49 protein-coding genes and 1 pseudogene (1 of these 50 cut by a window edge) are annotated in these 56845 nt (G+C 70.0%); 23 read left to right on the top strand and 27 right to left on the bottom strand.

What is annotated here, in order from left to right; all coding sequences use genetic code 11:
* Positions 1-342 precede the first annotated feature (342 nt).
* Positions 343-1662, top strand: a complete 1320-nt coding sequence (locus ACZ6S0_RS22795) for a hypothetical protein (protein ID WP_465920928.1) — start codon at positions 343-345, stop codon at positions 1660-1662.
* Between the two features lie 123 nt (positions 1663-1785).
* On the opposite strand, the gene ACZ6S0_RS22800 is transcribed toward ACZ6S0_RS22795, so the two are convergent.
* The 3 genes from ACZ6S0_RS22800 to ACZ6S0_RS22810 all read right to left on the bottom strand — a co-directional run bounded on the left by ACZ6S0_RS22800 (position 1786) and on the right by ACZ6S0_RS22810 (position 4117).
* A complete protein-coding gene (locus ACZ6S0_RS22800; protein ID WP_465920930.1) occupies positions 1786-2247 on the bottom strand; it encodes a hypothetical protein in 462 nt (153 codons plus the stop codon).
* 708 nt (positions 2248-2955) lie between these two features.
* Positions 2956-3612: an alpha/beta fold hydrolase gene (locus ACZ6S0_RS22805; RefSeq protein WP_465920933.1), complete on the bottom strand. Its 657-nt coding sequence runs from the start codon at positions 3610-3612 to the stop codon at positions 2956-2958.
* A gap of 1 nt (position 3613) precedes the next feature.
* Complete coding sequence (locus ACZ6S0_RS22810) at positions 3614-4117, bottom strand: pyridoxamine 5'-phosphate oxidase family protein (protein ID WP_465920935.1); 504 nt, start codon at positions 4115-4117, stop codon at positions 3614-3616.
* A 45-nt stretch (positions 4118-4162) separates the two neighbouring features.
* On the opposite strand from ACZ6S0_RS22810, the gene ACZ6S0_RS22815 reads away from it, so the two are divergent.
* Positions 4163-4789, top strand: a complete 627-nt coding sequence (locus ACZ6S0_RS22815) for a winged helix-turn-helix transcriptional regulator (RefSeq protein ID WP_465920937.1) — start codon at positions 4163-4165, stop codon at positions 4787-4789.
* A 53-nt stretch (positions 4790-4842) separates the two neighbouring features.
* Here ACZ6S0_RS22815 and ACZ6S0_RS22820 read toward each other — a convergent pair whose 3' ends face one another.
* A complete protein-coding gene (locus ACZ6S0_RS22820; RefSeq protein WP_465920938.1) occupies positions 4843-5703 on the bottom strand; it encodes a helix-turn-helix transcriptional regulator in 861 nt (286 codons plus the stop codon).
* A gap of 101 nt (positions 5704-5804) precedes the next feature.
* Between ACZ6S0_RS22820 and ACZ6S0_RS22825 the strand changes: the two genes are divergently transcribed.
* The 6 genes from ACZ6S0_RS22825 (at position 5805) to ACZ6S0_RS22850 (ending at position 10139) form a co-directional block, all read left to right on the top strand.
* Entirely contained in the window at positions 5805-6527 is a 723-nt protein-coding gene (locus ACZ6S0_RS22825; protein ID WP_465920940.1) for an SDR family oxidoreductase, read from the top strand.
* Between the two features lie 8 nt (positions 6528-6535).
* Positions 6536-6904: a hypothetical protein gene (locus tag ACZ6S0_RS22830; protein WP_465920943.1), complete on the top strand. Its 369-nt coding sequence runs from the start codon at positions 6536-6538 to the stop codon at positions 6902-6904.
* Positions 6905-7307: 403 nt separating this feature from the next.
* Positions 7308-7541 (top strand): hypothetical protein, encoded by a 234-nt coding sequence (locus ACZ6S0_RS22835; RefSeq protein ID WP_465920945.1) that lies wholly within the window; start codon positions 7308-7310, stop codon positions 7539-7541.
* A 102-nt stretch (positions 7542-7643) separates the two neighbouring features.
* Entirely contained in the window at positions 7644-8336 is a 693-nt protein-coding gene (locus ACZ6S0_RS22840) for an alpha/beta fold hydrolase (RefSeq protein WP_465920946.1), read from the top strand.
* 57 nt (positions 8337-8393) lie between these two features.
* Entirely contained in the window at positions 8394-9326 is a 933-nt protein-coding gene (locus ACZ6S0_RS22845) for an LLM class flavin-dependent oxidoreductase (RefSeq protein ID WP_465920948.1), read from the top strand.
* 204 nt (positions 9327-9530) lie between these two features.
* Positions 9531-10139 (top strand): TetR/AcrR family transcriptional regulator, encoded by a 609-nt coding sequence (locus ACZ6S0_RS22850; RefSeq protein WP_465920951.1) that lies wholly within the window; start codon positions 9531-9533, stop codon positions 10137-10139.
* Positions 10140-10510: 371 nt separating this feature from the next.
* Here the strand turns inward: ACZ6S0_RS22850 and ACZ6S0_RS22855 are convergent, their stop codons facing one another.
* The 4 genes from ACZ6S0_RS22855 to ACZ6S0_RS22870 form a co-directional block, all read right to left on the bottom strand.
* Positions 10511-14470, bottom strand: coding sequence for a S8 family serine peptidase (locus tag ACZ6S0_RS22855; RefSeq protein ID WP_465920952.1), 3960 nt, complete (start codon positions 14468-14470; stop codon positions 10511-10513).
* Positions 14471-14532: 62 nt separating this feature from the next.
* Positions 14533-14661, bottom strand: a complete 129-nt coding sequence (locus tag ACZ6S0_RS22860; RefSeq protein WP_465920954.1) for a hypothetical protein — start codon at positions 14659-14661, stop codon at positions 14533-14535.
* A 71-nt stretch (positions 14662-14732) separates the two neighbouring features.
* Complete coding sequence (locus ACZ6S0_RS22865) at positions 14733-17606, bottom strand: helix-turn-helix transcriptional regulator (protein ID WP_465920956.1); 2874 nt, start codon at positions 17604-17606, stop codon at positions 14733-14735.
* 35 nt (positions 17607-17641) lie between these two features.
* Positions 17642-17899, bottom strand: coding sequence for a hypothetical protein (locus tag ACZ6S0_RS22870; RefSeq protein ID WP_465920958.1), 258 nt, complete (start codon positions 17897-17899; stop codon positions 17642-17644).
* Positions 17900-17963: 64 nt separating this feature from the next.
* Between ACZ6S0_RS22870 and ACZ6S0_RS22875 the strand changes: the two genes are divergently transcribed.
* Together ACZ6S0_RS22875 and ACZ6S0_RS22880 are read left to right on the top strand one after the other, a co-directional pair.
* A complete protein-coding gene (locus ACZ6S0_RS22875) occupies positions 17964-18524 on the top strand; it encodes a PadR family transcriptional regulator (RefSeq protein WP_465920961.1) in 561 nt (186 codons plus the stop codon).
* 10 nt (positions 18525-18534) lie between these two features.
* Positions 18535-19254, top strand: coding sequence for a VOC family protein (locus tag ACZ6S0_RS22880; RefSeq protein WP_465920964.1), 720 nt, complete (start codon positions 18535-18537; stop codon positions 19252-19254).
* Between the two features lie 684 nt (positions 19255-19938).
* Here ACZ6S0_RS22880 and ACZ6S0_RS22885 read toward each other — a convergent pair.
* The gene (locus ACZ6S0_RS22885; protein WP_465920966.1) at positions 19939-20217 is read right to left on the bottom strand and encodes a hypothetical protein; all 279 of its coding nucleotides are present in this window, start codon (positions 20215-20217) and stop codon (positions 19939-19941) included.
* Positions 20218-20817: 600 nt separating this feature from the next.
* On the opposite strand from ACZ6S0_RS22885, the gene ACZ6S0_RS22890 reads away from it, so the two are divergent.
* Positions 20818-22086, top strand: a complete 1269-nt coding sequence (locus ACZ6S0_RS22890) for an alpha-L-fucosidase (RefSeq protein ID WP_465920969.1) — start codon at positions 20818-20820, stop codon at positions 22084-22086.
* Between the two features lie 9 nt (positions 22087-22095).
* On the opposite strand, the gene ACZ6S0_RS22895 is transcribed toward ACZ6S0_RS22890, so the two are convergent.
* From ACZ6S0_RS22895 to ACZ6S0_RS22925, 7 genes are all read right to left on the bottom strand, one after another.
* Entirely contained in the window at positions 22096-22848 is a 753-nt protein-coding gene (locus ACZ6S0_RS22895; protein ID WP_465920971.1) for a helix-turn-helix domain-containing protein, read from the bottom strand.
* Between the two features lie 4 nt (positions 22849-22852).
* Positions 22853-24760 carry a DUF5107 domain-containing protein gene (locus ACZ6S0_RS22900; protein WP_465920973.1) on the bottom strand — a complete coding sequence of 636 codons (1908 nt, stop codon included), beginning with the start codon at positions 24758-24760 and terminating at the stop codon, positions 22853-22855.
* A 107-nt stretch (positions 24761-24867) separates the two neighbouring features.
* Positions 24868-26352, bottom strand: a complete 1485-nt coding sequence (locus tag ACZ6S0_RS22905; protein WP_465920975.1) for a right-handed parallel beta-helix repeat-containing protein — start codon at positions 26350-26352, stop codon at positions 24868-24870.
* A 9-nt stretch (positions 26353-26361) separates the two neighbouring features.
* A complete protein-coding gene (locus tag ACZ6S0_RS22910) occupies positions 26362-27198 on the bottom strand; it encodes a carbohydrate ABC transporter permease (RefSeq protein WP_465920978.1) in 837 nt (278 codons plus the stop codon).
* Between the two features lie 12 nt (positions 27199-27210).
* Positions 27211-28167 carry a carbohydrate ABC transporter permease gene (locus ACZ6S0_RS22915; RefSeq protein WP_465920979.1) on the bottom strand — a complete coding sequence of 319 codons (957 nt, stop codon included), beginning with the start codon at positions 28165-28167 and terminating at the stop codon, positions 27211-27213.
* A complete protein-coding gene (locus ACZ6S0_RS22920; RefSeq protein WP_465920981.1) occupies positions 28167-29453 on the bottom strand; it encodes an ABC transporter substrate-binding protein in 1287 nt (428 codons plus the stop codon). The genes ACZ6S0_RS22915 and ACZ6S0_RS22920 overlap by 1 nt, the downstream gene beginning before the upstream one ends.
* A gap of 154 nt (positions 29454-29607) precedes the next feature.
* Positions 29608-31458: a DUF5107 domain-containing protein gene (locus ACZ6S0_RS22925; protein ID WP_465920983.1), complete on the bottom strand. Its 1851-nt coding sequence runs from the start codon at positions 31456-31458 to the stop codon at positions 29608-29610.
* Between the two features lie 156 nt (positions 31459-31614).
* Between ACZ6S0_RS22925 and ACZ6S0_RS22930 the strand changes: the two genes are divergently transcribed.
* Positions 31615-32403 carry a DeoR/GlpR family DNA-binding transcription regulator gene (locus tag ACZ6S0_RS22930; protein ID WP_465920985.1) on the top strand — a complete coding sequence of 263 codons (789 nt, stop codon included), beginning with the start codon at positions 31615-31617 and terminating at the stop codon, positions 32401-32403.
* Positions 32404-32805: 402 nt separating this feature from the next.
* Here the strand turns inward: ACZ6S0_RS22930 and ACZ6S0_RS22935 are convergent, their stop codons facing one another.
* Complete coding sequence (locus ACZ6S0_RS22935; protein WP_465920987.1) at positions 32806-34260, bottom strand: MFS transporter; 1455 nt, start codon at positions 34258-34260, stop codon at positions 32806-32808.
* 100 nt (positions 34261-34360) lie between these two features.
* Between ACZ6S0_RS22935 and ACZ6S0_RS22940 the strand changes: the two genes are divergently transcribed.
* The gene (locus ACZ6S0_RS22940; RefSeq protein ID WP_465920988.1) at positions 34361-34993 is read left to right on the top strand and encodes a TetR/AcrR family transcriptional regulator; all 633 of its coding nucleotides are present in this window, start codon (positions 34361-34363) and stop codon (positions 34991-34993) included.
* A 280-nt stretch (positions 34994-35273) separates the two neighbouring features.
* Here the strand turns inward: ACZ6S0_RS22940 and ACZ6S0_RS22945 are convergent, their stop codons facing one another.
* Positions 35274-36695 carry an MFS transporter gene (locus tag ACZ6S0_RS22945; RefSeq protein WP_465920991.1) on the bottom strand — a complete coding sequence of 474 codons (1422 nt, stop codon included), beginning with the start codon at positions 36693-36695 and terminating at the stop codon, positions 35274-35276.
* Between the two features lie 242 nt (positions 36696-36937).
* On the opposite strand from ACZ6S0_RS22945, the pseudogene ACZ6S0_RS22950 reads away from it, so the two are divergent.
* Positions 36938-37126: pseudogene (locus ACZ6S0_RS22950) on the top strand (transposase); the annotation flags it as partial.
* A gap of 132 nt (positions 37127-37258) precedes the next feature.
* On the opposite strand, the gene ACZ6S0_RS22955 reads toward ACZ6S0_RS22950, so the two are convergent.
* Positions 37259-37852 (bottom strand): TetR/AcrR family transcriptional regulator, encoded by a 594-nt coding sequence (locus tag ACZ6S0_RS22955; protein WP_465920994.1) that lies wholly within the window; start codon positions 37850-37852, stop codon positions 37259-37261.
* A 67-nt stretch (positions 37853-37919) separates the two neighbouring features.
* Between ACZ6S0_RS22955 and ACZ6S0_RS22960 the strand changes: the two genes are divergently transcribed.
* Both ACZ6S0_RS22960 and ACZ6S0_RS22965 read left to right on the top strand, forming a co-directional pair.
* Entirely contained in the window at positions 37920-38621 is a 702-nt protein-coding gene (locus ACZ6S0_RS22960) for an SDR family oxidoreductase (protein ID WP_465920995.1), read from the top strand.
* A gap of 43 nt (positions 38622-38664) precedes the next feature.
* Positions 38665-39087, top strand: coding sequence for a tautomerase family protein (locus tag ACZ6S0_RS22965; RefSeq protein WP_465920998.1), 423 nt, complete (start codon positions 38665-38667; stop codon positions 39085-39087).
* Positions 39088-39109: 22 nt separating this feature from the next.
* Here the strand turns inward: ACZ6S0_RS22965 and ACZ6S0_RS22970 are convergent, their stop codons facing one another.
* Positions 39110-39715, bottom strand: coding sequence for an SGNH/GDSL hydrolase family protein (locus ACZ6S0_RS22970; protein ID WP_465921000.1), 606 nt, complete (start codon positions 39713-39715; stop codon positions 39110-39112).
* Positions 39712-41835 carry an alpha-galactosidase gene (locus ACZ6S0_RS22975; RefSeq protein WP_465921004.1) on the bottom strand — a complete coding sequence of 708 codons (2124 nt, stop codon included), beginning with the start codon at positions 41833-41835 and terminating at the stop codon, positions 39712-39714. The genes ACZ6S0_RS22970 and ACZ6S0_RS22975 overlap by 4 nt, the downstream gene beginning before the upstream one ends.
* A gap of 225 nt (positions 41836-42060) precedes the next feature.
* Here ACZ6S0_RS22975 and ACZ6S0_RS22980 point away from each other — a divergent pair, with 225 nt between their 5' ends.
* From ACZ6S0_RS22980 to ACZ6S0_RS23000, 5 genes are all read left to right on the top strand, one after another.
* Complete coding sequence (locus tag ACZ6S0_RS22980; RefSeq protein WP_465921007.1) at positions 42061-43017, top strand: carbohydrate ABC transporter permease; 957 nt, start codon at positions 42061-42063, stop codon at positions 43015-43017.
* Entirely contained in the window at positions 43017-43916 is a 900-nt protein-coding gene (locus ACZ6S0_RS22985) for a carbohydrate ABC transporter permease (RefSeq protein ID WP_465921010.1), read from the top strand. The genes ACZ6S0_RS22980 and ACZ6S0_RS22985 overlap by 1 nt, the downstream gene beginning before the upstream one ends.
* Positions 43916-46399, top strand: coding sequence for a glycosyl hydrolase family 95 catalytic domain-containing protein (locus ACZ6S0_RS22990; protein WP_465921012.1), 2484 nt, complete (start codon positions 43916-43918; stop codon positions 46397-46399). Before ACZ6S0_RS22985 ends, ACZ6S0_RS22990 begins: the two co-directional genes overlap by 1 nt.
* A complete protein-coding gene (locus tag ACZ6S0_RS22995) occupies positions 46396-47730 on the top strand; it encodes an ABC transporter substrate-binding protein (protein ID WP_465921013.1) in 1335 nt (444 codons plus the stop codon). Before ACZ6S0_RS22990 ends, ACZ6S0_RS22995 begins: the two co-directional genes overlap by 4 nt.
* Before the next feature lie 109 nt (positions 47731-47839).
* A complete protein-coding gene (locus ACZ6S0_RS23000) occupies positions 47840-49024 on the top strand; it encodes an ROK family protein (RefSeq protein WP_465921016.1) in 1185 nt (394 codons plus the stop codon).
* A gap of 99 nt (positions 49025-49123) precedes the next feature.
* Here the strand turns inward: ACZ6S0_RS23000 and ACZ6S0_RS23005 are convergent, their stop codons facing one another.
* The 3 genes from ACZ6S0_RS23005 to ACZ6S0_RS23015 all read right to left on the bottom strand — a co-directional run bounded on the left by ACZ6S0_RS23005 (position 49124) and on the right by ACZ6S0_RS23015 (position 53672).
* Entirely contained in the window at positions 49124-51562 is a 2439-nt protein-coding gene (locus ACZ6S0_RS23005; protein WP_465921019.1) for a X2-like carbohydrate binding domain-containing protein, read from the bottom strand.
* Positions 51563-51683: 121 nt separating this feature from the next.
* The gene (locus ACZ6S0_RS23010) at positions 51684-51881 is read right to left on the bottom strand and encodes a hypothetical protein (RefSeq protein WP_465921022.1); all 198 of its coding nucleotides are present in this window, start codon (positions 51879-51881) and stop codon (positions 51684-51686) included.
* A gap of 537 nt (positions 51882-52418) precedes the next feature.
* The gene (locus ACZ6S0_RS23015) at positions 52419-53672 is read right to left on the bottom strand and encodes a glycoside hydrolase family 18 protein (RefSeq protein ID WP_465921025.1); all 1254 of its coding nucleotides are present in this window, start codon (positions 53670-53672) and stop codon (positions 52419-52421) included.
* 59 nt (positions 53673-53731) lie between these two features.
* On the opposite strand from ACZ6S0_RS23015, the gene ACZ6S0_RS23020 reads away from it, so the two are divergent.
* Positions 53732-53905, top strand: a complete 174-nt coding sequence (locus tag ACZ6S0_RS23020) for an integrase core domain-containing protein (RefSeq protein ID WP_465921026.1) — start codon at positions 53732-53734, stop codon at positions 53903-53905.
* On the opposite strand, the gene ACZ6S0_RS23025 is transcribed toward ACZ6S0_RS23020, so the two are convergent.
* Complete coding sequence (locus tag ACZ6S0_RS23025) at positions 53902-54729, bottom strand: SDR family NAD(P)-dependent oxidoreductase (RefSeq protein ID WP_465921027.1); 828 nt, start codon at positions 54727-54729, stop codon at positions 53902-53904. The two genes, ACZ6S0_RS23020 and ACZ6S0_RS23025, sit on opposite strands and share 4 nt — an antisense overlap.
* A gap of 95 nt (positions 54730-54824) precedes the next feature.
* Here ACZ6S0_RS23025 and ACZ6S0_RS23030 point away from each other — a divergent pair, with 95 nt between their 5' ends.
* Entirely contained in the window at positions 54825-55430 is a 606-nt protein-coding gene (locus ACZ6S0_RS23030; protein ID WP_465921029.1) for a TetR/AcrR family transcriptional regulator, read from the top strand.
* 394 nt (positions 55431-55824) lie between these two features.
* Here ACZ6S0_RS23030 and ACZ6S0_RS23035 read toward each other — a convergent pair whose 3' ends face one another.
* Positions 55825-56682: an aldo/keto reductase gene (locus tag ACZ6S0_RS23035; protein WP_465921030.1), complete on the bottom strand. Its 858-nt coding sequence runs from the start codon at positions 56680-56682 to the stop codon at positions 55825-55827.
* A gap of 103 nt (positions 56683-56785) precedes the next feature.
* Positions 56786-56845, bottom strand: the end of a protein-coding gene (locus tag ACZ6S0_RS23040) for a TetR/AcrR family transcriptional regulator (protein WP_465921033.1). The gene runs 531 nt beyond the window's last position; 60 of the gene's 591 nt are visible here — the last part of the coding sequence; its start codon lies off the right edge, out of view; it ends in the stop codon at positions 56786-56788.

Below are 56845 nucleotides of genomic sequence, written 5' to 3' on the forward strand. Positions count from 1 at the left end.
CCGTGAGAAGATCGAGATCATGATTGGACTGCCTGGCTCAAGCCGCCGGGGCGCTCCCGCCCGCACGACGGCCACCTGCACCTTTGTGACGTCCATGCCTGTGACGGGCACGGCCGCGGCTACGGTGGGGGCGGGTAGGGTCGAGTGCTGAGCATGCCCCGAACCGACGTCGCCTCCGCTCCGGATTCCGCCGTGAGGGGCAGGGGCGCGTCCTTAGTGGCCGACGAACGCCAGGCCCCGGATCGGCTGCTCCCGGCGACCTCCGGGGAGGTCCTGTCCGACCAGGCGCCCACCCGAACGGCCGCCGCGCCCACGGCGCTTGCCGAAAGGACGCCTCCCCCCATGGCGGCAGCGCCCACGGCCCTCGTCGACAGGCGCGCGCCCGGTGCGGCCGTCACCCTCACCGGCACCACAGGTGCCAAGGGCGATGCGGAGGCGGACGGGGTGACGGCGGACGGGGCGACGGCGGACGGGGCGACGGCGGACGGGGTGAAGTCCACCAGTGTGCAGGCAAGCGGTGCGAACGCGGATGGTGTGAAGGTGGACGGGGTCGTCGCGGGTGGGCCGGAGGGTGCTGTGAAGGCGGCAGGGGCGGCGATCGGCGAGCCGGAGGGCGGCGGGCCTGAGCGCCGTGGGCCTGAGCGCGGTGGGCCTGAGCGCGGCGGGCCCGGGGCCGCGAGCGTGGGGCGGATCGGCGGCTTGCGGCCGCGCCGGCGGTCCGGTGACGGAGGGGAGGCGTCGGGGGACGACGTCGACCTGGTCGACGCGCTGGCCTCGACGACCCACCGCACGGTGGCCGACTGGCTGACCGAGAGGTCGTCGGCGGCCACCCGGCAGACGCGGCTGCAGGTGCTGGCCGCGTTCCTGCGCTGGCTGCGGGCCACGGCACCGGCGCTCGACCTGCTCGCCGTCACCGGCGCCCACCTCGATGCCTACTGCGACGGGGCGCTCGCCGGGACCCTCATCACCGGAGTACGCACCCCCGGCAGGCCACTCGCCAAGACGACCGTGTCCAGGAAGCGCGCCGTCCTGTCGTCCTTCTACACCTTCGCCTGGCGGAGCGGCGCGGTACGGCACGACCTCACCGACCCCGGCCCGGCCGCCCTCACCCGGAAGGAACGGCTGCTGCTGCGCCGGGGCATCGCCCGGCTGGCCGCCGACGGCAGGGCCGCCGAGGCCGCCGCCGTCGCGCTGCTGGACGCCACCGGCGCGCCCCCGGCGTCCCTGGCCGGGCTGACCCTTCAGGACCTGCGCGCGGTGGTGGACGGCGAGCCCGCCATCGTCACCGTGCACAACAGCCGCGGCGACCTCGTCGCCTTTCCGATACCGCCGCTGGCCCGCCCCCTGCTGGTGGAGAGGTACGGCGCGGGGACCGCCGGAGAGCCGCTGATCAGGCGGCCTGACGGTCAGCCCGTGGACGCGCGCTGGCTCGGCGCCGCGCTCACCGAGGCCGCCCTGGCCGGCGGCCTGCCCCGGCGGCGGGCCGAACTGCTGGATCCGCAGATGCTGCGGGCCGCCACCGCCACCGAACTCATCCGCGACCGGGCGGCCCGACCCAAGACGGCCCAGCCCAAGACCGCCCCATCCAAGACCACCCCATCCAAGACCACCCCATCCAAGACCGCCCCATCCAAGACCGCTCAGCCCAAGACCGCGACCTGACCGGGCCCGGCCCGGCCGTTCGGTCTGGCCGGGCTCCGGGATCCCCGATCCGGCGGAGCGGATCCTCGCGCGGTGGCGAGGCCGGGCAGGCCCCGCCGTGCCGTCACGCGCGCCCGTCCGATCTCAGGGCGACTTGTACTCGGCCGCCTTGCCGCAGTAACTGATCCCGACCGGGGTGTTGCTGTGCCGGCACACCTGGACGACCACCCGGTCGATCGTTTTGACCCCGCTCGCGTCCGACAGGTCGAAGGCCAGATCGACCGCCCCGTCGTCCGCCTTGACCACTTCGGAGTCGACGAGGGACGCGCCGTGGTAGGCGTGGAAGGCCGCCTGGGAGTGCATCTGGTCGGGCGCGCAGACGGAGGTGGCGGGGTCGTCGGCGAGCGTGCCCTTGACCTTGACGCCGGGGCGGATGACGGGCCCTTCCACCCAGTCGAGCGTTCCCTCCGTGACGCCGCGGCGGCACTGGTCGCCGGAGTCGGCGGCGAAGTCCACCGCCGCCGCCTGGGCCGCCACGACGGGCTGGGCGGCCATCAGCCCCGCGGTGAGGACGGCGCCCAGTGCCAGCCGGGTACGTAAGCGCATGGCAACCACCTTTCGTGTGGGAGATCCGGCCCCTCATCGTCGTCCACGCGCGCGACCTTGTCAGCCCGTCAGCCGGGAATGTCAGCCCGGCCCGTCGTGCGGCCCGCGTGCAACGACACCTCGTTGACCGCAGCCACCCGCTGCCTGATCACCACCGTCGGAGAGCTCCACATGCGCGCCGGTCGGCTGGAGGTCTCCCACCGGATGGAGCGCCTCATCAAGGAGGCCCCGCACCCTCCCGGCATCACCCTCTGGGCCGAGTCCGGCTACCAGGTCTCGTTGCAGGAGCTGCTCCGAGGAAATCTACGGGGCCTTCACGTTGGCCGCCTTACCGCTCACCCGGCCTCAACCACGACGGAGGTCCCGATGGAGCATGACGAACGCGACCGACGATACCGCCGCATCGGCACCCGAGGCACAGCAGCAGGGACAGGCCGAGTTCCGCCGCCGTCCGTGCGACGGCGAGCGCCCGTGCCCGTGACCGCTGAGCGTCAACAGTCAGGTGTCCGCTCTGAGCGACGAACGCTCGTGCGGGTAGTGGCCCGCGCGGGGTGACGTCAGCCAGCCCTTGACCGGCCACACCGGCGCTGTGTTCCGTATGGCGTTCTCTCCTCCTCGACCGTGAGTCCCTTGGCGACGATCACTGCGGCTCTCCGCTCTTTGAACTGACCAGTCAGTACGAGGAATAGCCCGCCGCGGTTCGCCGGGCTATGTGAGGGTGCTCGCCAGATAGTCGGCCAGTTCCTTCGGCCGTGACAGCGCCACGGAGTGGCTGCCGGGCAACTCGTCGGGCACGATGCCGAGCCGTTCCCCGACGTGGCGGCGGACGAAGTCGGGCGTGAAGAAGCGGTCGTCGCGCAGCAGCAGGAACCGGGTCGGCACGTCCGGCCAGGACTCCAGCGGCCAGGGCTCGGCCAGGACCTTGTCCATGCTCATGGTCTCGATGCGGACGTTGTTGCGCGCGAGCACCTTCTCGGCGAGCTCGCGCGGGACGTCGTGCAGGTAACGATCGAAGACGTCGTCGGAGGCGGGCTGCTGGTGCCCGCTGCGCTCCCACCACTGTCCCGGCGTCTCACCAGGTGCGGGGATCATGGCGCTGACCATCACGAGCAGGTCGGCGCGGGCCTGCTCGGCGACCAGCGGGGCGATGATCCCGCCCCAGGACAGGCCCACCACGACCAGCCGCTCCGGCTCGCCGATCGCGCGGACGACCGAGTCCGCGTAGTCCCGCAGGCCCGCCTCCGGGTCGGAGGTCGGCAGGTCGACCGCCACCGGCCGGTGGCCCCTGGCCCGCAGCTCCGGCTCCAGCAGGTGCCAGTCGTAGGAGCTGCCGCCGCCGCCGTGGATCAGTGCGAAGGTGGCCACGTCACGACCGCCCGCGCCGGGCGAACTCCTCCGGCGTGGCCCCGCCTGGCAGCCGCGTCTGGAAGTCCAGCACGCCGACCCAGGTCGGGCGGACCGCCACGCGGAACATCCGCAGGCCGGGATGCTCGACCTCGGCGACGTTCCGCGCGCCCTGCTCGGGGCCCGCGTAGCGGTGGTGGGCCTGCCGGTACTCCGGCACCACGCCCTCGACCTCGGTGACCTCGGCCTTGCCGCGCAGCAGTAGCTGCTTGGGCGGGAAGGCGTCCGTGTCGATGGAGATCGCCACGTCGGGCCGCTCGCGCAGCGCGCGGATCTTGGCGGCGGCCGGGAACGTTCCCATCACCCACTCCTGGCCCGTCCACTGGAACATCGTCGGGAACACCCGCGGCGTCCCGTCGGCGGCCACGTAGGCCAGCCGCGCCAGGTCGGTGCCGTTCAGCAGCTCCTGCGCCACCTCATGGTCGAGGAGCCGGACGTCACCCTGGGGTAGCGTGTCGAGGTTCATAGTCCTAAACTAGGACTAATTAGTCCTAGCTGGCAAGGGGATGCGATGCGAAGCTACGACGACCCGTGCGGGGTCGCCAGGGCGCTCGATCACGTGGGCGAACGCTGGGCGCTGCTGGTGGTGCGCGAGCTGCTGCCCGGCCCCAAGCGCTTCACCGACCTGCGCGCGGGCCTGCCGGCCGCGAGCCAGAACGTGCTGTCGCAGCGCCTGCGCGAGCTCGAGACCTCCGGTGTCGTACGGCGCCGCAAACTGCCCCCGCCCGCGGCGAGCTGGATCTACGAGCTGACTCCAACCGGCCAGGACCTCGGCCCCGTGGTGCTGGCCCTGGCCGCCTGGGGATCGCGGAGGCCGCTGACCTCCGAGGCGTCGCTGAGCGTGGCCGCGCTGATGATCGCGATGGAGTCCACGTTCGACCACGAGGCGGCCCGCGGCTTCACCGCGAGCGTGGAACTGCGCCTGGGCCACGACCGCTTCCACGCCGCCGTGTCCGAGGACGGATTCTCGGTGACGAGAGGCCAGGGTGAGGCCGACGCCGTCATGGAGACCGACCCCGACACGCTGCGCTCGGTCATCTTCGGCGGCCAGGCCCTGGATCCCGCCTCGGCGATGGGGGATCGGGCGGTGCTGGAGAGATTCTTGAAGCTCTTTCCGCGTCCGGCGACGAGTTCCTAGTGCTTCCATGGAACCTGCAACCGAGATGGACGTGCGCTGCAGCGCCGGGACAATCAACGAATAGGTGTACGAGAGTCGGTCCGGTCAGCAGGGAAACGCTGCAGCCCGGTCACTCGTAACATGTCGAGCGCAGTGGCCTCGGGGGTTCCCGGCTCGGCCGAGTACACGAGTACGGTCTGGTCGCTGTCCGGAAGCAGGAGGGTGTCGCAATCGAGCGTGATCGAACCCAGCTCGGGATGAGCGATGCTCTTGGTCGCGGTACGCCATGGGGAGGACCGTCCCTCCCGCCACAGCTCGTCGAATCGTGGGCTGCCACGACGCAGTCCTGTGATCATTCGCGCCAGCTCGGGGTCATTGGGGTAACGGGCCTGGGCGGCACGGAGCGTGCCGACCGAGGCGCGAGCGGCCGCGTCATCCTCGCCGACCTGGCAGCGACTACTACCGAGAAAACGTTGCCAGATGAGGTTCCGCTGCCGCTGCGGCCACGCGGACATGTCGCCTTGCAGCGCCGCTCCGAGGGGATTCCAGGCCAGTACGTCGCCCTTGGCCGACAGCACCAGCACGGGCAGATCCGCCATGCGGTCCAGCAGCCGGAGCACGCTCGGCCGTATGACCGTCGCGATGCGTCCGGCCTGAGGCGGCTCGTGACCGGCGAGCCGGAACACCAGGTCGCGGTCGTCGTCGTCGAGCCGCAGCGCCTGGGCCAACGCGGCGATGACCTGGCTCGAAGGCCGCGGCCCTCGCCCCTGTTCAAGCCGGACCACGTAGTCGACGCTCAGACTCGCGAGCATGGCCACTTCCTCCCGGCGCAGGCCCGGCACCTGGCGGCGAGTGCCGGACGGCAGCCCGACGTCCTGCGGTCGCACCCGGGCCCGGGCTGTGCGGAGCACTTCGGCGAGTTCGGCTCGGTCCACTCCTCGATGATGTCGTACGGACCGCGCGGCCGGGTGGTACCGCGGATCCCATGCCTCAGCGGTCCTGGCGTGCCCGGACGCGCGCACCGACGATCGCCCCCATGACAGACATGAAGACGGTGGCACTGGTCACCGGAGCGAACAAGGGACTGGGCCGGGAGACCGTACGCCGCCTGGCCGGGAGAGAATGGCTGGTCCTGCTGACCGCCCGGGACCGGGAACGCGGCATGCACGCCGCGGACACACTGGCGGGCGAAGGACTCGATGTTGAGTTCGTCGAGCTCGACGTGACCTCGGACGAGTCTGCGGCGGCGGCCATGAATGCCGTCTCCGGCCGCGTGGATCACCTGGATGTGCTGGTCAACAACGCCGGAGTCGGCGGCCCGTTGCTGGATCCGGCCGACATGGGCGCCGACGCGCTACGGGAGCTGTACGAGGTCAACGTGTTCGGTCAGGTACGGGTCACACACGCGTTCCTGCCGTTGCTTCGGAAGTCGGAACAGCCCCGCATCGTCATGGTGTCCAGCGCTCTCGCCTCGCTGACACACGCCGGCGACCCCACCCGCCCCGAGTCCGGCTTCCTGGCCATGGACTACGCCTCGTCGAAGGCGGCGCTCAACATGATCGTGTCCCAGTACGCCCGAGCGCTTCCCGGGTTCAAGGTCAACGCCGCGGACCCGGGCAACCCCGCCACCGACATGAACCGTCACACGGGTGTCCACACCGTAGCCGAGGGGGCCGACGCGATCATCAGGTTGGCCACTCTGGACCCTGACGGGCCCACTGGAGGCTTCTTCGACCGTAACGGCCCCGTCCCCTGGTAGGAGCGAAGATGGCAACGATTCTGACGATCGGGCTGCATCCGAACGCGATCGACTACACCCGGCATCCGGAGCTCGACGAGGCGACGCTCACCGCACGGATCGAGCAGGGCGACGCGGCTCTGCGGGCGGCGGGTTTCGACGCGGTGTCGTGCCTGATCGGTGCCGACCCGGACGTGGCGGAAAGGACCATTCGTGAACGGTTGTCCGAGGGCACCTTCGACCTGGCCATGATCGGAGGTGGTGTGCGGATGGCACCCGAGCACACCCTCCTGTTCGAACGGCTGGTCAACGTGCTGGTGGCGACGACACCCGGAATCCGGTTCTGCTTCAACACCTCACCGGAGACGACGATCGACGCCCTTCGCCGTTGGGTGTAGCCGTTCGCTGATGCTCGGCGTTCGTCGGTGGGGACCGGCGCGACAGCCGAGCCCCACGCTGACCAGCAACCGGAAACAACCCAGTCCGGTAGCCATTTACATACATGACGTATGTATATAACATCCTCATCGTCGGATCGAGGAGGGCGCTCATGCGGGCAGTCCAGCAATCGGCGTGAGGAGAGATCGCGACCATGGCGCTGGTCGAGGTGGAGGAGCCTGAGCCGGTGTTCGGTGAGGTGCTGGTCCGGGTGCTCGCGGCGGGGGGTGAGTCCGGTGGATGTCTTCACGCGCCGGGGCCAGGCCTGCAACCGGGTGCTCGACCTGCCGTTCGTCAACGGCAGGGACGTCGCTGGGGTGGTGGAGAGGACCGGGTACGGCGTGACGCGACGTCGTCATCCAGATGTCCGGCGGACAGGCCGGACTGAAGGCGCTGGAATGCCCGCGTCCCGGTGGTGTCCTGGTCAGCGGGCGGGGCGCCTGGACTCCGGGGTTGCAGGAGCGCGCCGGCGAACTCGGCGTACGCGCCGTGACCTTCCTCGTCGATCCCGACGGCGCGGGGCTTGAGACTCTTGCCGGCCTCGTCGCCACCGGCCGTACCACCGGCAAAGGTGTGCTCGTCATCGGCTCAGAGTGACTCAAAGTAGACAAGGAGCGAAGAATTGTCCGAGAGCTATACCGCCCCGGCCAACGTCGTCCGGGATCATGCGCAGGCGAAGAGCCGCGAGGCGGCCCTGCGATGACCGCCTACGTGCTGGTGCACGGCGCGTGGCACGGCGGCTGGTGCTGGCGGCACGTGGCCTCCCGGCTCCGGCGGGCCGGACATGAGGTGCGCACCCCGACGCTGACCGGCCTCGGCGAGCGAGCCCACCTGGCAGACCGCGAGATCGGGCTGCGCACCCACGTGGACGACCTGCTCGGTGTGCTGACGTACGAGGACCTTCGGGACGTCGTTCTGGTTGGGCACAGCTATGCCGGGCTCGTCGTGCGCGAGGCTGCCGACCGTGTGCCAGAACGCGTCTCCCGGCTCATCATGGTCGACGCCTGGGCCGGCCGGGACGGGCAGTCGCTGGACGATCTGGCCCCCGCGTTCTTCTTCGACTGGATCGAGTCCGTGACCGTGGACGGCCTGATCCCGCCCTCCCCGGCCGCCGCCGTCGGCGTGACCGACCCCGACCAGGTCGCGTGGCTGGAACCGAAACTGACCCCCCAGCCCCGGCGGACCTTCGCCGAGCCGACCCGGCTGACCGGCGCCGTCGACGCGATCGACTGCCGCGCGGTGCTGTGCACCCCCGGCGGCCCCATGCCCTTCCCGCGGCTCGCCGAGGAACACGGCTGGGCGACCACCGTCCTGGACGCGGGCCACGACGCCATGGTCACCGCGCCCGGCCCGCTGGCCGACCTCCTGATGCGGGACGTGTACCCGTCCTGAGCCGACGTCGTACCCCAAGAAGAGCCGACGTCGTACCCCAAGAAGAGAGGTGGCCGCATGGCCGAAGTGAAGATCGGCTACCTGCTGCCGACCCGTGAGCAGGCCGTACGCGGCGACGACGAGCTGACGCGGCTGATCACGATCGCCCAGCACGCCGAGGCCCTCGAGTTCGACTCCGTCTGGACTGGGGACAGCCCCCTGGCTCGGCCGCGTGCCGATCCCCTGGTCCTGCTGGCCGCGGTGGCCGTCGCCACGCGGCGGGTCACGCTCGGCACCGCGATCCTGCTGCCCGCGCTCCGGCACCCCATCCTCATGGCACACCAGCTCGCCACCCTGGACCGGCTCACCGATGGGCGCCTGATCGTCGGCATGGGCGCCGGCTTCCCCACCGCCGGCACGCAACGGCAGTTCGAGGCGATCGGCGTACCCTTCCGGAGCCGCGTCAGCCGCCTCGAGGAGTCCATCGAGGCGATGCGGCGGCTGTGGAGCGGCAAGGACGTCTCGTTCGCCGGCCGGCACTTCGACTTCCGCGACGTCACCTTGGCGCCCGCGCCGATCGGCCCCGCAGGCCCGCCGATCTGGCTGGCGGGAAGCGGCGAACCGGCGCTGAGGCGAGTGGCGCGCCTGGGCGACGGCTGGCTGCCCTACCCGCCCGCCGTCGAGGACTACGCCCGCGATCGAGCAACCATCCACCAGACGGCGACCCGTCCGGTCACCTCCGCCCTGTACGCGACGCTCACCCTGGACGAGGACCCCCAGCGGGCGCGTGAACTCCAGCGAAGGAGCATCGAGCCCTACTACAACGCCCCGCTGGAGGTCATCGAGAAGATCCAGGCCCTGTTCGCCGGCGCGCCCTCGGACGCCGCCGCATGGCTGAACTCCTACATCGAGGCAGGAGCCAGGCACATCGTCATCCGCCTGGCCGCCGACGACCACCTCACGGCCCTGGAGGGGTTCGCTGCGAGCGTCCTGCCCCGACTGCACAGATGAGGGACCTCCGGATCCCGGAGCCGCTACCGCGCCATCGGCCGTGCCCTCCTACCCCCGGCCGAGTTCGAAGGGAGTGCCACCGGATGGCCCCGGGATACACGCAGCACGTGTTTCTCCTATCCTCGGGGCAGGGCGAGAGAGGATGAGCGTGTGGCACAGAACGCGGTTGTGCGGCGAACCCAGGAGGAACGCACAAGGGCGACCATGAGCTCCCTGGTCGCAGCGGCGCGTGCGCTCTTCGTGAGCGACGGTTTCTCCGCCGTCACGCTGGACGCGATCTGCCGCCGTGCCGGCGTCACGCGGGGAGCGTTCTACCACCACTTCAGAAACAAGGAACACATCTTCCGCGAAGTCTACGCGGCGGACCAGGAGGAGCTGGCCGCGATCGTCCGGCGCGCGTTCCGGGCCGAGCAGGACCCGTGGGACGGGATAACCGCAGGCTGCCAGGCTTTGCTGGAGGCATCCCTCGAACCCGCTGTACGCCAGATCACCCTGGTCGAGGCACCGGCGGCGCTCGGCTGGACCGCCATGCGCGATATCCAGGCCGGATGCAAGGAGCAACTGCAGCGCGGACTCGTCATCGCCGTCGAAGCGGGGTGCATCCCCGAGCGCCCCCTGGATCCACTCACCTCGCTGCTGTACGGGGGAATCTGCGAGTCCGCCCTGGACATCGCCCGCACGACCGACCAACGCGCCGCGGTCAAGGACACGCTGACCCAACTCGACCTGCTGCTCACCGGCATCGCAGGCCGCGCAGAACCAGGCTGCGCACACAGGAGCCAGGTCACGTCCTCGCGTGATCGGGAGCGCTGAGCAGGACGACGTGGTCGAATTGCGGGTAGGCACCCCAATCAGTGGATCCGTCCGACAGGGTCACCCGGTGGCTCCACCGGCCGGTGTCAGTATCGACGGCGCGATGACCCCGGGCCGTCAGCATCTCTGATGCCGTGGACTTGCCGGTGCCCGACATCCCCGTGACCAAGATCTTCGCCATCCGCCGAGACCACCGAACTGCCCCGATTTCAATCGGCTTCATGTCACCCACGTTGGCGTTTCCGTAGTCCCCGCATCGGGGACTACGGAAACGCACTCGGCTCACTATGCGGGCCACCGCCAGTAAGTGATCAGCGTGTTGCGACGACCCCCTCGAATACACCACGGAGGGCGGGCCGTTCGATGGAGAACTACTTCAGCGGGAACAGCCGGGTGCTGGTCTGCTTGACCCGGTTGCCCGCCACGTCCCACGCCTCGGCCCGGAGGCTGACCGCGCCGGTCGTGGCACCCAGGGCGGGATAGCGGACACTGGCCGTGTACGCGCCGCCTGACTCGCGCTTGAGCGTGACGGGCTGCCAGGTCGCCCCGTCGTCGGTGCTCGCCCAGAGCTTCAGCCCGGCGATCTTCGGCATCGCGGCGGTCGAGCGCGAGTGGTACGCCTCCACCTGGAAGGTGTGCTTGCGCCCGGCCTTCACGCTGTTGGCCGCGTCGCCACCGAGCGCGTAGCTGACGAAGACCGCCGGGGTCGGCCGGCAGTTCTCGCCCCATCCCTCGATGAACCAGGAGTTGCAGGAGACCCCCGGCTGCGTCGCGGCAGCGGCGGGCGGGCCGGTGAAGGTCCACTCGACATCGTTCACGGAGTTCTTGGCCGTCAGGCGGTAGACGCCCTCGGAACTCGGCAGCGTGTAGCGCGGTGCGTTGCCGGCCAGCGGCTCGACGCCCTCACGGGCGATCTCTTTGCCGTCGCGGTACAGGTGCGTCTCGTACAGTGGGGTGAACGCCTGCTCGGTCGACCAGTAGTCGTCGCCGTCGACGCGGGTGCCGCCGACGCCGGAGACCTCGGAGAAGTCGGCCCACAGCTTGTCGCCCTGCACGCAGATCGCACACGTGGCGGCCAGCGGTTGCTCCTTGAGCACCCCGGCTTTCGGGTCGTACAGCGCGGCGACCTCGTCCTCGACCGTCGCCGCGCCTGGGGTGCCGGGTGCGAACCACACCTGCTGCGCCCGGCCCGGCTCGGCGAAGACGTCCGTCAGGTACCGGCTGTGCACCCCGGTGGTGCCCGGGGGCACGAGGGCCATGCCGCGCAGGCGCAGCACCGAGGGGTCGGTCGGCCAGACGTACTCCGTACGGCCCGACGGGGCGACGCCGACGTAGTCGGACTCGGCGGGCGAAATGCTCCAGCGGGCAGCGTCGTCCGTCTTGTAGGCGATGGTCCATTCCCAGTAGCCGATGGGCTTGGCCGACCGGATGTCCAGGTCGACCCGGGCGAGGTCCCGCTCACGCACCGTGTAGGTCATCGACGAGGGGATGCGCCCCTCCTCGTACGGCGCGAACGCGTAGGTGTAGGGCGAGTACTGCGTGCCCGTCACCCGGATGCTCAGCGGGCCGCTCTTGACCTGCTCGCGCAGCGCCAGCCCCTCCTTGGTGGAGACGAAGGCGTTGGCGATGCCGATCGGCTTGGGATCCCCGGTGTTGGGCCGCTGCCACATCGGCAGCGGGATGGGGCAGGCGACCTCGGTCGTGGGGTACATCAGCACGCCGGCGGCGCCGGCGTCCCTGACGGCGCCGATGCGCTCGATCTGCGCGCCGCAGACCGGGTTGCCGAAGATGTCGGTGACGCCCTCGGCCCCCATCAGGACGAGCTTGCCTCGCAGGTCGAGCCCGGCCAGCTCCTCGTCACTGCCCTCGCCGACGTCGATCACCGGGAGCTCCGAGGTGCCGGTGAACGGCTTCCAGTCGGGGTGGTGGTCGACCGCACCCTGCCAGCGCAGGTTCACGGCCGGGTTCAGCTCGACCCCGCGGCCCTTGCGGCCGACGACGCTCATGTCGAGCTGGGAGTGCCCGAGCGTCCACTGGGTGGAGAAGCGGAACTGGCCCTTGGTGACCTTCTTGGTCGGCAGGACCCACAGCTTGCCCCAGGCGCCGGTCGGCACCCCGCTCACCACGGCGCCGGCGAAGAGCTGGCCCTTGGCGTTCGTGCGCTGGTAGAAGGTGTTGTACCCGTTGTTCAGCGGCTCGGCGGGCTTGGGCGTGTCGAAGCGGACCTGGGTGGTCTTCCCGACGTCGAACGTGATCTCGGTGTTGCCGGTGACGGTGAGCTCGGGCTCGAACAGCCAGGCGCGGTTCTTCTTGCTGTCGTCGTCGACCCACTCCACCACCTGCAGCACGCTGATCGTGCCGGCCGGGACGCGGGTGACCACGACGCCGTCCTCGACGATCAGGTGCGGGCCGACCTGGCCCTTGCGCCCGTCGAGGTCGATGACGTCCTGGGCGAAGGGGGTGAGCGGTTTGCCGTCGCGCCCGATCGTGCGGATGGTCAGCTCGAAGGTCGGGGCGTCACGCAGCGCGCCCACCGGGGTGGTCAGGCTCACGCCGTCGGCCAGCGCGGTGACCGCGCCGCTGTACTGGCCGATCTCCAGGCCCTCGGTGGTGAGCGTGACGGTCGTGGCGGCCGTGCCCTTGGCGGGGACGGTCAGCGTGGCGTCGGCCGTGCTCAGCCGGGCGCCTTCCAGGACGGGCTTCAGCGTGAGCGTGACTGGCTGGTCGCCGAGGTTGGTGTAGGCGAGCTCGCGGGTTTGCGGCCTGCCCGATTCGTCCAGCAGCCGGAAGTCGAGGTTCGGCGTGGTGGCGAACACGGTCTGCGAGGCCGCGCGGGCCACGTCGACCCGGCCGGCGCCGCGCTGGTAGACGGTCCCGCCGACGTCCTTGGCCGTGGACATCAGCGCGGCCTTGAGCTGCTGCGCCGTCCAGTCCGGGTGCACCTGGGCGACGATCGCCGCGGCCCCGGCCACGTGCGGCGTGGCCATCGAGGTGCCGGACGCCTTCGTGTAGTGGTCGTCGGCCGGGGTGCCCATCCGGGTGCCCGCGGCGCGCGCGGCGAGGATGTCGACGCCCGGCGCGGTGATGTCGGGCTTCAGCCCGGCGTCGCCGAGGCGGGGTCCCTGGCTGGCGAAGTCGGCCTGCTTGGCGGACTTGTCCACCGCGCCCACGGTCAGCGCGGCGTCCGCGGTGCCGGGCGTGGCGACGGTCTCCGGCGCGCCGGTGTTGCCCGCGGCGATGACGAACAGCGCGCCGGTGGCGGCGGTCAGGTCGTTGACCGCCTGGCTCATCGGGTCGGTGCCGTCGGTGGCGTTCGCGCCGAGGCTCATGCTGATCACCTTGGCGCCGCTCTGCGCGGCCCACTCCATCGCGTCGATGATCCCCGAGGAGTCGCCGGAGCCGGTGTTGTCCAGCACTTTGCCGACCAGCAGCTTGGCGCCGGGCGCGACGCCCTTGTTGGCGCCGTTGGAGGCGGCTCCGCTGCCCGCGACGGTGGAGGCGACGTGGGTGCCGTGGCCGTGGCCGTCCTTGACGGTCTCCTCCGGGATGAACGAGCGCGCCTCGATGACCTTCCCGGCCAGGTCGGGGTGGGTGTCGTCGATGCCGGTGTCGAGCACGGCGACGGTCACGCCGGTGCCGTCGTGCCCGGCCTTCCACGCCTCGGGCGCCCCGATCTGTGGGACGCTCTCCGACAGGTCGGCCTTGACCTTGCGGTCCAGCCAGACCTTGCTGACGCCGCCCCGCAGCCTGGCGACGCCCTTGGCGTCCGGCTTGGCGAGCAGCGCGGCCCAGAAGGAACCGGCCTCGCCCTTGGTGACGTCGAGCGCGGCGCCGTTGATGCTCTCCAGCGTCTTGGTGGGCGCGCTGGCCGGGATCGCGTCGGCCGAGCTCCTGGCCGCGGCGAACCCCTCCGGGTACTGCACGATGACCGGCATCCGCTGCGTCTGGGCATCGGTGTAGCCGTTCTCGGCCAGGTACTTGACGTTGAACAGCTCGCGGTCGAGCTGGCCCGACTGGATCGCCGGGAAGGCGTCGTCGGGCAGGACGTAGACGCCGTCCGGGCCCGTGCGCACGAAAAGCGACGCGGTCCGGCCGTCCGGCCGCACCCCGCTCTGCTGGTCGATCGCGTAGCGCCCGTCGCCGGTGCCGGTCAGCGTGACCTTGTCGCCGGTGATCAGCGTGACGGTGTGCGGTCCCTCGCCCACGCCCTTGAGCGCGACCGGCTGGTACGGCCGCGCCTGCGCGAGCGCGGTGGGCTGGGCCGCCAGCGTGGCGGTGACCAGCGCGAGAACCGAGGTGAGCGCGAGTGAGCCGCGCCGCAGCCGGCTCACGCGGTTCCTCCGGATAAGGGGTTCATGCTCATGAGGGGATGCATCGCCTTTCATGGGTGGGGTCAGAGCGGCAGGAAGCCGTCCGGCGGCTGGGGCTCCTCTGTGCTGTCCGGTTCGCCCGGCTGGAGTGCGGGCCCCGGGGGATCGGGCACGCGGTCGTCGTCGTCGCGTGCGGGCGTCTCTTCGTGCATGGGAGAAGCGTCGCGCGCATCCCGGGCATGGAGTTATGGGGTGGACATGGGGTGAACACCCCAATTCCGGCTCATGACCCTGGGGTGCCTCCCAGGTGACGCCCCAGTTCGGTGCGCGAGCGGGCGCCCAGCTTGCGCATGGCCGCGCCCAGATGCTTGTCGACCGTCTTCGGTGACAGGAACATCTGCCGGGCGATCTCCTGGTTGGTCAGCCCGGTCGCGGCCAGCCTCGCCACCTGCGCCTGCCGGGAAGACAGGCCCTCCGCCTCGCTGTCCTGGCTCGTCCTGATCCGGGTCGCGGGGCGCAGCCCCCAGCGGCGGCCGAGCTGGGTGGCCCGGTCGAGGTCCCAGAGCGCCTCCAACCGGGCGTACGCCTCGATGGCCCGGGTCAGCACGGTCCCAGCCCCCGGGTCGCCGAGCGCGAACAGGGCCGCGGCCTGCTGCTCGACGGCCTGCGCCGCGTCGTAGGCGGCGGGCAGCTCCGCATAGGCCGCGGCCGCCTCGGCGAACTGCGCCGCAGCCCGCTCCCACCTCCCGCCGTGCGCGTCGAGCTGCCCGCGCGCCTGCGCCAGCGCCGGCACGGCCAGCGGCGCGTCCATCCCACGGGTGCGGATCTCGTAGCGCCGGACCAGCTCAGCGGCCTCCCGGGTCCGGCCCGCTGACAGCAGGGCCTCGGTCAGCGCGGCGACGGCCCGCACGCCCACCGGCCACAGATCCCGGGCCTCCCACCCGGCCACTACGTCGGCCGTCTCCGCCAGCGCCGACCCCGCCTCGTCCACGGCGGAGGCGAGCCGCAGCAGCAGGGTCACCGGCGCACCCAGCATGTCGAGGTCGCCCCGCACCCGCAGGTCGCGGATCAGCTCGGCGAGCGTGGCCCGCGCGGCGTCGAGCCGGCTGGGCGCCGGGGCCAGGCAGGCGGCGATAAGGTCGGCCAGGAGCTGCTCCTGCGGACGGTTGCTGCACTGCTCGCGCAGCTCGGCGATCTCCTCGCGCAATCCGTCCCACGCCCCGCCGTGGTAGCGCGACAGGGCCAGGCAGGCGCGGAGCGCGAGATCGTCCCGGGCCGAGACGCTTCCGCCGCCTCCCGCGTCGAGCGCCGACTCCAGCAGCCGCGTCGCCATCCGGTGGTGCCCCGCCTCGACGGCGGAGCCGCCGATCGACTTGTAGGCCCCGACCTCCCGGCGGCTGACGGGACGGCCGCCGGTCTCGGCCAGGATCTGCTCGGTCAGCGCCTGCCAGCGCGCGTCGCCGGACAGCACGAAGACCATGGCCACCTTGCCGAGCACGAACACCCTCGGCCCCGGCTCGCCGTCGTCGGGCACCGTCTCCAGGGCGCGCTCCAGCCAGGGCAGGCGCTCGGCGAACGGCACGTCCGTCATGGTCGGCAGGCCCACGCAGACCATGGCCCAGGCGGCCAGCTCCGGCACCTCGCTCAGATCGGGCACCGCGTCCGCGAACGCCTGCCGTACGCGCAGGGTGTCGACCCTGATGGTGTCGAGATAGAGGGCGAGCAGAATCTGCAGCTCGCCGCGCAGGCGGCGGGGCAGGTCGTGGGTCAGCGCCTCCTCCAGCAGCTCGCCGATGGCGGGGACACGCAGCGTGTAGATGGCGGCCCAGCCGAGGCGGATCGTCAGCTCGGCCCGCCGTACGGGATCGAGGCCGGCGTGGCGGAGCACCTCCTCCAGGAGGCGGGCGGCCTCGGCGTCGTTGCCCAGGCCCGCCGCGTGCTCGGCCGCGGCGACGGCGGCGGCCACCCACTCGTCCGGGCGGCCCGCGTGGCGCAGGTGGTGCGCGACCTGTCCGAGCGGGACCGGCCGCAGCGTGCGGGTCGCGGCGGCCGCGGCCGCGTGCAGCGCCTGGCGGCGGCCGAGCGTGACGCCCTCGTAGACCGCCTCGGCCGCCAGCACGTGCCGGAAGGCCACGAGGCCCCCCTGCTCGGTCAGCAGCCCGGCGTCGAGCGCCTCGTCCAGCGCCTCGGTGCCGCTCACCCCGGCCACCGCGACGAGCGTCGCGGCGGGCACGGCCAGGCGGAGGACGGCTGCCGCCTCCGTGACCGCCCGCGCGCCGGCCGGCATCCTGGCCACCCGGTCGCGCACCGGGGCGCGGACCCCAGCGGGCACGTCCAGCTCGTCCAGGGTGCGGCGGGCCCAGCCGCCCTTCCATCTGATCAGCTTGCCCTGCGTGCGCAGCATCGCGATCAGCTCCTGGATCGCGAGCGGCAGCCCGGAGGAGCGGGCGCACAGGTGCTCGGCGAACTCGGCCGACACCTCGTCGGTCTGCAGGATGGCCGCCGCGAGCGCGCGGGTGCCGGCCACGTTCAGCGGGCGTAACGCGATGTGCGCGCTGGTGATCGTGTCGGCCAGGCGCGCGGTCGCCGCCCGGAGCGCCGGATCGGCCTCCTCACCCCGGTAGGTCAGCACCACCGAGAGCCCGGCGGGCAGCGCCCGGACCAGATAGGTGAGGAACTCGGCCGTCTGCTGGTCGGCCCAGTGCAGATCCTCCAGCACCAGCACCGCCGGGCCCAGCGCGGCCAGCACCTCCACCAGCCCGCGCAGCACCCGGTGCAGCTCGGCCGCCCGGTCCTCCAGCGGCGGCGGCGTCTGCGGCAGCACGTCCTGCAACTCCGGCAGCAGCGCCCGTAAGGCCCCGGTCACCGGGGAGAGCGTGCTGCCGGCCAGGTCGTCCGCCCGGCCGCGCAGCGCCTCCACCACGGGACCCAGTGGGAACGGCTCCCTGACCTGGCCGCAGCCGCCCATGAGCCAGCGCAGCCCCGCGACCTCCGGCCGGGTGGCCAGCTCGGCCACCAGCCGGGTTTTGCCGATCCCGGCCTCGCCCTCCACGACGACCACGGACGGGGCCGTCACCACCGTGGCGACCAGCCGGTCGAGCTCGGTCTCACGCGCCACCAGAACCGGCGACACCATCCGGCCAGCACCTGCGATCACGGCACGACTGTACACATCAAGTGACAAACGGTGCCTTAGTGCGCCACGAGGTCGCGGTTGAGCCTGCCGTACACGAAGGCGAACGCGGCCGCTCCGGCGCCCGCGAGCGCGGGTTGATCGACACCCGGCGCGCAGAGCAGGCGCTGGCCCCAGAAGAAGCGCGAACGCGGGGCGCGGTAGCCGTACTCGGCCCAGCCGGCAGCATCGCCTTCCTGGACGGTGGCCGGGTCGTCGAGGAGGGCGAGCACGAGGAGCTGGTACGCCGCGGCGGCCGCTACGCCGATTTCCTCCACGTTGGTGCGGTAAGCTCCCAGTAGCGGCTAGCCAAATTTGGCTAGCGGAATTCGGGAGGGTTCGATGAAGCCGGTACGGCTGCTGGTCCTGGGCGCGCTGCGCAGGCGCGGGCGCGCCCACGGCTACCAGGTCCGCGCGGATCTGGAGTCGTGGGGCGCGCACGAGTGGTCGACCGCCACCTCGGGCTCGGTCTATCACGCGCTCAAGAGCATGGCCGGTCAGGGCCTGCTGGTGACGCACGAGACGGTCGCCTCCGAGGCCGGAGGGCCGCCGCGGATCGAGTACGAGCTGACCCAGGAGGGCGAGCGGGAGTACCTCGACCTGCTGGGCCAGGCGCTGGCCGACCGCGAGCCGAGCCTGGACGTGCTGGGCGCCGCTGTCGGCCTCATCGAGGACCTTCCCCGGGAGCGGGCCCTGGAGTTGCTGCGCGAGCGGGCCCGCGCCATGCGCGAGTGGCGCGCGAGCATCACCGCGTACCTGCCCGAGGGCACGGACCTGGCGACCTGGGGCCCGGTGGGCGAGGTGCTGACCCTGTGGTTGAGCACCGCCGACACCGGCGCCCAGTGGACCGACCGGATGATCCGCCGCCTGGAAGAGGGCGCGTTCACCATGGCCGACGAATAGGAGTTCCCCGATGGCCAACGAGATCGCCATACCGCTGCTTCCCTGCCGCTCCATCGACGAGATGGTCGACTTCTACACGATGCTCGGTTTCCACCGGGTCTACTACCAGGTTCGGCCGAACCCGTACGTGTTGCTCAAGCGCGAGGATCTCCAGCTCGGCTTCTTCGGCATGCCCGAGGCGTTCAAGCCCGAAGACTCCTACGGGACCTGCTCGATCGTCGTGCCGGACACCGGAGAGCTGTTCGAGGCGTTCGCCGCGGGCATGCGCGCGGCGCACGGCAAGCTCCTGGTCTCCGGCATCCCCCGGATGACCCGGCCGCGCAGGCGGAAGAACGACGGCAACCACTCCGGCTTCGCCGTCATCGACCCCGGCGGCAACTGGATCCGCTTCATGTCCGCCCGCCCCCTGCCGGAGAAGGAGGAGACCACGAGCAGGCTCACCACCTCGCTGAACCGGGCGGTCGTGATGGGCGACTCCAACGGCAATCACGAGCGGGCGGCCGAGATCCTGGACGGCGCCCTGGAGCGGGACCAGGACACCGCCTCGGCGGCCGAGCTGCTGGAGGCGCTGGTCTACCGGGCCGAGCTCGCCGTCCGCGCCAAGGACCACGCCGCCGCCGGGCACGCCCTGGCCCGGGCGCGCGCCCTCACCCTGACCGAGCCAGAGCGCGAGCAGCTCGCCCAGCCCCTGGCGGCCATCGACGACCTCGAGGCCGCGCTAGGTCTCTGACCGGGTACGACGCTTGCGCGAGGCCGCCGAGCGGGGCGGCTGCGCGCATGCCTGCTGGCATCTCGTCGTCGACAGCTATCCCCGGCGGATCAAGGTCTGGTACGCCGAGATCTTCGACTGAGGAGAGCCCCAGCGTTACCGGTAGCTTCCCATCCACAGCGTGGCCGCCCACCCGTGCCGAACGTCATCGTTCACAATGCGCCGCCAAGCGCTCGGCGCCGACGGCCGGCACCGTGTCCTGGTCTGGACCGTGCTGGACCGCGCCGCCTGAGTCTGCCGCGGTTTCACCGCGACAGTGAAAAGACAGAGGGGCGCCACCATGTACGGGCATAAGTACAAGCGTTGCGTGTGGGGCGCCTGCCGTGACGCGGTGGAAGGTCACCTGGTCGTTCACCATGACGCAGCGTACGTGGCGGCTGTCATGGCCGTCGTCTGCCTGTTGGTGGAAGGCGCATGCCTGCCGGGTGGAGAAGATCAGGCGGCAGGGTGGGCGGTGACGTCGTGGCCGGCGGCGGCCGCAGCCCCTTGCTGGACGTGAGCTGAAGACGCCGTCGCGGATGCCGCGGGCTGGCGTTGCTGTGCGGAAAACGCAGGAAGTCCCGCTCGCCTTCGCAGAGGCGAGCGGGACTCGGTCTGACCCGGGGGAGACTGGAGCCGCTTAACGCGGTCGCGCCGGTCAGTCGGCTAGGTCGTGACCCACAAAGCCCAATAGGGGCTGTCCCACTTGCATGAGTAACTCTTGATCAGCTTGTTGATCTGCAGGCTGAAGCCTTGGGTGTCGCACTGCCTTTGCGACAGGTAGACCCCGTAGATGTAGGTTGCCATCATCTGGGACCCGTCACCGGCGGAGGTGGAACTTCCGGATGCCGTACTCGCGTTGGCCGCGCTCACCGACATTCCTCCAGTCATCAAGGCCGCTGCCATAGCCGCAACTGCGATCGGCCGGACCAGTTTGTGTTTCATTGAGCATGCCCTCCTCGGGGGTTCGGCGGTGGCGGGAACTTCAAGCAAAATATCGGGGATCATGAAGTGCGAGAAGAGTTCTGCACGGAATGCCGGAAATACGTGCAGAGAATGTCAAGCCGCGACAGTCACTACCGCGTTCGGTCGGCCGCGGTCGACGTATCCGGCCGGTGCGGTGAGGTCGGCTCGCCGCGAGCGCGTCATCGCGGGGGATCGACAGGGGGTCGTTTCTGGCGACGTTCACCTCTTTGGCCGAGTTGAACGAGGCCGCCGACTACGGTTTCGGAGGTTTGTTAGGGTCTCCTCGGTGATGTGGAATATGGGCATCGGGCTGCCCGTCCGTCAATGGCGGTAACGTGCGGCACGTACGCCCGCTGGAGGGCTTTCCGATCCTTTGAGGCTGACCGCCTCCGGGGGGCAGACGCCGACGATTTCCACCGCCTGGTCCCGCCATCGAACGGCAGGCCGTATCTCCACAGGCGATGCATGGTGAGAATCGACCACTAATGGTGGTCGCAGCCAACGCGCCACCGGGCGCCCGGATCCTAGCCTGGCTCCTGGAAGGTATGTGAGCACGCAGCCGGAAGGGAAGGCTGGAATATGGCGATGCAGCGGTGGTTCTCCGACGCGAAGTTGGGGATCTTCATCCACTGGGGTGTCTACGCCGTGGACGGGGTGGCGGAGTCCTGGTCGTTCTACACGGGTCAGGTCTCGCATGAGAAGTACATGGCCCAGTTGGAGAGGTTCACCGCGGCGCGCTACGACGCGCGGTCGTGGGCCGAGTTGTTCGCGCGGGCCGGTGCCAGGTATGCGGTGCTGACGGCCCGCCACCATGATGGCGTGGCGCTGTGGGACACCGGGCAGGGAGGCTTGTCGGTGGCCGGCCGTACCCTGAGTGGGCGCGATCTGATCGGCGACTACGCCGCCGCGCTGCGCGAGCGGGGCCTGAAGGTGGGCTTGTACTACTCGCACTCCGACTGGAACCACCCCGACTACGCCTCGATCCGCTACACCGGCTCTCCCGTCGGCACCCGCGACAACCCGTTCTCCCATCCGCCAGAAGGCCAGGAGGACGTCGCCGCCTGGGAACGGTTCCTGGCCTACCGCGACGGCCAGGTCCAAGAGCTCCTGACCCGCTACCGTCCTGACCTGCTCTGGTTCGACGGGGAGTGGGAACGCAGCGAGGAGCAGTGGCGGATGCGGGAGTTGGCCGAGCTCATCGCCACCGAGGCGCCCGCATGCGTGCTGAACGCCCGGATGCTCAGCTACGGCGACTATGCCACCCCTGAGCAGGGCATGCCGATCACCGCTCCTGACGGCCCGTGGGAATTGTGCATGACCGTCAACGATTCCTGGGGGCATCAGCACACCGACGCCAACCACAAGTCGGTCGGCCAGCTCGTTCGCTACTTCACCGAGACCATCGGCATGGGCGGCAACCTGCTGCTGGGGGTCGGCCCTCGGGAGGACGGCACCATTCCCCAGGAGCAGATCGTCCGACTGGAGGGCCTCGGCGCCTGGATCGCCAAGCACGCGGCGGCTGTCTACGGGACCGTGGCCGGTCTGCCCGCGGGCCACCACTACGGCCCCAGCACGTTGTCGGCCGACCGCCGCACGCTGTACCTGGTGCTGTTCGGTGTCCCCGGCGAGGTGGTCGGGGTGCGCGGGCTGAGGACACCGGTGCGGCGGGTCACCGTGCTGGGCTCCGGCGCCGGACTGCGGCACCGGGTGGTCGGCGGGCTCGGCGACGCTCCCGGGGTGCTGTGGATCGACTCGCCGTCCGGCGCCGACATCGACGAACGTGCCACCGTACTGGCCGTGGAGCTCGACGGTGAACTCGACCTGTATCGTGGCGCCGGCCGCGACTGATCGACTGACTCAGCCGCCGCGAACCGCCCGGGGAGAGGCGCCCAGCTCGCGGCGGCACGCCTTGTTGAACGCCTGCGGATCGGAGATCCCCACGGAGGCGGCGACAGCGCCAATGGACAGCGTCGACTCACGCAGCAGATGCCGAGCGCGATCCATCCGCCGGCGCCTGATGTAGGCGACCACCGTGTCACCGGTCTCCGCCTTGAACAGCCTGGTCAGGTGGTTGTGCGAGACCCCCGCGACGCGCGCCACCTCGGGCACGGTCAGAGGGCCGGCCAGGTGGGACTCGATGTGGACGATGGCGGCGGCGACCGGTGCGCGCACTCTGGCGGGCGCGAGCAGGGCCACCCGCCACAGCGCCGCCCACACTTCGGCGGTCGTTCGCGCCGCCGCGCTCGGCCAGGCCGTGACGGCCTGCCGCAGCAGGCTCTCCAGCATCGGCGTCTCCGCACCGGCGTCCTGTACGACGGGTACGGCCCTGGGCTGTCCGATGCCGGAGAGCCGCAGATGGACGTACAGGTGCTCGGAACGCCCTCGATAGCGGTAACGAACCCGGGTTCCCGGCGGCACCAAGCTCACATATCCCGGCCGGATCTCATGGCGGACGCCGTCGACGCGCAGTTCGGCGGTGTACTCGTACAGGTGCAACTGCCACAGGTCGGGCAGTTGGAACTCGTCGGTGGGGTGGGTGGTCCCGTGGATGCCGATGCCCAGGCCCACCACCTCGGGCGGACGGTCCAGGGTGACGGTCATGCGGCTCATGAGCTCAGGTGTGCATGCGAAAGTCGTAGAGCCGGGGCAGCGGATGATCACGACGGGCACGTTCGATGATCTCCCGGGTGACCGGTCCTTCCCCCGCCAGGCGCAGCTCGTGATAGGCGAACCAGAGCCGGTCGAGGGAGTCGTCGCCTTCACGCAGGCCGTCTACCTCGATTCCGTCCTCCAGCAGCGCTCCCGTCCTGTCCAGGTCGCGGGCCGCGACGGCGGCCCGCGCCTCCAGCAGCCGGATACGGCCTGAGCGTTGGCCGGGTTCGAGCCGATCGATCAGGTCGAGCGCCTCGATGGGTCGTTCCTCGGCCAGCAGCGCCCGCAACGTCTCGACGGTCAGCCGCCAGACGTCCGGCGCGAGCCGGTGAGCCTCCAGCAGGAGGTCGGCGCGGTGGCCGGTGCCCGCGAGGCGTGAGCTCTCGGCCAGGCAGCGCAGCGTCCACGGAGTGGGGCGTGCGGCCAGCGACTCCTCCCAGGATCGCCTGGCGCCTTCGACGTCGCCGTCGGCGTACCGGAGGAGACCGAGGTGGTATCGGGCGTGCCAGTCGATGGGGTGCGCCTCCAGCAGCTCGTGCCAGCGGGCCCCCGTGATCGGCGCCGCGGGTGGGTCGCACACCGGCAGCCGGCCGGTCTTCAGCAGTTCGGCCCAGGGGAGCTGCTCCTCCTGGGGCTCTCCGAAGGGCAGATCGATCGCCAGCTCCTCCAGCGCTCCCCAGCCACTCCCGCCGAACAGCCGCTCGCCTCCGGATACGGCGGACAGCTCGGCCAGGCTACCCGGCGGGACGAGCCGGTCCACGGCTGCGCCGACGGCGGTCCTGGCCCGCTCCCACGAGCCGTGCACGGCCGCGGGGTCGGCCTCCAGCAGTCCGTAGGCCTCCACCCAGCTCCAGGTGGTGCGCCCTGGCATGGGGATGTGCTCCAGTTGGGTACGGGCCAGCCCCGCCTGGATTTCCAGGTAGCGCGTGGACGGCCCGCTCAGCCAGTCCTGCCATCGTCTCCCGCCCTGGCTGGTGCCCCAGTGGAACAGCTTGCGCCCGCGCAGGCGATCGGTGGAGAGCTGGACGAGTCCGCGTCCCTCGTGGTCCAATGCCGCGATCCACGGCCGCTCGCCCGTGGGGAGGTCGAAGAAGTAGTCCGCGGCGCCCGGCACCCGGTCGGTGTAGCTGCGGTCGATCCCCTCCATCTCCGGGAAGTCCACCAGGCGGAGCCGGGCGGTGTAGTCGAAGTGGTAGGCCCGGTAGGCCGGCGTCACCACGCGCACGTCGGCCGCCTCGGGCACGGCGATGTTCGACCACCAGTAGACCGGTGTCTCGTCGGAGGCCAGGTTGTGGATGCTCACCTGCACCCGCAGGACCGGCGAGCCGACCGGCAGCCAGGCGTCCAACTGGACGACCAGCCGCCGCATCCGCTCGAACTCGAACATGCGCAGCACGGGGGTGCCGTCGGCCCGCTCCATCCGTACGGCGTGCAGCGGCGCGCAGGTCAGCGGCCAATGGCCGGTCGCGCCCAGGTTCCACTCCACGCCACCGGCCAGCCAGGCGTCTCGCAGCGCGAGGTTGGCCGGTTGCAGGATCGGATTGCGATGCAGCAGTTCGCGCTCCGACGGCCGGTGGACCAGGGACCAGAGCCGCCCGCCGTAGGAGGGCACGAAGGTCGCGGTCAGGAGGTCGTTCTCCAGAATCACGACGTCGAGGTCGCGCTCGGCGCGTGAGCGGGAGTAGCCGTCCTGCATGAGGTACGGCAGCAGCGTACGCGGCTGGCCGTACCCGATCTGGGTGGTCATCTCCTGGTCCGCCCCGATCAGCCCGCGTGCGACCTGGGTGCCGTGCAGAATGGGCAGCGGACTGGTCGTCGGCGGTTCCGCGGCGGGCAGTCGCAGGGTGTCGAGCCGCAGAGTGCTGATCATGGCGGTCCCCGAGTGTGTGTCGTGAAATTAACGGAAATGTCGTCGCGGTGGCGTGGCCGTCGCGGGTCTCACCACCGGGTCAGCACCGGCTGGTCAGCACGGGCTGGTCAGCACGTGGACAGTTGGTGCATGCCGATGTCGGGCGTGCAGGTGACCTCGTTGCCGAAGTAGTCCCGGCCGCCGTTGTCGATGATCGGCTTGCCCGCGCCGAGCGCCGGAGACCCGGCCTGGAGCCGGTGGCCGGCACCGAGCAACGGGTCGCCCGTCACGGTCCCGGTGGCGCCGGGCGGCACCGCCACACCGTGCAGGAGGTTGTTCTCCAGCGTGTACCCGCCGGACCGGAGTCGGAAGCCGGCCTTGCCGGTGCCCGTGGTGACGACGAGGTTGTTGGCGAAGGTGACGTTGCGCCGGTTGGTGTTGTTCTCGTTGATCACGGTCTGGGTGACACCGTCGCCGATCACGAAGGTGTTGTTGTAGAAGGCCGCGCTCTCGATCGGCCCGCCACAGTTCTCGACGCCGCGGAAGTGGTCGTTCACGCTGAGGTTGTAGCGGAACACGGCCCCCTTGATCACGCCGGAGGCGTTGCACAGCAGGGCGAAGCCGCCCTTGTTGTCGTGGCTGTGGTTGTACTGGAAGACGGTGCCGTAGGCGTTCTCGTCCACGTCGAAGGCCATGCCGTCACGGGTGGTCTCCCCGCCCGAGACCTCGTTGAACTGGAAGAGCACGTCGTCGGAGTTGTGCGTCCACAGCCCTACGCTGTAGCCGGCCGAACGTCGTTGGAACCCGTGGACGCGGTTGCGCTCCGCAACCCCCTTGGTGACGTTGGCCAGCACGATGCCGTCGCCGCCCACGTCGGTCACCGTGTTGTCGTTGACCTTGACGCCGGTCCACGGCAGGTAGGGGCCGGGCTCCGCACCCCAGCCGGAGCGGTTCCAACTGGAGAAGAGGAAGATGCCGGAGCGGTCGGCGTGGCTGACCGTGTTGTGCAGGATCCGCACGTCGTCGAAGATCGTCGGAACGGTGTTGCCCTCGACCCACATGGTGATCCCGGCCGAGCCGTTCTCGTCCTTGGTGTCGTCGCCGTTGACGTCGTGCACGTCCAGGTCCCGCAGCACGATGTGCCGGAGCGTGCCCGCGTCACGGGCGCTGACCCGCACGCCGCGCCGCTTGCCCGCCGTCGCGCCGGTGTTGGAGATGTCGAGGTTGCGGATCTCCCATTGTTGCTGGTTGTGCAGCATGACGGCATCGGCGGCGCCCGCACCGTCGATGCCGGGTTTGGCGCCCTGGCCGTAGGCGTCGATGACGATGGGCAGGCCCGCCTCGCCCGAGCCCCGTGGAGCGAGCGTACCGGTGCACCGGGTCCCCCGCTTGAACAGCACACGGTCGCCCGGCTTCAGGTCCAGCGCGTTCACCTGGTCGAGAGTGGTCAGCGGGTGGCCGACGGTACCCGTGGACGACTTGGTGGAGGTGCAGTCCACATGGATGGCGTTGCCGTGACCAGGCCGGCCGGGGGGCTGATCGGCCAGGGCCGGCGTCGCGCCCGCGCCGAGGACGGCGATTCCGAGCAGGCCGAAGAGAGCACTTCGTTTCATGGGGGGTCCTTACTTTCCGATGCCGACGGTCATGCCCTGGATGATGCGCGTGCCCAACCAGGAGAACAGGGCGATCATGGGGGCGAGGATGAGGCACATGCCGGCGAACATGGTGCCCCAGTCCATGCCGCTGAACTGCTGTATCTTCACGAAGTTCACCAAAGCCACCGGCAGCGTGATCTTGTCGTCGCTCTGCATGAAGGCGATGGCGAACAGGGTCTCGTTCCAGTTGCCGATGAACTGCAGCAGGAACGCGGTGATCAGGCCGCCACGGGCGACCGGCAGGATGACCTTCGCGAAGGTGCGTACGCCGGTGGCGCCGTCGATCGAGGCGGCCTCCTCCAGGACCAGGGGGACGCCGGAGAAGAAGCCGGTCAGGAGGTAGACGGTGAACGGCAGCCCCACCGCGGTGTAGATCAGGACGAGGCCGCTGTAGGTGTCGACCAGATCGACCGTGGCCATGCCGACGAACAACGGCACCAGCAGCACCTGTCCTGGCACGCCCAGCCCCATCGCGAAGGTCATGGTGATCGCGCCGGAGGTACGGGTACGTCGGCGCGCCAGCATGTAGGCCGCAGGGGCTGCCAGCGCCACCGTGGCCACCGAGGAGATCACCGCGACCAGCACGCTGGACACCGCGGCGGCGCCGAAGCCGCCTGTGGTCCAGGCGGTCGCGTAGTTGCCCGGCTCTATCGGCGACGGCAGGGCGAACGGGCGGTCGAAGATGTCACGGGTGCCGCGCAGCGAGGTCAGCAGGATCCAGGCCAGCAGCGCGATGTCCGCGACGACGATGACCCAGACAAGCGACAGGCCGATGAGGCGCAACGGGGTTCGGTTCACGGTCACGGGATGCGGCCCCTAGTGTCGGATCGGCTCGCGCCGCATGAGACGGCGGAGCACCACGGTGAGCAGGGCGACCATGACCAGGCTGACCAGCGCCGCCGCGGAGGCCAGCCCCAGCTTGGGCACCGAGCCCTGCGGGAAGGCCTCGGCGTAGACGTACATGGCGGTGGTCCAGGTCTGGATGGGTGGGTTGCCGGCGTTGGAGCCGCCGAACAGCAGGACCAGTTCGAAGACCTTGACAGAGCTGACCGTCCACAACACCGCGCACACCGTGATCACGTCCCAGGCCAGGGGGATCGTCACGTACCGTAGCCGTTGCCACGCGGAGGCGCCCTCCAGTGCCGCCGCCTCGTACAGGTACGGCGGGATCTGGTCGACGGCGGCCATGATGATCGTGGTGTAGTAACCGGTCGCGCTCCAGATCATCGTGGCCACGATCAGAGCGAACGCGTTGTCGGTGGCCAGCCACTTGGGCGGCGCGTCCACGCCGACCCAGCCCAGCACCACGTTGACCGGCCCGGCCGGGCTGAAGATGAATCCTGCCACCGCGCCGAAGACCATGGCGTTGACCAGGCTGGGGAAGAACAACACCGAGCGGGCGAAGAACTTGCCCTTCATCTCCCGCAGCACCAGGGTCAACGCGAAGCTGATGGCGAAGGTGACCAGCCCGCCCACGAACAAGATCTTCAGTGTGTTGACGATCGAGGTGGTGAAGGCCTGGTCCTCCCACAGGATGCGGTAGTTGTCCAAGCCTCGCCACTGCGGATCCCCCATCCCGTCCCATTTGTGCAGGCTGGTCCAGGCCGAGTAGGCGATGGGGGCGAGGAACAACACCCCGTAGAACGCCAGGGCGGGCCCGATGAACGGCCAGAAGAGGCGGCGCTGCTGCCGGTCCAGCGGTCCGGCCCGACGGTGGCCGGAGGCGGCGGGGCCGGCCGCCGCCTTCGGCCGCCTGGTGAGCGTGGCCGCCATCAGCCGTTGGTCTTCCAGTGCTGGATGTGCGCCTGCTTGGCCTTGGCCACGTACTGCTCGGCGGTGAGCTTGCCGTGCCAGAGCTCCAGGAAGGCCGGGTACATGGCCTTGTCCATGTAGTCACTGGAGATGTTGTCCAGGATCGGCCGCGTGGGGTTCGCCGAGATGATCTTCTGAACGTCCGCCAGTTCCTCCGGGGCCGGGATGTCGGCGCGCGGCGTGATGTTCTTGGCCACCTCGGCGATTCCGGCGAGGTTCTCCTTCTTCAGGAAATAGGCGATGAACCTCTTGGCCTGCTCGGCGTTGTCGGCCTTCCTGGGCACGGCGAAGCCGTGCAGGATCACGTCCGCGTCGGAGTTGGCGCCTTTGGTGACCGGGACCGGCATCGCGCCCATCTTCCAGCCCTTGTCCACCAGTGTGGAGACCTCACCGGCGACCCAGCTACCGTTCATCAGGAACGCGGCCTTGCCCCTGGCCCAGTTGGTCTGCTGGGTGGGGTACTTGCTGGCGTCGTAGCCGTTGATGAGATAGCCGCCCTTGACGAGCTGCTCGATCCGCTTGGCCGACTCCAGCACGCCCGGGGCGTCCCAGCCCGCGCCGCTCTTGTCGGCGTAGATCTCGCCCATCGTGCCAGGGCCGTTGTCGCGCACCAGCAGGTAGTCGAAGATCAGGAAGTTCTCCCAGCTCAGGTCGCCGTCTGAGGCAAGACATGCCTTGTCCTTGGCCTTGAGCGCGTCGCACAGCTTGATGAACTCGTCCCAGGTCTTCGGGGGCTCGGCGAGGTCGGGGTCGGACGCGTCGTAGAAGAACTGCGCGGAGTTCAGTTCGTACGGCACCAGCCACCGGTTGGCGCCCTCCGGGTCCTTCGGCAGCGAGTCGACGTACTTCGTGTCGATCACGTCAGACACCTTCTTGCCCTCGCCGGGGATCTCGGCACCGTACACCGAGGACAGATCCGCCGCCTGGCCCGCGAGCGCGGTGATCGCGACCACGTCCGAGCCGTTGTCCCAGAGATCGGGCGCCTTGTTCGCGGCGATCGCCGGTCCGATCTTCTTGCGGACGTCGCGGCCCTGCCACTCGACCGTCACCTTGACACCGGTCTCGGCCTGGTACCTGTCGATCGCGGTCTTGATCACCTTCGCCTGCGGCTCGTCCGCCCGCCACATCGACCAGTACGTGAACTCTCCGCCGTCCTTCCCTGAGGAGCCCTCGGTCGAGGACGAGCCGCAGGCGGCCAGAGCGAGCACCGCCGCGACGCCGGTCACCAGGGTCTTCGGTCCGCGCATGTCGTCACCTTTCGGATAGATCTCACCGGACCATAAAGCCACCCCAAAGCCACAAACAAGGCAATCCATGAATCTATTTGATTACTTGTGCTCAAAAAGACAAAAAATGCTCATGAACCTGCAAGATCTTGCAGGGAACGCGGGAAATGGAGCATCAGTACTGCGTGACGCTGAACTGGTACAGGCAGGGCAACGGATGATCACGCCGTACCTGCTCGCGCCGCTCGCCAGGCTCCACGCTCTCGTGGTAGTCCCACCACAACGCGTCGAGCGCGCTTTCACCCTCGCGCAGGTCGTCGAGGATCAGACCGGTGTCCAGGATGCGCTTCGCCCTGGCCAGGTCGCCCTGGTCGAGCGCGGCCCGGCACTCGAGCATGCGGATCCGGCCGTGCCCACGATCGGCGTGCCCGAGCCGATCCACCAGTTCAAGGGCAACGGCGGACCGCCCGGCGGCGAGCAGGGCGATGATCGTCTCGATGGTCAGCGGGCGCAGCCTCGGCGACAGGGCATGCGCCCGGGTGTAGCGGTCCGCCGCGCGGTCCGCATCGTCGTCAAGCAAGGCCAGGTTCCGCAGCGCCCAGGCGTTCTCCGCGCAGGCCAAGGACCTCTCCCAAGCGTCACGCGCGCCCTTCACCTCACCGTCGTGGAAGAGGTTGACGCCCAGGTGGAGCAGGGTGAACCAGGTCGGCCCATGCGCCTCGACGCAGGTTTCCAGCAGCGCGCGCCAGACCGGACCGACCATGTAGGAGGAGGGCGGCAGAGCGGGCGAGGGGGTGGGCATGGCCCCCTTGCGGACCAGAGCGAGCCACGACTGCTGGTCGCGCCCGATGGAGGCGTCGGCGAACGGGGTGGCGGGCAGGGTGAGCGAGCGGAGCCGTCCCAGCGCCTTTCGCTCCACAGCGCCCCAGCCGCTGCCCACGTGCAGGGTCTCCACCGGGGCCACCTGCGCCAGGCGCACCGCGTCTTCGTGCTCGGCGGCCAGGCGTTCCCGGGGTATGAGCGCGTCGAGTGCGGTCTCGGCGGCGGAGACTGCCGAGGACCACTCCTCGTGCGCGTCTGGGACGTCGACCAGCCCGTACGCCTCGGTCCACGAGAAGGACGCGCGTGGCGCCAGCCGTACGTGCTCCAACTGAGTGCGGGCCAGGCCCGACTGGATCTCGAAGTACGGCCGCCCCGGGCCGGACAGCCAGTCCTGCCAGTTGCGTCCGGCCATGCCCGTGCCCCATCGGAAGTGCTTGCGTCCGCGCAGAAGGTCGGTGGAGACCTGGGCGAGACCCCTGCCTTCAGCGTCGACCGCCACGATCCACCGGCGCCGGTCCGCCGGGATGTCGTAGAAGAAGTCGGCGGCCTGCTCGTTCGAGCCCGGGTGGGACTGGTCGGTGTCACGCCAGCGCGGCAGAGGCACTCTCCGTAGCTCTCCGTCGTAGGAGAAGTGCCAGGCGTGGCCCGCGGGAGCCAGGACCCGGCTCCCTGGATGCTGCGGCACGGCGGCGTTGGACCACCAGTAGACCGGCACGTCCGCCCTGCCCGGGTTGTAGATCTTGATATGGACCAGCAGCACCGGCGAACCCGGCGGCAGACAGGCGTCGATCTGGTAAACGAGCCCGCGCATCCGTTCCCACTCGTACAACCGCAGCACCGGAACCCCGTCGGGCCTGGTCACCCGGACGGCGTGCATCGGCGAGCAGGCCAGCGCCGTGTGGCCGAAGGTGCCGAGGTTCCACTCCACGCCTCCGGCGAACCAGGCGTTGCGCAACCCGAGGTTGGCCAGTTGCAGGAAGGGCGGCACGTGCAGCAACTCGCGCCCGGTCGGCACGTGGATCAGCGAGCGGAGTCGACCGCCGTAGTCGAGCAGGAACTCCGCCCGCAGGACCCCGTTCTCCAGCACCGCGGTCCTCAGCTCGCGCTCGGTCCGCTCACGCCCGTATCCGTCCTGCAAGGTGTACGGCAGCAGCGACTCGGCATGACCGTAGGCCAACTGAGCCGCCATCTCGGCGTCGGCCACGTCCGTACGCAACCCGGCACGAGGGTCGGGAAGAGGGCGGAGCGGCGGGAGGGGGTTCTCGGGTCCCAGCGGGGAGACGGGGATCACAAGTGATGAAAGACGCAACATTTCGAGCACATCTTTTCATAGACCGTGCGAAACCTGCATGATAGGCCGGTGAATCGGTATGAACGGTGGAACGTCCTACTCGAAATGATCGCCGAAAGGGGCGAACTCGACGTGGAGGAGACGGCACTCAAGCTCGACGTCTCCACCGCCACGATCAGGCGGGACTTCGACGCGCTGGCCGGGCAGCAGTTGCTCACCAGGACCAGGGGCGGGGCCACCGCGCACAGCGTCTCCTACGACCTGCCGCTGCGCTACAAGGTCGCCCAGCACGCACCTGAGAAGCAGCGCATCGGCGCCGCCGCCGCCGCGCTGGTGCCCGGCGGCTCCACCGTCGGCCTCAACGGCGGCACCACGACCACCGAGGTCGCCAGAGCGCTGGCCACCCGCGCCGATCTCGCGAGCGGAGACCACCGGGGAGTCGCTCTCACCGTGGTGACCAACGCGCTCAACATCGCCCACGAACTGGTGGTCCGACCGCACCTGCACGTCGTCACCACCGGCGGCTCGGCTCGCGCCCACTCCTACGAGTTGGTCGGCCCCGTCGCCGCCGGCATGCTGGAACAGGTCGCGCTGGACGTGGCCGTACTGGGCGTGGACGCGCTCGATCTCCATCACGGCGCCAGCGCGCACAACGAGGGCGAGGCGGCCATCAACCAACTCATGGCGGCCAAGGCCGGCCGGGTCATCGTCGTGGCGGACGGTTCCAAACTCGGTAAGCGCGCATTCGCCAGGATCTGTCCGCGCAGCCGCATCGAGACGCTCGTCACCGACTCCACGGCCTCGCCGGAACAACTCGCCAACTTCCGCGAAGCGGGAGTCAAGATCGTGGAGGTATGACGGCACGATGTACGCGCGCCCGTCACCGCCCGCAGCGTCCAGCGCTCGGGTGAGAACGCGCTCAACCACATCGTCGCCGCCCCGTCCGCCGGCCTCACCCCAGGAGCCGACCCGAAGACGAACCGACGCTGCGGTGGCTGTTCCCTGGCCGGTTCGCGAAGGCTCGATCGAGCGTACGTCCCGTTCTGGGCATGACAGGTTGCGGTTCACCAGGCCCAGCACCCGGTACAGCCTGCGCGCCGACGCGGCGCCACCCGAGGGCCTCGATCGGTAGTCCGACGAAATCGACCACCTCTTGTCGTAGTGTTCGGCGAGCAGGGTCGATCCCCTTTCATGGGACAGGACGACACGGCCGGTGGAGGCGAGGACGATCTGAACGGCGGCGTCGGGGGTGGAGCGCCGTCAGTGGGCATGCGGGACACCGGTCATCTGCGGCTTGCCGGGAGGCACGAGCCACAGGGACAGGGCCGCTGCCACGGCGGCGCTGATGGCGAAGACGGTGTAGGCGTCGGTGAATCCGTCGATGGACGGCGCGTCGCCCAGGCCCGTCGCGGCGATGGTCGATGCGACGGCAACGCCGATGGCGGCGCCCAGTTCGTGGAAGGTGTTGACGACGCCGGAGGCCAGTCCGGCTTCTGAGTGGTCGACGTGGGCCAGCGCGGAGGTGGTCGCCGTCACGAACACCGGCCCTATCCCGGCGGCGGCGATGACGATTCCCGGCAGCAGTTCGGCGGCGACGGAGCCGTCGGCGGACAGACCGGTGAGCAGCCACGCTCCCACGGCGACCAGTACGAGACCGGCGACCGCGACAGGACGGGTGCCGATGGCGCCGACGAGTCTGCCTGCCACCTGCGCGCCTATGCCGGTCGCGACCGCCGCGGGCAGGAACAGCAGTCCGGTCTGCAGGGCGTCGATGTCGCGGGCGTGCTGAAGATAGAGCGAGCCGAGGAAGAACAGCGAGATCAGCAGCCCGGACGCCACCAGCATGAGGAACGTGCCCGCTGCGACAGGACGACGGGCGAGCATGCCCACGTGCATCAGCGGATTCTTGACCGACCGCTCGACCAGGACGAACAGTCCGCACAGCACCACAGCGGCGGCCAGCGGCCCCAGGGTGCTCGGCGCCGTCCAGCCCGCGTCCCCCGCGTTGATCATGCCGTAGATGAACGAGGCGGTGGCGGCGGTGACCGTCACCGCGCCGAGCACGTCCAGCCGCGGTGCGGTGCCGCGCCGCCGCCGCTCCCGGACGGTGGCGGGCAGGGCGGCCAGCACGGCGACACCGACGGGGACGTTGATGAAGAACACCCAGCGCCAGCCGGGACCGGCGGTCAGCACGCCGCCGAGCAGCACGCCGACGGCGAATCCGGTGCCGCCGAGAGCCGCCCACACGCCCAGTGCCTTGTTGCGTTCGGTGCCGTGGAAGGTGGTGGTGATCGTCGACAGCGCTGCCGGGGACAGCAGAGCCGCTCCGATGCCCTGCGCGATGCGGCCGCCCAGCAGCAGGGTGGAGTCCTGGGCGAGGCCCGTGGCCAGTGACGCCAGGGTGAACACCGCCAGGCCGATGAGCAGCATGCGGCGGGCGCCGAACGCGTCGGCAAGCCGCCCGCCGAGCAGCATCAGCCCGCCGAAGAACAGTGTGTACGAAGTGACGGCCCAGGTCAGCGCCGTGCGCCCGAGGTGAAGCTCGGCGCCGATGTCGGGCAGGGCGACGTTGATCACCGTGACATCCAGGATCAGCATGAACTGCGCGACGCCGATCAGCGCGAGCGCGGCCCAGCGACGCGGATCCGCCTGTTCCGGTGCGTCAGGGGCGCTGTGGCCCCGCTGGGGATGAGGGGCATGCGAGCCGTGAGCCATGAACTCTCCCGAGATAATCCGAACACTGATGTACGGATTACCATACCCCCCTCCCGTAATAGTGCGAACAGTAGTGTTCAAGTTGTCGTACGGTGGTCGTATGACGGCGACCGCGGATCAGGGGCGGGACAGGCTCCCGGGACAAGCGACCACAGCGCTCTCACAGGACCCACGCAGGGCCGACGCCAAGCGCAGCATCTCGGCGATCATGGCCGCCGCCTCAGAACTGTTCGCGCGCGACCCGGACGCCAGCATGGTGGAGATCGCACGGACGGCGGGGATCGGCCGGGTCACCCTGTACGCGCACTTCCCGACCCGTGAGGACCTGGTCAGGAGCGTGCTTTCCGAGGCCATCCTGCGCGGCACGCGGGAGATCGCGGCCGCGGCGCCCGATGACGGCCCACCGGACGAGGCGTTCGCGCGCGTGGTGCGTACCTGCTGGCCGATTCTCGATCGGGCCGGCAGCCTGCACCGGGCCGCCCTGCGCGCACTGCCGGCCGAGGAGGTGAGACGTCGTCACGACCTGCCGATGGAGCACGTCCGCCGGCTGATCGACCGCGGCAGGACGACCGGGAGCTTCCGCACCGATCTGCCGGTCGACTGGCTGGTCACCACCGTCTACGCGCTGTTGCACGCCTCCGCCGACGAGGTCGCCGCCGGGCGGATGCCCGCGGAGAACGCCGGCGACCTGCTCGTCACCACCCTGCTGGCCATCCTTCGCTCTCAGGACTGATGGCCGGCCACCCGATGCGGAAGGATCGATCCGCACCGGCACCCCACTCACGGGTGGCGGGACGGTAGCCGCCCATGGTGCCCGTAGTGCCGGCGGGCGGCCATGAGCCAGTTCATGGCCGCCCGCGACTCAGCGCCCGCGTTGTCGAGCGGTTCCTGTCCCATTACGCGACAAGAGCCTGCGCGTCGACCGCCGCACATACCAGGCCCCTGTCAGTATCGACATCCTGTTGACAGCACCGGTCAGCCCTTGACTTCACGGCTTGCTCCTTTGGAGGGTGTCAGCCGCGGGAGGCGGCGACCTCGTCGGTGGGTGCGGGGGTGCGCGTGCGCAGGGTCACCGCGGTGATCAGGGCGCCGGCCACGGCGATGCCCGAGGCTCCGATGAAGGCGGCGGAGAAGCCGCTGGTCAGTGCGGGCAGGTTGCCGAGTTGGTCGGAGCCGTTGGCGGCGGCCACCGCCGTCATGGCGGCCAGGCCGAGTGCGGAGCCCACCTGGTAGCTGGTGTTGACGATGCCGGAGGCCAGGCCGCCTTCCTCGGGGCGGGCGGAGGAGATGGCGGTGCCGAGGGAGGGGATGAAGGCCAGCGACATGCCGAGGGCGGCGAGCAGGCTGGCGGGCAGGATGTCGGCGGTGAAGTTGCCGTCCGGGCTGATCAGCGACAGCCAGGCCATCCCGGCGGCGAGCAGGAGCAGGCCGGTGACGGTCGTCGACCTGGGGCCGAAGCGGTTGATGGCCCGCGGTGCCAGGACGATCATGCCGATCATGATGAGGCCGGTCATGGGCAGCAGAGCGGCGCCGCTGGGGAAGGCGCTGTAGCCGAGAACCTGCTGCAGGTAGAGGTTGAGGAAGAACCACATCGGGATCCACGCGCCTCCCAGCAGGAGCTGGGTCAGGTTGGCGGCGGCCAGGTTGGGCGTGCGGAAGATCGACAGGCGCATCAGCGGCTCGCGGCGACGGGCCTGGAGAGCGACGAACGCGGCCAGCAGCGCCACGGCGGCGGCGAGCACGATCCAGGTCTGGGCAGAGCCCCAGCCGATCTCGGGTGCGCGGACGATGGCGTAGACGGCGGCGCCGAGACCGAGGGTGACGGTCAGTGTGCCGAGTACGTCGATGGAGCCGCGCCGGGGTTGGGCGGCGGGCATCAGCGGGCCGGTGGCCAGGAGCGCGACGAGGGCGATGGGGATGTTGATGTAGAAGACCCAGGGCCAGCTCAGGTATTCGGTGATGACGCCGCCGAGGAAGACGCCGGCGGTGCCGCCCGCGGGTGCGGCCGCGCCGTACAGGGCCAGAGCCTTGGTCAGTTCCTTGGGGTCGTGGCCGAACAACATCATCAGGAGGGTGAGAGCGGACGGAGCGATCAGCGCGGCGCCTACTCCTTGCACGGCGCGGCCGGTCAACTCGACCCACACCTCGGGGGCGATGCCGGCGAGGAGTGATCCGGCCAGCAGGATCAGCCAGCCGGTGCTGAAAAGGCGACGGGCGCCGAACAGGTCCGACAGGCGGCCGCCCAGGAGCAGGAGGCCGCCGAAGGCGACGACGTAGGCGTTGAAGACCCAGGACAGGTTCTCCTGGGAGAAGCCCAGGTCCTGCTGGATGCGGGGGAGGGCCACGCCGATGATCGACGTGTCCATGATGACGATGAACTGGGCGGTGGCGATCAGGGCCAAAGCGGTCCAGCGCCGTGGGGATGGTGCAGACATGAGCTCTCTCCAATCGATATACCCCTTAGGGGTATGTGCGACGATGGCTAATAAATACCTCTAGGGGGTATATGTCAAGCCGCCGGATCAGCGTCCGGCTTCCGCAGCACCCCCGCCAGAGCGGCCGGCACCCGAGGACCATGCCCGCCGCGCTCGCCGGCGCACCCGGCGAAAGGGCTTGCGCGATGACCACGGCGATCGGGCTGCCCACGTACAGGAGGACGCCCGCCAGGGTGGCGACGATGAGGTACGACACGCCGCCCGGCTCGGCAGGGTGGATGGACGATGATGCGGTGACACTGCGTACCTGGGTCCGTCAGGCCCGGATCGATGCGGGCAGCCGGCCAGGCCGCAGCACCGATGAGTCGGCCCAGCCGAAGCGGCTGCGCCGGGAGAACGCCGAACTCCGCCGCGCCGACGAGATCCTGAAGTGGCTCGGGTTCGTGCCCGGCGATATGGCCTCGGCGCCGGCGGCGAGCGGTCGGTGAGGTGGTAGTGGACGAACTCCAGCAGGTCGCGTGCGCAGATCGCGAAGGGGAAGCCGCTCGGCGCGGACCTCCGGGTTACTCGGCGGGGCTTGTCTCCCCGTTCGCGTCACCCACGAGATGTTCGCGGACCGCGGTGAGGATCCGGTCGGACAGATCGTCGTCGGCGCAGGCCCGTGACAACAGCAACGCTCCCACAATGGTGGACAACTCCACGAGCACCGCCTCCTCGGTCCCGTCGTCGAGCTGCCGCATCCCGTCGACCATGCCGCGCAAGCCGGTGGCGAACGCCTGACGCAGGGGGTCGCCGGGTTCGGCGCGGGCGGCGTCCGCCGCGAGGGTCGGGCCGGGGCAGCCGAGGGCGGGGTTGTCGCGGTGCAGGGCCGACACATAGCCCGCCAGGTATTCGGTACGGGCGCGGCCGGGGGTGGTGTGCTGTGTGAGGTCATCCAGGGCGGTGGCCCGTTCGGCGAACGCGGCCGAGCAGGCCTGGGCGATCAGGTCGTCCTTGGAGCTGAAGTGGCGGTAGAAGCCGCCGTGGGTCAGCCCCGCCGCGGCCATCGCCTGCGGAACGCTCACCTTCTCGACGCCGTGCGCGCGCACCAGCTTCGCCGTGGCCTCGATCACCTGCTCACGGTGCCGCTCGGCTTCGGCCTTGGATGCTCGGGGCATGGTGGGTACACTTCCTCACGATATAGATGATGCTCATCATCTATTCTAGGCAGAAGGAGGTCCGTCCATGGTCGCGATCGAGAATTCCGTGGCGCTGGTGACCGGTGGCCAGCGCGGTCTCGGCAAGGCGTTCGCCGAGGCACTGGTGGAGCGCGGTGCGGCGAAGGTCTACGTGACCGCGCGCGAACCCGCTACCAGCGATGATCCGCGAATCCTGCCCGTTGCCCTCGACGTCACCGATCAGGACGCGGTATCGTCCCTCGCCGCCCAGGCCAGGGAGGTAACCATCGTGATCAACAACGCCGGCGTGCTCATCCCATCGCCGCTGCTGAAGGCGGACATGGCCGACGTGGTCGCCACGTTCGACACCAACGTGTTCGGCGCGCTGCGAGTGGCGCAGACCTTCGCTCCGGTCCTGGCGGCCAACGGCGGTGGGGCGCTGGTCGACATACACTCCGTGTTGTCCTGGGGCGCCGGCGCGGCGGCCTACGGCGCCTCGAAGGCCGCGCTGTGGTCGATCACGAACTCCCTGCGCATCGAACTGGCCCCGCAGGGCACCCAGGTCGTCGGCGTGCACCTCGGCTTCGCCGACACCGACATGGCGGCGCGGATCTCGGCCCCGAAGGTATCGCCCGCCGAGGTCGCCATCGCGGTGCTGGACGGCATCGAAGGCGGTGCCGACGAGGTGCTCGTGGACGAGGTCACCAGGCGGATGAAGGCGGCGCTGTCCGGCCCGGTAGGAGGGCTCACCGTGACCATCGGGCGTTGAGCCGTCAGGCGCGTAGCCGTCGAACCTCAAGGAGGCAGGGCAGATGCCGTTGTGGCAGGTCTATCATCCCGTCGGCGCGTATTCCGAGGAGCAGAAGCGTGGCTTCGCCGAGGATGTCACGCGGTTCTACGCCCGTTTCGGGCTGCCGAAGTTCTACGTTGTCACGCTCTTCCACGAGGTCCCGCGGGCGTCGTTTCTGGTCGGGGGAGTACCTTCGAACGACACCGTGCGCGTCGTGATCGAGCACATCGCCCGCCACACTGAGGATCCCGGCCGGCGCGAGCGGATGAACGAGGCCCTGGGTCGCCTGCTGGCCGCGCATACCGGCGACCGCGGGCTGCACTGCGAGTTCCACGTCGACGAGACCCCGCGGGATCTGTGGATGATCGACGGGTTGATCCCGCCCCCAACGGGTTCGGCGGCGGAGCAGCTCTGGGCGCAGGACAACCGGCCCGTGCCCTACTGATCCTCCAGCAGCGGGAGTGTCATCACCGCAGCAGCGGCGCGACGGCTGGTCCGGCGTGCCGCAGCCACAGTTTCGCCAGCAACTCGGTGCCACGTTCGTTGGGGTGGTAGCCGTCGGGCGCGAGGGCCGCCGCGTCGCCGGCGGCGTGGAAGGCGGCGTCGGCGGGCACGAGCACGGCGCCGTATTCGCGGGCGAGCAGGCGTACCACCTCGATCTTCGGGTCCAGGTCCGCGCGCCAGGACTGTTGCTCGGCGCCGACCGGCAGCAGGAACGGCTCGACGAGTACCAGCCGCACCCCGTCGGTGGCGAGCGGGTCGATCAGCGCCCGGTAGTTGGCCTCGAACTCTTCGGCCGACATCGGATCGTCGTGGTGGTAGCGCCGCCAGGTGTCGTTGATGCCGACGAGCACGCTGACCAGCGCCGGGTGTTCGGCGAGCACGTCGGTTTCCCAGCGTGCGCGCAGGTCGCGAGTGCTGTTGCCGGAGATGCCCCGGTTGAGCCAGCGCGCGCTCGTGCCGAGGGAGGCGGTGACCTGGCGGACGTAGCCGTCGCCGAGCCCGTCCGGGTCTTCGCGACGGCCGCTGTCGGTGATGCTGTCGCCGATGAACAGGATGGTCGGCTCGGTCATGGCGTCCTCTCGATGTCAAAGAGCATGGCCTGCTGCGGGCTGAGTGTCGGCAGGGGTACGCCGGCTCGCGCGAGCACGGCGCCGGACAGCTCGACCGGGCCTTTCACGGCGCGGGCGATCCACTCGGGGTCGTGTCCCTGGTGCCGCCCGGCGGCGCCGAGCTCCTCGCGGACTACGACGCGGTAACGGGCGGCCGGGTCGAGGCCGGGGAAGCGGACCCGCCCGGACTGGCCGGCGGCGGAGGTGGCGAACCGCACCCAGGTGTACAGCGCCCGGGTGCCGTCGTCGGCGACGATGCCGTAGAGGGCGGTCGCGTCGTCGGCAAGGTCGGCGTTGACCACGCGGCCGGTGTGCAGCAGCGGTCGCAGCTCCCGGTAGAGACGCGACCACGCGGCGATGACGGCGAGTTCGTCGTCGCCGGCGGCGGTGAGGTCCTGTTCGATGCCGGCGTGTGCGGTCAGCGACGTGGCGAGCCGGAACGACAGGTCGGTGGTGCGCGATGTGGTGTGCGCCCGGGCCGAGCCGAGGTGCGAACCGATCAGCTCGGGCGGCACGAGGGTGCGGGTCCAGCGTTCGATGTGGACGCGCTCGACCGGGTCGTTGCAGTCGGAGGCCCAGACCCGGTCGGTGCGGTCGAGGATGCCGAGGTCGACGCGCCCGCCGCCACCCGAGCACGTCTCGATCTCCAGCTTCGGGTGGCGCCGGCGCAGCTCGTCGAGCAGGCGGTAGAGGGCCAGGGTCTGGCGGTGCACGCTGGGCCGGTCGCCGCCGGTCTCGCGGCTCACCGCTTCGAGCAGGTCTCGGTTGTGGTCCCACTTGAGGTAGTCGACGGCGTACTCGCGGATGAGGGCGTCGATGCGGGCGAGCAGGTACTCGTACGCCTCGGGCCGGGCGATGTCGAGCACGTACTGCTGTCGGGCGCTGGGCCCGAGTCCGGCGCGGGGGCCGAGGATCCAGTCGGGATGCCGGGTGGCGAGCTCGGAGTCCAGATTGATCATCTCGGGTTCGAGCCAGAGCCCGAACTGCATGCCGTGGGCGCGTACGAGGTCGGCGAACGGGCCGAGGCCGTCGGGCCACACGGTGCGGTCGACGAACCAGTCGCCGAGCCCGGCGTCGGCCCGGCGCCGTCGGTGGAACCAGCCGTCGTCGAGCACGACCCGCTCGACGCCGACCTGCGCGGCCCGTTCGACCAGCCGGGTGAGTCGGACCAGGTCGTGGTCGAAGTAGACGGCCTCCCAGGTGTTGAGCACCAGAGGCCGTGGGGTGGCGGGGTGACCGGCCCGGCCGCGCAGCCGCCGGTGCAGCCGGTCGGCGACGCCGTCGAGCCCTGAGTCGGACCAGACGTAGTACGCCGTGGGCGCCTCGTACCCCTCGCGGTCGGTGAGGATGACCTCACCGGAGTGCAGCACCTCGCCCGCGCCGAGCACGGTCGCGAACGCGCCGGCGCCCTCGGGCAGGCGCTCGGCGAGGTAGCGCTGCTCGCCGCTCCACGCCAGGTGTGTCGCCCAGACCTCGCCGTGGCCGAAGCCGAAGGAGGGGGTGCCCGCAGCCAGCAGGTACGGCGAGTCGTGGCCGGGCTTGCCCCGGTGTGCGGCGCGCAGGTGCGTGCCGAAGCCGAGCTGCCGGCGCTGCGGCGCGCGCTCGCGGCACCACTTGCCGGTGAAGTCGAGCAGCTCGGTGGCGCGTTCGGGCACGGGCATCAGGGCGGTCAGGCCGTCGAGCGTGTACGGGGTGCCGCCGACGGCCGGGTTGAGCGCCGCGTCGCGCCGCACGCTCATCCGCACGGCCAGCACGCCGTGGGGGTCCAGGTCGTAGACGAGGCGGGAGCGCAAGGCAGTGACGCGGTCGGCGAAGTGCAGGGCGATGCGCCCGCCGGCCCCGTCGGCGGGGATTTCGACGTCGTAGGTCTCGAGCTCCGGCCGCGGCGTGGTCGCGTACCCCGACGCGTTGCCCGACTGCGCGGCGGTGCCCGACCAGCCGTCGAATTCGGTCGGCCAGACGGTCAGGACGCGTGGCTGGTCGGGGGAGTTGTTGAGGACCGCGGGCTCGGCGGTGAGCCGCAGTTGCTCGTCGCGGCCGTCGGCCGGGTCGCCCAGATCGGCGCCCCAGTGCAGGACCAAGGGGACAGGGTGTCGCATTTCGACGATGAGGGACGTGCCTGCGGCACGAAGGGTGACGACGGCGTCGGCGTCGGAATGCATGAAGTCTGCCCTCTATGAGCGGATCGCAGTTACTTGACGCCGTAAATTAACCATGTTATGTCTGTCACCGCAAGCGCAGGACCTGATTGGGTACCCGCCGTCGCGTACGCCGCGACGGATCGACATGCGGGAGCAGGAAGACAAATGGCGCTCTTGAAAAGGACGGCCGACCTGACCCGGCCATCGCAGCCGGCGGCATCACGGCGCCGTCGGTTCCGCGCGATTTCCCCGGCCCACCGCGGAGACGCACCGCTGGCCTGGCTGCTCATCGCGCCCGCGTTCATCGGGTTCGCCGTCTTCGCGCTCTACCCGACCCTGCGCGGGGTCTACCTCAGCTTCACCGAGTTCCAGGTCCTCACCCCGCCGACGTGGATCGGCCTGGACAACTACCGGGAACTGCTCGACGACGAGGTGTTCTGGCAGTCGCTGCGCGTCACCGTCTACTTCGTGATCGTCACAGTGGCGCTCACCCTCGCCGTCTCCGTGGTCACCGCCGCGGTGCTGCACCGCCTCACGTCTTCCACCGTGATCCGCGGCCTGATCATCCTGCCGTTCCTCATCTCCTCGGTCGTCGCCGCGACCGTGTGGTTGTGGATGCTCGACCCCCAGCTCGGCATCGTCAACGTCCTCATCCAGTCCCTCGGCGGCGAGGGCGTGCAGTTCCTGACCTCGCGGGCGTGGGCGATCCCGTCGATCGCGCTCATCAACGTGTGGAAGCACATGGGCTACACGTCGATCATCATCTTCGCCGGCTTGCAGACCATCCCGGCCACCGTCTACGAGGCTGGACGCATCGACGGCGCCGGCGAGCTGCAGATGTTCCGCCGGCTCACCCTGCCGCTGCTGCGCCCGATCCTGGCCCTGGTGCTCGTGCTCAACGTCATCGGCGCGTTCCAGGTCTTCGACATCGTCCAGGTGGCCACCAAGGGCGGCCCGGCCAACGCCTCCAACGTCCTGCAGATGTACATCTACAGCAAGGCGTTCGGCCAGTTCGACTTCGGCTACGCGGCGGCGATGTCGCTGGCCCTCTTCGCGATCCTCATCGCCATCACCTTCCTGCAGATGCGCATGCTGCGCGCCAACGAATCGGACACCAACTGATGAGCGCCCCCGCCCCCCGCCGACACTCGTTCAGTGCCGGCCGCGCCGTCGCCTGGACCTACCTCGCCGGCGTACTCTTCGTGACGGTCTTTCCCTTCTACTGGATCCTGCGCACCTCGCTGTCGGACAACTACGCGCTGATGACCGATCCGTCCTCGCTGCTGCCCGTCGGCTTCACCTGGGGGCCGTTCGAGCGCGTGTTCGGGCTGGCCACCACTGAGGAGTCCATCGCCGAGGGCGGCTCCGGCGCCTCGGTCCAGCTCGGTCACTTCCTGGTCAACTCGCTGATCTACGCCACCGTCTCCACCGCGCTCATCGTGTTCTTCTCCACCATCGCCGCGTACGCCTTCGCCCGGCTGCGGTGGCGTGGCCGCGACTTCATGTTCAGCCTGTTCCTCAGCGCGCTCATGGTCCCCGGCATCCTCACCCTGCTGCCCAACTTCGTACTGGTGAAGGAGCTCGGCCTGCTGAACACCTTCGCCGGGATGATCCTGCCCGGCGCGCTGTTCTCCGCCTTCAACATCTTCTTCCTGCGGCAGTTCATGCTCGGCCTGCCGGAGGCGACCGAGGAGGCGGCCCTGATCGACGGCGCCGGCCGGCTCAGGATCCTGTTCGGCATCACCTTGCCGATGACCAGAGGCCCGATCACCACCCTGACCATCCTCGGTTTCATCGGCATGTGGAACGACTACTTCTGGCCGCTTCTGGTCACCAACGACGACTCCGTGCAGCCGCTCACCCTCGCCTTGGCCGTGTTCAAGCAGTCCTCACCGCAGGCGCAACCCGACTGGGCGGGCCTGATGGCGGCCACGCTCGTCGCGGCACTGCCGATGCTCGCGCTGTTCACCGTCTTCGGCAGGCGCATCGTCGACTCCATCGGCTTCTCCGGAGTCAAGTGATGGACCAGACCCTCCGCCTGGCCTGGCAGCGACCCGCCCACGACTGGGTCGAGGCCACCCCCCTGGGCAACGGCCGCATCGGCGCGATGGCGTTCGGCGGCGCCAGGGCTCGCATCCAGGTCAACGACGCGACCGTCTGGTCCGGCCACCCCGGCGGACCCGCAGACGCGCTGGCCGACCTCGTCGCCGCCGGCGCCGGCCCCGCACGTCTTGCCGAGATCCGCGCCGCCATCGACGCGGGCGACCTCGACGGGGCCGAGTCGCTGCTCATGAGCTTCGAAGGCCCGTACAGCCAGGAGTTCCTCCCCTTCGCCGACCTGTACCTCGACACCCACCGGGCGATCGTCGCGCCCGGCCGGCCCGCTCGCGTCCTCGACCTCGACGAGGCCCACCTCACCGAACACCTCGCGATCGACGGCACCGCCGTCACCCGCCGCACCTATGTCTCCGCCCCGGCCGGCTGCCTCATCGTCGAGTACACCGCCGACCTGCCCGTGCTCGACGTCGGCATCCGCCTGTCGACGCCGTTGCGCGAGGCCGGACGCCGCCGCACTCACGACGGACTCGTCCTGGACGTGCTCGCACCCGTCGACGGCGCCCCGCTGCACGAACCGGCGGTGCGACCACCGCACCGCTACCTCGACCCCGAAGCCGATGGCTTCGACCACTTCGCCGCCGCGGCACTCGCGGTGCGAAGCGACGGGACCCAGAGTTCCGCCGGTGACACCCTGCGGATCCGCGGGGCCGGCCGGCTGCTGATCGCACTGTCGACGTCGAGCAGGGCCGCACTGTGGTGGGGCGACCCCGACGGCTCCGGCTGGCGGACCTCCTCGCGCGAGGAGATCCGCGAGCGCGCACACGCGACCGCTACCGCCGTTCTCACGCGGCGGGCGCGGGAGTTGCTCGACGAGCACCTCGCAGACGTGCGAGACCATGCCGGGGGAGCGCGCTTCGCGATCGGCGGCCGGCGCGCCGGCACCTGGGACGTCGCCACCGACATCCTGCACGGCCACGACGAGGGCCTGCGCGCCACCGTGCTCGCCGAGTACGGCCGCTACCTGCTCGCAGCGTCGTCACGGGCGGGTGGCCCCGCCGCCAACCTGCAGGGCATCTGGAACGATCAGCTCCGCCCGCCGTGGTCCTCCAACTACACCATCAACATCAACACGCAGATGAACTACTGGGCCGCGTCCGTGACCGGACTGGAGGACCCGGCGCAGCCGCTCACGGCACTCGTGCGGCGCATCGCCCACACCGGCAGCGACGCCGCGGCCCGCCTCTACGGCGCCCGCGGCTGGGTGGCCCACCACAACAGCGACCTGTGGGGTTGGAGCCTGCCCGTCGGCATGGGACACGGCGCACCTAGCTGGGCGATCTGGATGATGGGCGGGGTCTGGCTCACCCACAACCTGTGGGACCGCTACGAGTTCACCGGCGACCGGCGGCTGCTCGCCGAGACCGTGTGGCCGATCATGCGCGGTGCCGCGTTGTTCTGCCTCGACTGGCTCGTCGAGGACCCCGACACCGGCGGCCTGCGCACCACCCCCTCGACCTCGCCCGAGAACCTGTACCTCGACCCCGACGGCCGCCCACGGGCGCTGACCGTCTCCACGACGGCCGATATCGCCCTCATCCGGGCCCTGTTCGAACGCTGCCGCACGGCCCTGGCCATGCTCGGACTCGACGAGCCGCTCGACGACGAGTTGGCCGCCGCCCTCGACCGGCTGCCCCCGCTGACGGCCGGACCCGACGGCCGGCTGCGCGAGTGGTCGACCGACGCCGCCGACGCCGACCCGCACCACCGCCACCTGTCCCCGCTGGTCGCCCTCTACCCGCTCGACCTGGTCGACCGCGAGCGCACACCTGAGCTGGCCGAGGCGGCTCGGCGCTTCCTCGACGCCCGTGGCCCCGGGGCGATGGGTTGGTCGTGGGCGTGGAAGATCGCGCTGCGGGCGCGGCTCGGTGACGCCGCGCAGGCCCGGGCGCTGCTGTTGGAGGCGATCACCCCGTTCGACCGCGACCACCGCAGGCTGGCCCCGGTCGACGGCTCGGAGTGGGGCGGACTGCTGCCGAACCTGTTCAGCACCCACCCGCCGTTCCAGATCGACGGCAACTACGGTTTCACCGCGGCGATCGCCGAGCTGCTGGTGCAGAGCCACCACGGACGCATCCGGCTGCTCCCCGCGCTGCCTGTCGAATGGCCGCACGGCCGGGTGAGTGGCCTGCGCGCCCGCGGCGGCCTCGAGATCGACCTGTCCTGGGCGGACGGCGCCGTCCGCGACGCCGTGATCCGCGACCTGACCGGCGTCTCCCGCACGGTGCTCGTCGAGTACGGCGGCATGCCGCGGGAACTCCTGGTGCCCGCGTACGGCGACGTCGCACTGGCCGGCCCCGCCGCGGTCGAAGCCGCGACGCCACAGACCCACCACACCACACCGGGCGTCAGCGACGACGCCCCGCACCCCCGAGTGAGGAACTCATGAAACCGCAACGGATCGCATCGGCTCTGGCGATCGCCGTCATGGCGGCGACAGCGCTCACCGCCTGCTCGAACGACGAACCGGCCGGCGGCGGCAACACGGTCAACTGGTGGACGTGGGACGAGCGCCAGGCCGCGTCGTACCAGAAGTGCCTGCCCGGCTTCCAGCAGGCCAACCCCGGCATCACCGTGAAGATCTCCCAGTACACCGTGGACGACTACTTCACGAAGCTCACCGCCGGGTTCGTCTCCGGCGCCGCGCCGGACGCGTTCCAGAACAGCGTCCCGCTGCTGGGCGCCTACGCCGGGCAGAAGCAGATCATGGCGCTCGACGACCTGATCGCCAAGAGCGGGTACGACCTGTCGGTCTTCGACATCGGCGTCGAGTCGTGGAAGTACACCGACGGCAAGCAGTACGGCATCCCGCTCGACTGGGCCGGCGCCGCGATCTACTTCAACCAGGACAAGGTCGCCCAGGCGGGACTCAAGCCTGAGGAAATCACGAACATGACCTGGAACCCCGACGACGGCGGCACCTTCGACAAGATCGTCGCGAAGCTCACGGTCGACAAGAACGGCGTCCGCGGCGACCAGCCCGGCTTCGACAAGACCAAGGTCGCCACGTACGGCATCGGCACCCTGGCCTCCAAAGACTTCAACGGGCAGACCTCCTGGAACCCGTTCGTGTCGACGTTGGGCTGGCGGCTGGGCAACAAGTCCGCCTGGCCGACCCGGTTCGACTACGACAACCCCGACTTCGTCAAGACGCTGGAGTACGTACGCGGCCTGTCCGACCGCGGCCTGATGCCGGCCTACGGGCAGATGACCGTCTCCGGCGGCCAGCAGCTCGGCTCCGGGGTCGTCGCCATGGTCCAGGGCGGCACCTGGGATGCCACCTCCATCACGAAGATCCCCGGTGTGAAAATCGGCACAGCGCCGACCGTCAAGGGCCCCAAGGGCCGGTCGATGATCAGCAACTCGAACGCCAACAACATCTACGTCGGCACCAAGAACCTCGACGCGACGTGGAAGTGGGTCACCTACATGGGCTCGGAGGCCTGCCAGTCGGCCGCGGGCGTCGATGCCACGTTCCTGCCGTCGATCGCCAAGTCGCTGCAGGTCGCCGTCGACGCGCAGAAGCAGCAGGGCCTCGACCTGTCCGGCTTCGTCACCACGCTCAACAACGGCGAGCTGTACCCGGCTCCGCCGACCGCCAACGGGCAGGAGCTCGTCGATACGATCGAGCCGCTGTTCGAGGCGTACTTCAGCGGCGAGCGCGACCAGGCCGTGTTCGCGGAGATGGCGCAGACGACCGAGAAGATCCTCGCGAAGTGAGCCGCGGCCGGGAGCGGCTCGCGCCGCTCCCCACCCTCGGGCTGACTACCGTAGTACCCCGAACCTCAACCCACGCCCCGGCCGGCGTCGACCCCCAAGGGATCCCCGCATGACTGACGTAGGCGCCGCGGTATCGCTGCTGCGAGGCGCGTCCACCGCGGCGACCGAGGTCTTCAAGACCATCCTCGTCCGCGGCCCGATCAGCCGAGTCGACATCGCCCGGCTCACCAGCCTGTCTCAGGCGGCGGTCACGAAGGCGGTCGCGCCGCTGTTCACCGTCGGCCTGGTCTCCGACCAACTGGAACCGCAGCGCGACGGCCAGCCGGGCCGCCCGGCCAATCCACTCACGATTGTCGCGGACGCGCTGGTCACGCTCGGTATCAAGGTCAACGCTGACGAGGTCGTCGGTGTCGCGACCGACCTGACCACCAGGATCCTCGCGGCCGACCGGCGTCCGCTCGCCTCCACGGGAGTCGACGCGGTCGCCGATGCTGTCGCGGCGAGCGCGGCCGCTCTCCTGGAAGGGCTCGGTGAGCGGGCTCGGCGCCTGTGCGGGATCGGGGTCAGCGTCTCAGGCGACGTCGATGCCCAGCGCGGCATCGTCCGCGAATCGGCGATCATGGGCTGGACCCAGGTGCCGCTCGGGGCGATCCTGACCGAGCGCCTCGGCCGTGACGTGCTCGTCGAGAACGACGTCCGGGCACTGACGATCTGCGAGCACTGGTTCGGCGTCGGCGTCGGCACAGCCTCCTTCGCGATAGTCACGATCGGTCGCGGCATCGGCAGCGGCCTGCACATCAACGGCGAGGTCGTGGAAGGGGCGTACGGCGTCGCGGGAGAGATCGGGCACCTGCCGCTGACCGCTCCCGACCGGATCTGCCCGTGCGGTCGCAGGGGGTGCGTCGAGGCGGTGGCCAGCACCTCGGCGATCGTCGCGGAGGTCTCCCTCGCGCACGGGCGCCGTCTGGCGATCGGCGATGTGGTCGATCTCGCCCACCGCGGTGACCCCGTCGCCGTGCGGACCTTCGAGCACGCGGCGACGGTCATCGGCACCGCCATTGCGACGCTGGTCAACCTTGCCGGTCCCGAACTGGTCATCATCGGCGGTGAGGCGGTCGGCAACTTCGACCTGTTCGAGGTGCACCTGCAGGCGGCCTTCGCCGAGCACGCCTTCGGCGCGGCGGGCCGCTGCCGGATCGTCACCCGGCCGCACACCTTCGAGGACTGGGCCCGCGGCGCTTCGGCCGCGGCCATCCGATGGCTGACGGAGAACCGGGCCGCGAAGGCTTCCTGACGGTACGGGCGGTGTCCGAGCCGGGGTATGAGATGCCCGCTCGTTCGAGGTAACGGGAGGGCCGGGACGCCGGCAGCGGCGCTCCGGCCCTCCCCTGGATCATCGGGTGGTGTAGCGGATGACGTCGGTGCGCATCACGTCGCCCGACGCCTTCACCGCCATGAAGGTGTGCTGCCCGTTCCTGAGCCCCGAGACGCTGAACACCTTCTGCTGCGTCGCGCGGGTGTCACTGTGGGTGTCGACGCGCCCGGTGAGTTCGCCGTCGATGTAGATGTCGACGAGCCCCTGGTCGGGGGCGGTGGCGGTGATCCAGTCGACGCCGGTCCCGGTGAACGTGTACGAGACCGAGTCGCCGTTGTGGGTCGTGGCGTGCACGTCATCCAGATAGTCCCCCCGGAACGTGAAGTCCAGATTCGCCGTGCCGAGCGGAAGACCGGCGAGGTACGCCGACCGCAGGGTCACGGTCGACCCCGACAGGGTGTAGTCGCCGCCCTGCTCGAGTGCCGTGCCACTGCGCGAGACGCCGACGAGCTCGCTGCCGTCGCGCAGGAGCTGCACCTGCACGTCCGCCGGCGCCTTCTTGTCGAACGACGCCGTCGACGGGTCGATGAGGCTCGGCTGGAGCACGTCGATCCGGTCGAGCAGCATGAAGGCGCCCGACTTCTTGACGACCTTGAGCGTGTGGCTCCCGTTGGGCAGGTCGTTCACCGTGAAGACGGTCTGCTGCGCGAGGCGAGGCTGCCCCGCATCACGCCCCGTGTTCACCGTCTTCTGGAACTGGTCGTCGATGTAGATGTCGACGTCGCCCTGCGAGGAGTCCAGCTCGGTGATGTACGAGACGCCCACGCCCTGGAAGGTGTACTGGAACGCGTCACCGTTGCGCTCGGTGTAGTGCACGCCGTCGCCGTAGTCGCCGAACCCGCGGCCGGTGCTTTCCGACCACGATCCCGTGTAGACGATGCCGGTGGCGGTGTCGTCGAAGGTCACCGTGCGGTACGGGCCGGAAGCCGACGGCGGAGCGGCTGTGCCGGTGTCGGTGACGTTCATGGTGAGCGGCTGCGAGGTGCCGGCGACCTCGTTTCCGTCGTTGCGGGTCCATTCGCCGCCGTAGCCGACGCGCAGGGCGTCGTCGTTGACGGCGACGGCAGCGCCGGACTGCGGTGTCACCTTGAGCAGGCGCACCCCGTGAATCGGCACACCGGAGGCGGTGAATCCACTGGGGAAGCGGCCGAGGTCCTTGCGGGTCCAAAGGTCGCGTACGGTGGCGGCACCGGTCATGCCGAGGTCCGACCACTTCGCGGTGATGTCCTTCTCCGTACGGCCGAGGTTGAACAGCGCGACGGTGTAGCTGCCGTCGGCGTTCAGCGCGTGCCAAACCTGCTGCGTGGTCGCTGTGGAGACCGGGCGCGCCGGGGTTCCGGCCTGATTGGTCGCTATCACCTCAGGGTTCGTGAGCAGGCTGAGCCCGTAGGAGTCGAGGTTCGTCAGGTCGTTGCCGAGATACAGCGGCGCGGCGGAGATCGCCCACAGCGTCATCGCGGTCCGCCGTTCGTCGCGGGTCAGACCGTCCATGGTGCCGTTGCCGACGTTGAGTGAGTCGAGGTCGTTCCACCCGCCGTTCCCGCCGTTGCGCCACCAGGACGCCAAGCTCGGGAAGAGCCGGGCGATGTTGTCCCACTTCGTGAGCGCGTCGTTGGGGCAGTAGCACTCGACGTCCCACTCGACTCGCCAGCCGTTCGCCTTGGACCGCCAGTAGTCGGCGTACTTCGGGTCGAGCGCCCACGACAGCTCGAACCAGATCTTGTGCGCCTTGAGCGCCGTCGACCAGGCGGCGACGTCCTCGCGGGCGTCAAGTGACAAGTCGCTCACCCCGGAGCCCGGGGTGACGCTGTCGAACTTGACGAAGTTGACCCCCCACTCGGCGAAGAGGTCGACGATCGAGTCGATGTACTTCTGCGAGCACGGGTTCGAGAAGTCAATCTTGTAGCCGATGCGCCAGTAGTCGGAGGGGCGGAGCGGCTGCGCGGCGATGTCGTGCGTCGTGCAGCCGGGCGCGCCGGCGATCGGCAGGTTCGCGTTGTAGACGTCCGGGGAGATGCCCGGGATCATGTAGAGCCCGAACTTCTGGCCGTTCGCGTGGACGTGGTCGATGACCTTCTGCAGGCCCTGCGGGTAGAGCGTGGCGCTGGGCTTCGGGCGGCCGTTGGCGTCGAACCCGTCGTTCCATCCGGCATCGACGTTGATGTAGTCGTAGCCGTACTTCTGGAGCTTGGCGTGCATCGCGTCGGACTGCTTGATGAGCTGGTCGCCCGTGATCCACTTCCCGTTCCCGGAGTAGACCTGCATGCTGTAGCTGCTCCAGCCCATGTACGGCCGCACGGCCCAGGGGTCGGCGGTCGAGGCGGCCGCCTCTTTGGGCGTCGGCGTCGCCGTGGACGACGGCGTCGAGGGCGGTGCGCTCGGATCTAATTTGTATCCGGTGGCGGCCTGCACCGGATGGACGCTCGCGCCCAGGAGCATGAGTAGCGCGGCGGCCATGACGGCAGTGGCGGAACGGATTCGGCTCCCGCGTAAGGGCCGGGGGCGGTCGGGCTGCGGGGTGGTGCGTAGCGGTGACCTCACGGTCACACCTCCTGATCGGGGGCAGGGTGGTGCTGGTTCAAGCGGTGGGCGGCTCGGATGGATCTGCGGTACGTGTGAAAGGCTCCGCGCCCACGTCGAGCAGATCGTCGACGAGGTGGCCGCGTTCCGTGAGGAGCCGCCGGGCGACGTCGACGCGACTGAGCGGCCCGTCGGTCAGTACCGCCGTTAACACAGCCGTCACAGCCGGGGCGACGATGTCGTCCTCGGGGAACATGGCCGAAACCGTAAGCCCAATACTTTCCTTCGTCAAGTATTGGTTTATTGATCGATCGGCCCTACGCTGTTTGCTCTGGCTGGGGTTCGTGCCAGATGAGGTGACAGCGGCGCATCAGGTGGCCGTGGCCGGAGGGCGCAGGGTGCTGCGGCCGCGCCCCGCGAAGAGGAAGGAAGGGCTATCGCAGGTCGCGGCCTGTTCTCGGGACGCTGGAGATCGTGCACCGGTTGAAAGGGTCGGTTCGCGTGCCGTCGTTCAGTACGGAGAGGGCGGTGCGGTGAGGGCGGTGCGGCCGGGTGGGTGGCCGCACCGATCGAGACCGGGGCCAGGCTGTTGGGCAAGGGCGGCTTTCGTGAAGCTGGCGGCAGCTACGCCGGGAACCACGTCGCTTGCCGCAATCGAGCCCCGATCCCCTTGCCTGAGCGGGCGCGTCCGCGTGCTCGGCACCACCGCGCACCCGAGCGCGAACCTACATGAATCGTGGATCCCCTTCCTGCCCCCGGCCGAAAGACGCGATCAGAGGTGATGACCGGCTCTTTAGCGCAGGACCCGGTACAAGGCGGAGGTGAGGGAGGCCTTGGCGTCGTCGCCGTCGATGGACCACATCATGTAGCCGCCCAGGCCCTTGTGCCGGATGTAGGCGGCCTTCTGCAGCATCACCGTCGGGTCGTCGTACGTCCAGAACTCGTTGCCGTCGTACAACCACACGGCGCCAGTCCTGAGGTCGCGGTAGCGCTTGCCGGGCTTGGCGAGGAGGTCCTTGTAGTCCTCGGACCCTGCCTCCCACTTGCCGGGAGCCGCGCCGGTGGCGGGCTGGTACACGCCGTCCTGGGCGGGCCCGGCCGGGACTCCGGCCCAGCCCTTGCCGTACGCGGGGACACCGGCGACGAGCTTACGGGCGGGTGCGCCGCGCTCGCGGTAGTAGGTGATGGTCTGGTCGAGGCTTTCGCGGACCTCGTTGGGGTCGCGGCGGTCGTTGAAGAGGTTGGAGTGGTGGCCGGTGATCTTGTCCCACGGGCCGTGCAGGTCGTAGCCCTGGACGGTGGCGTAATCCAGGTTGTGGAAGACCTTCCGCACCTCGAGGCCGGCGTCGATGACGCGGGCGGCGGCGGGCAGAAACGCCGTGATCAGGGCGGAACGCCGATAAGCGTTGAGCTGCGACCTGAGCTCGGCGACGAAGGCGGTGAAGTTCTGCTTGTCCTCGGGACGGACGACGTTGCCGGGGGCGCCGGGGTAACCGGGCCATTCCCAGTCGAGGTCGATGCCGTCGAAGACGCCGGCGCCCGTGCCGTCGGCCAGGCCGGGCAAGTTGCCGCGCAGCCACAGGTCGATGCAGGACTTGGCGAGTTTGCTGCGCGACTCGGGGGTGAGGACGGCGTCAGAGAAGTGCGTGGAGCCGGTCCAGCCGCCCAGTGAGATGAGGATCTTGAGCTGGGGATACTTGGCCTTGAGCTTCTTGAACTGGTTGAGGTTGCCGTTGAGTGCCTGGCCTGGCGCGTCCGCGACGCCGTCGACGCTCTGCTCGGCGGGCACGGGCCGCTGCCAGTCGGCCCAGGGGTCGGAGGAGTAGCACTCGGCCTGCTGGTTCACGAGCCCGAAGGCGTAGTTGATGTGAGTGAGCTTGCGGGCCGCCCCGCTGGTCTCCATGTCCTTGACGTGGTAGTTGCGGCCGTAGACGCCCCATTGGACGAAGTAGGCGACTCTCTTGTAGTCGGACTGGCGGGCTTCGGCGGGGGCTGACACCACCGTCGTGCCGAGTAAGAGGGTGAGAGCGAGCAGGACCTTCTTCACGTGACGTCTCCCGAATTGATAGGAAACTTTCTTTTAAGTTGTCCTGACGGTAGGACGTTGTGATCGGGCAGTCAACGGCGCCCGTCCGATCGCCACGGGCGAACGCGTTCGCTGAACGGTTCGTGGGAACGCTACGCCGCGAGTGCCTCGACCGCCTGCTCATCGATGGCGAGCGGCGGTCCGGGGCGAATGCAGGGCTCCTCGCGCGAATCGGGCTCTCCACGGCAAGCTAGAAGCGCAGCAGGTGGCGGGTCACGTCGTACAGGCGGTGGGCGGCGGCTGGGTCGAGCGAGGGAAGTGACGCTTCGAGCGGGCGGCGACGATCGTAGGCCAGTAGGCCGTCCTTGCCTGGCGGGTCGTCCATCAGCTCGATGATTGGCGCGATGGCCTTTTCGACCGGCTGGGCGGCGAACCTGGCCAGCAGCTTGATGACGGTCCTGGCGGGTTGTTCGAGGCTGTCGGTGCCGCTGTTGGTGAAGCCGGGGTGGTGCAGCAGGTAGCGGGTGCGGGCGTCCGGGTGGTTGAGGGCGTACGCGACGCCAAGAAGGTCCGTGGCGCGTCCGGCCTGCAGCATGGCCTTGATGGTGCGGTAGCCCTGCTTGAGCGACAGGTCATCCCAGTGGATGCGGCCCTTGGTGACGCCGACGCCGCAGATGTTCACGATCATCGGGTTCTCGCCGCGCTCCAGCAAGCCGGTCAGGCCGTAGGCGAGCAGGAAGCGGCTGACGTAGTAGAGGGCGAAGGTGGCCTCGTAGCCATCGGCGGTCTCCACTCGCTGCGGAAAGGGGCGGAGCGCGGTACACACCAGTCCGTCCAGCACGTCGTGCCGCGCTTCGATCTCTTTGATCACTCGTACGTTCTCCGTCGCCGCTGTCAGATCGGCCCGCAGGAACGCGGCCCGCTCCGCGGCGCCCAGCCGCGCGGCCTCGTCGAGGAAACGCCGCCCCCTGGCCGGATCGCTGCCCACGGCCGTCACGTGGTCGCCGCGGCGCAGGAGGTGCAGGGCGAGCCCTCGGCCCATGCCGTTCGTTCCGCCCGCGACAACATAGGTCCGCATGGTTTCCTCTCAAGTCATCGAACGCTGACTTGAGAGAAGTTAGCACAAGCCGCATATAGGATGTCAACGATCGATGACTACGCAAGGAGCCCACGTTGCAGAAGAGGGACAGGGAGGCCACCCGGACACGCCTGCTGGAGGCCGCCAGGCTGCGCTTCGCCCGGGAAGGCTACGACGCCACCAGCGTTCGCGACATCGCCAGAGACTCCGGCGTCGATGCCACCCTCATCTTCCGCTACTTCGGCTCCAAGAAGCAGCTCTTCGACCAGGCCACCGCCACCGCCCACTCACCCGACCTGCTCGAAGGCCCTCAAGAGGAGCTGGTCGCCCGCATGGTAGCGACGATCGTCGACCACGACTGGACGGAGTACGGCGGCGAACACCCCCTGGTCGCGATGCTCCGTTCCTCGGCCCACGAGGACGCCCGCCGGCGCATCCGCCAAGAGGTCTGCGACACCTACGTCATCGCCTTGCGAGACCTGGCCAAGGGCCAGGACGCCGAGTTGCGGGCCGAACTGCTCAGCGCCTGGATGGTCGGCATCGGCATTCTGCGCTCCGTCGTGGCCACCCCCGCACTGGCTGAGGCGCGGGCCGCCGACCTGGCTCCGCACATCGCGAGCGTCGCCACGGACCTGCTGGGCCGTCCTATGTCGGGAGCCGTCGATCAGAGCCGATCAGAGGGTGAGTCCGACCAGACCTGACGATTCCGGCTCGGAAGGATACGCGGCGTCGCCGTCGCGTACGCGGGGCGCGAGCAGGTCAGCAAGCACGTCGCCGCGGTGGACCACGTCAACGACTCCAAGCCGCCAACCCGTGGTCCACGCTGCACGCCCTGGACAGCTTCGCCGACCGGCCGGGTCCAGCACCTCATCACCATGGGGGAGACCGGACGGCGCGCCGCCGAGGCAGCCCGCCGTCACGGTCTGACCGCTGTCACCGAGGCCGGCCTGGCCGAAGCGATCAACCAGGCCCACCAGGTCGCCCTTGAATTCACAACCTCGCTGATCGCCACCCTCAAAGGCGGATCACAGGGGGCGCTGCGGCGGCCATCCTTCCGTTGGCGTCTCACATCGGGTCAAATAGGGGCAATCGGCCTCAGCCGAGGCGGGCCAGCTCCTCCTCGGTCAGTTCGAGACCGGCCGCGGCGACGGAGTCGAGGATGGTCTCGGGACGGCTGGCGCCCGGGATCGGTACGACCACCGGGCTGCGGGCCAGCTCCCAGGCCAGGCACACCTGCTGCGGCGAGACCCCGCGAGCCGCCGCGATCTCGGCGAAGGCCGCGTTGTGCCCGCTCAGCTCCCCGGTACGCCCGATGCCGCCCAGCGGCGACCACGGCAGGAACGCCAGCCCCAGCTCGGCGCAGACGTCGATCTCCGGCTCGCTGGAGCGGAAGCGCGGGGAGTACTCGTTCTGGACGCTGACCAGGCGGTCGCCCAGGATGCCGTGGGCGAGCCTGATCTGCTCGGGGTTCGCGTTCGAGATGCCGGCCATCTGGATTTTGCCGGCGTCGTGCAGGTCCTTCAGCGCCCCGATCGTCTCCTCGTAGGGCACGTCCGGGTCGGGGCGGTGGTGCTGGTAGAGGCCGATGCTGTCGACGCCGAGCGCCTTGAGCGACCTGTCGCACGCGCTCTTCAGGTAGTCCGGCCTGCCGTCCCGGCCCCAGCCGCCGCCGGGCGTGCGGGTGTGCCCGCCCTTGGTCGCGACGAGCACGCCGCCGGCGTCGCCGGACCACAGGGAAAGGGCCCGGGCCACGATCCGCTCGTTGTGGCCGACGTCCTCGTGGGAGGGCGTGTACGCGTCGGCGGTGTCGATCAGGGTCACACCGGCGTCGAGGGCCGCGTGGATCGTGCGGATCGACTGTGCCTCGTCCGGCATGTGGTCGGCCACCGACATGGGCATGGCCCCGAGTCCGATGGCCCCGACCCTGCGGTTTCCGATCGTGCGCGTTGTCATGGCGTTCTGCATGGGTCCAGCTTGTCCGCTGGAGTGTGCTCCAGGTCAAACCGGGATCGCCGATCCGGCGTGTCCGTCCGAAACCGAGAACGCCCGAGCGCGGTCAGCGGGCGATCCGGGCCAGGTGGTAGCGCAGGACGCCGAGCGCCTCGTCCACGGTGCG

The sequence above is a fragment of the Nonomuraea sp. NPDC051298 genome, from assembly GCF_055586305.1.

Coding starts and splice junctions, on each gene's coding strand:
- ACZ6S0_RS22795 (WP_465920928.1), top strand. CDS start 343: ATGGCGGCAGCGCCCACGGCCCTCGTCGACAGGCGCGCGCCCGGTGCG.
- ACZ6S0_RS22800 (WP_465920930.1), bottom strand. CDS start 2,247: ATGCGCTTACGTACCCGGCTGGCACTGGGCGCCGTCCTCACCGCGGGG.
- ACZ6S0_RS22810 (WP_465920935.1), bottom strand. CDS start 4,117: ATGAACCTCGACACGCTACCCCAGGGTGACGTCCGGCTCCTCGACCAT.
- ACZ6S0_RS22815 (WP_465920937.1), top strand. CDS start 4,163: ATGCGAAGCTACGACGACCCGTGCGGGGTCGCCAGGGCGCTCGATCAC.
- ACZ6S0_RS22825 (WP_465920940.1), top strand. CDS start 5,805: ATGACAGACATGAAGACGGTGGCACTGGTCACCGGAGCGAACAAGGGA.
- ACZ6S0_RS22830 (WP_465920943.1), top strand. CDS start 6,536: ATGGCAACGATTCTGACGATCGGGCTGCATCCGAACGCGATCGACTAC.
- ACZ6S0_RS22835 (WP_465920945.1), top strand. CDS start 7,308: ATGTCCGGCGGACAGGCCGGACTGAAGGCGCTGGAATGCCCGCGTCCC.
- ACZ6S0_RS22840 (WP_465920946.1), top strand. CDS start 7,644: ATGACCGCCTACGTGCTGGTGCACGGCGCGTGGCACGGCGGCTGGTGC.
- ACZ6S0_RS22845 (WP_465920948.1), top strand. CDS start 8,394: ATGGCCGAAGTGAAGATCGGCTACCTGCTGCCGACCCGTGAGCAGGCC.
- ACZ6S0_RS22850 (WP_465920951.1), top strand. CDS start 9,531: ATGAGCTCCCTGGTCGCAGCGGCGCGTGCGCTCTTCGTGAGCGACGGT.
- ACZ6S0_RS22860 (WP_465920954.1), bottom strand. CDS start 14,661: ATGCACGAAGAGACGCCCGCACGCGACGACGACGACCGCGTGCCCGAT.
- ACZ6S0_RS22875 (WP_465920961.1), top strand. CDS start 17,964: ATGAAGCCGGTACGGCTGCTGGTCCTGGGCGCGCTGCGCAGGCGCGGG.
- ACZ6S0_RS22880 (WP_465920964.1), top strand. CDS start 18,535: ATGGCCAACGAGATCGCCATACCGCTGCTTCCCTGCCGCTCCATCGAC.
- ACZ6S0_RS22885 (WP_465920966.1), bottom strand. CDS start 20,217: ATGAAACACAAACTGGTCCGGCCGATCGCAGTTGCGGCTATGGCAGCG.
- ACZ6S0_RS22890 (WP_465920969.1), top strand. CDS start 20,818: ATGGCGATGCAGCGGTGGTTCTCCGACGCGAAGTTGGGGATCTTCATC.
- ACZ6S0_RS22895 (WP_465920971.1), bottom strand. CDS start 22,848: ATGAGCCGCATGACCGTCACCCTGGACCGTCCGCCCGAGGTGGTGGGC.
- ACZ6S0_RS22900 (WP_465920973.1), bottom strand. CDS start 24,760: ATGATCAGCACTCTGCGGCTCGACACCCTGCGACTGCCCGCCGCGGAA.
- ACZ6S0_RS22905 (WP_465920975.1), bottom strand. CDS start 26,352: ATGAAACGAAGTGCTCTCTTCGGCCTGCTCGGAATCGCCGTCCTCGGC.
- ACZ6S0_RS22915 (WP_465920979.1), bottom strand. CDS start 28,167: ATGGCGGCCACGCTCACCAGGCGGCCGAAGGCGGCGGCCGGCCCCGCC.
- ACZ6S0_RS22920 (WP_465920981.1), bottom strand. CDS start 29,453: ATGCGCGGACCGAAGACCCTGGTGACCGGCGTCGCGGCGGTGCTCGCT.
- ACZ6S0_RS22935 (WP_465920987.1), bottom strand. CDS start 34,260: ATGGCTCACGGCTCGCATGCCCCTCATCCCCAGCGGGGCCACAGCGCC.
- ACZ6S0_RS22940 (WP_465920988.1), top strand. CDS start 34,361: ATGACGGCGACCGCGGATCAGGGGCGGGACAGGCTCCCGGGACAAGCG.
- ACZ6S0_RS22945 (WP_465920991.1), bottom strand. CDS start 36,695: ATGTCTGCACCATCCCCACGGCGCTGGACCGCTTTGGCCCTGATCGCC.
- ACZ6S0_RS22955 (WP_465920994.1), bottom strand. CDS start 37,852: ATGCCCCGAGCATCCAAGGCCGAAGCCGAGCGGCACCGTGAGCAGGTG.
- ACZ6S0_RS22960 (WP_465920995.1), top strand. CDS start 37,920: ATGGTCGCGATCGAGAATTCCGTGGCGCTGGTGACCGGTGGCCAGCGC.
- ACZ6S0_RS22965 (WP_465920998.1), top strand. CDS start 38,665: ATGCCGTTGTGGCAGGTCTATCATCCCGTCGGCGCGTATTCCGAGGAG.
- ACZ6S0_RS22970 (WP_465921000.1), bottom strand. CDS start 39,715: ATGACCGAGCCGACCATCCTGTTCATCGGCGACAGCATCACCGACAGC.
- ACZ6S0_RS22980 (WP_465921007.1), top strand. CDS start 42,061: ATGGCGCTCTTGAAAAGGACGGCCGACCTGACCCGGCCATCGCAGCCG.
- ACZ6S0_RS22985 (WP_465921010.1), top strand. CDS start 43,017: ATGAGCGCCCCCGCCCCCCGCCGACACTCGTTCAGTGCCGGCCGCGCC.
- ACZ6S0_RS22990 (WP_465921012.1), top strand. CDS start 43,916: ATGGACCAGACCCTCCGCCTGGCCTGGCAGCGACCCGCCCACGACTGG.
- ACZ6S0_RS22995 (WP_465921013.1), top strand. CDS start 46,396: ATGAAACCGCAACGGATCGCATCGGCTCTGGCGATCGCCGTCATGGCG.
- ACZ6S0_RS23000 (WP_465921016.1), top strand. CDS start 47,840: ATGACTGACGTAGGCGCCGCGGTATCGCTGCTGCGAGGCGCGTCCACC.
- ACZ6S0_RS23005 (WP_465921019.1), bottom strand. CDS start 51,562: ATGGCCGCCGCGCTACTCATGCTCCTGGGCGCGAGCGTCCATCCGGTG.
- ACZ6S0_RS23010 (WP_465921022.1), bottom strand. CDS start 51,881: ATGTTCCCCGAGGACGACATCGTCGCCCCGGCTGTGACGGCTGTGTTA.
- ACZ6S0_RS23025 (WP_465921027.1), bottom strand. CDS start 54,729: ATGCGGACCTATGTTGTCGCGGGCGGAACGAACGGCATGGGCCGAGGG.
- ACZ6S0_RS23035 (WP_465921030.1), bottom strand. CDS start 56,682: ATGACAACGCGCACGATCGGAAACCGCAGGGTCGGGGCCATCGGACTC.